Here is a 56968-nt window from a genome sequence, read left to right as displayed (position 1 = left end):
CTGCCTGGGCTCAGCCCCGCACACGCGGGGAGCGGGGCGCTGCGCTGTTCCTGCACCCCGAGCCGTAGGGCTCAGCCCCGCACACGCGGGGAGCGGTCTCCGGGTGCCAGCCGAGGTCAGCCGCCACCGGGCTCAGCCCCGCACACGCGGGGAGCGGCCGCTGGGGCACGGGAAAGAGGGCCATGCGAAGGGCTCAGCCCCGCACACGCGGGGAGCGGCGTCGTTCTTCTCCGCGCTGCCCGGCCGGATCGGGCTCAGCCCCGCACACGCGGGGAGCGGAGCGACTCGGCGATGGCGTCCACATCGCCTTCGGGCTCAGCCCCGCACACGCGGGGAGCGGCTCATCGGTGCTCACGATGCGGCTCCTTCTCTGGGCTCAGCCCCGCACACGCGGGGAGCGGACCGCCCTGCACTACCGGTCGTCCAAGGTCTGGGGCTCAGCCCCGCACACGCGGGGAGCGGCCGGCGAGCCGCAGCCGTGCCCGGCGGGCCTTGGGCTCAGCCCCGCACACGCGGGGAGCGGTGCCGGCACCGGCTCATCGGGGATGACGGTTCAGGCTCAGCCCCGCACACGCGGGGAGCGGATTTCGTCCACGGTCCGCTGGTACTCGGCTGCGGGCTCAGCCCCGCACACGCGGGGAGCGGACTCCGTGAGCTGCACTTTTATCAAGGGGCAAGGCTTGTTTCAGCAAGGATGAGAGAAACAGGCATAGCGGGAAAATCGCACCCCGATCGGCCAGGCAAGTCTCCGCACCAAAGAGTACGGGCTGACAGCGAGTGGTTCCCGGAGTGAGGCTGCCGAAGCAGTCGCTGGCTCGCAGGCGTTGCTCCTCATCTGGTATGGGAACTCTGCCTCGGAGGGCAGGGAGAAGCTGCGCAGGCACCAGGCGACTGTTCGTGGCACGTCGACAGGCGGCCAGATACGGGCGGCCCCGTTCAGCCGTCCGCACTACCCGGCATGAGACCACCGTGGCCTACACACCGCAGGTCGGCAGCCCGGCTCTGCCGGAGCCGCAGCATGTGGTGCTCTCTTCGGGCCCTGCGGCTCTCGGTTCGGGCTCTCGTCGGCGGGACCGGAGGCTACGGCGCCCGGTTGCCGAAGCGGCGGCGCTTAGACGCCTTGCTCCAGCCTGATGGAGGAGACGAGGAGGGCGTGCGCGGGCGGTCGGAAGGGCGGAAGATGAGAGTGAGACCCTCGTGGTCGACGGGGTGCCATCTGTGGTCGTGGGTACGGAAGGCGTAGCCCTGCTCGGAGTCGGTCGAGTAGGCGAGCAGCGCGCGGCCGTTACCGGCGTACTGGCGGACCTCGTCCCACAGGGCGTCGCGAATGCGGGCGGACGGGTTGCCCAGGAAGACGCCGGGGGAGATCTCCAGAAGCCAGCGGGTGAGGAAGCCTCGCAGGCCGACCGGGCAGTGGGTGAGGACGATGACCGTCACCAGATGACGCCGTCCCGTGAGAGGGAGTCCTGTGTCCCGATGTCCCGGGTGGAGGCTGAACCCCTGTCGTCAGCGTAGTTGCGGCCGGCGGTCAGTCCGGTGCCGCGGTCGGACAGGAGGGTGACGTGATCGCCGTCCGGCAGGTCGGCGCCCGGGGGTGCGAAGAGTCCCTGGACGTCGCGCACGCACCGGTTGAGCAGCCCGGCGCTGTTGATGCGGTCGCGCAGCGCTCGGCGGGTCCGGGCTCCGATGTCCTCCGGGCCTTCCGCCGCGACCTCGAAGGCGATCGGAATGCCGATGTCTGTCTTGTAGAAGTCGGCTACGTCAAGGACGAAGGAGAGTTCGTGGCCCGAGTGGACGAAACCGAGTCCCGGGCTGCAACCCAGCGCCGCGACCACGGCCTGGGCGATCCCGTACATGCACTGCGCGGCGGCGGTGACAGCTTGGTTCGGGGCGTCACCGGAGTTGAAGTCGCCGGGGGTGAACCGGCGGCCGTGCCAGGGCACCCCGGTGCGGGCGGCCTGCTCTGCGTAGCAGCGTTTGACCCGGTCGCCCTCACGGCCGAGGAGTTGGCGGCGGGTGCATGATGCCGGGTCCTCGTCGGGGAAGCGGAGCCGGTACATGGACCGGGCGACGTCGAGCCGGGTCCGCTGGTTCGCCCAGGCGACGGCCTGGGCCTCCACGAGTGCGGCGGAGCGGCTGAGCGCCCGGCCGCCAGCGTAGAAACGTACGCCGTTCTCGCCGACCCACACCACCACGGCGCCGCTCTCGCCCAGAACCGCCATGGCCTGGTGGGTGATCCGGGTTCCCGGGCCGAGCAGCAGCGTGCCGATCGTCGCCGAGGGGATGTGGCGCACACCCTCCGCGTCCTCGGCCGTGATGGCGTTGGCGTCGCGGTGCACCACGCAGCGTTCGAGGTAGACGAAGGACAAGCGGTCACCGACGCGGGTGAGCTGTCGCGGGCCGGAGGCGGGGCGTCGGCCGATCGTGGTCACCGGCTACTCCGCGGGGGCCAGGGTCATGAGTCCGCAGCCGTACGCCTTGGCCTTGCCGAGGCCGGAGGTGAGGGTGCGGCGAAACGCCTCGGGATCGAGGACGCGGAGGCGGCCGTCGAAGGTGACGCGGGTCAGGGAGACCTTGTGCGCCCGCTCGTCGGACTCGTTCCGCTTGCGGAAGGCTAGGTCCCTGCGGTCGTGGACGACGACCTCGTGCCAGGCCCCGTCGAGGCCGTCCGGGCGGGGCTCGGGGCGTTCCACGACGGCGAAGCCCGCGTCCGTCTGCCGTTTGAGCAGCCAGTCGAGCTGATGGCGCGGGGTGACAAGGGGGGTGCGTTTCGTCGGTTCGGTGGCGTGCCGGCGGATGCTGTGCACGGGGTTCGCGGTGAGCCGGAAGGCCCAGGTGTCGTCGGCGGCGATCCGGGCGAGGAAGGGGGCGTACGGTTTCGTCTGCCAGGCGCCCGTGGTCGGCCAGCCCGCCTGCTCCACCAGGTGGGTGAGGTCCGGACGGTCGGGGCTGACGACGTAGAGCACCACTTCGCTGCGGGAGTGCTGGTCCAGGCGCCACAGCACCCGGGGGCCGTCGCCCTGGTGGTCGGGCCGCTCGGCGAAGGAGGCCATGACCGCGGCGTGCAGGCTCTGCGGTGAGTTGAGCAGCCGACGGGCGCCGACGCGGGCGGTGTTGAGACGGAATCGCGTCAGGAACATGGTCGGTCTTCCTTCAGTTCCTCAGTACTTCGGTCCATCGGTCCATCAGTCCTTCGATCCTTGGTGTGGTGTGGTGTGGTGCGGCCCCTGTCAGGGCCGTCTGGGCTTCACCGGTCGTCCAGCAGCTCCATCGGGTCGTGTTTCGGCGGTACGAAGCTCTGGGCGCGGGTCGTGCTCAGCGGATTGGGGACGGTGACCGCGGTCGAGCGGACGCCGCGCAGACCGTACTGGCGGTGGCGCGGGTCGAAACTGAGGGGCTGGTCCCGGATCGCGTCGCCGGGACCGTCACCGGCGACGAGGTCGGCGATCACTTCGAGTTCGATCCGTCGCTCGCGGACCCGTCGGCGCTGGACCGTGGAGGACGCCTGCCAGGGCTCGGTCCTCAGTGTTCGCAGCAGGTCGCCGCGGGAGGCGCCGCGGTGCAGGCGCAGATCGATCGGCCGGGACGGCGGGCAGGAGCGGCGGCCGAGGAACGGGAGGAACACCGGGGTCCGGACGGCCGCGTAGAGGGAACTGAGCAAGGCTTCGTCGCCTTCCACGGCGGCTACGAAGACGGCGTCGGAGAGGTAGAAGCGTTCGGAGACCGGCATGGACTTGCCCGTGTCGGCGTGCTGCGCGGTCTGGTAGTCGCGCACCCGGGTGCCGGGCTGGTCGAGCCGGACGGCGAAGGTGAGCGCGGCGAGGTCGGAGATGTCCGCGTCGCGCTCACGGCCCTGAGCCGCGGCGAGCAGTCCGAGCACTCCGCTCTTGGTGGGTGCCCGCTCCGTCGCACGGCGTGTGAAGCGGGACGATGCGCCCCAGGACTGGAGCGGGCCCGCGAGGCGCAGTGTCAGGACGCCGGTGCGTTCGCTCATGCGGGACGGTCCTGGTTCTGGGGGGGATGTGGTTGGTCTGTGGCCTGAGGCGTGCGGTCCGTCAGTCGGGCGGTGACCGCGTCGCCCACTGCGTCGAGCAGACCGCCGATGGTGACCTCGGTGCCGAGGGCCAGCAGCGGCTCGGTGGCCGTTCCTGCCCTGAGTACCCAGCTCGGGTCGCCGGTGACCTCGTACGCCTTCTCGATGTCGGAGATATGGGCGAGCAGTTGGGCGCAGGCGCCGCGCAGATGGCCGCCCGAGCCCAGGGGCGTGAGAACGGGCTCCTCGAAGGCGGCGACGAAGCTGATGGGCCGTGCGGAGCGGAGGGTGACGATCACGGCCTCGGGGAGGGTGTGATTGCCGAAGGTGTTGATCTTTCCGGTGGGCATGGACGCGATGAAGCCCCGCAGGAAGGCGCTGACCGCCCTGCGTACCGGCTCGTGCGGGGGCTGGTCGGAGCGCCGGCCGTCGCCGAGGTTGTCGCGCAGCCGGTCCACGTCGAGAGCCGCGTAGCGGTAGAGGGTCGCGGAGTTGAAGTCGACGGTGCCGATCATGCCCGCGCCGGACTCCTCCTCCTTCTCGTTCTTGTCGTCCACCGCGGTGTAGTAGTCGGACTCGTTCTCGACCTGGTGGACGCTGATGGCGTGCGCGACCTGGGCTGCCGCCTCGACGTTGAAGTCGGCGGAGTCGGCGACCATCCGGCCGAACAGGGCGATGTCCACCGAGTGCCGGGTGTCGGCGATCCGTCGGGCCTTCTCCTTGTTCTCCTTGGCCTTCAGGAACGCCTTGATGTCAGCGGCGCCCTCGACCGCCAGGCGGGCCAGGCCGTCGAACTGGCGCGAGCTGAGGAACATCAGATAGGAGGACTCCGGCGGGGGCTCCGGATCGCCGTTGCGCTTCGCGGTCTCGGCCTTCCTGCGGGGAACCTCGATCTTGGAGCCGGTCGCGGCGTGAAGTGTCTCGGCGGCCAGTTCCAGGGCCTTGCCGCCGTCCAGCGAGGCTTCCGCCGCGGTGATCCGCTCGGCCAGCAGCTCGGCCACCCGGCGGGTGCGGAAGCCGAGTTCGTCCGGGTCGAGGAGGTCCTCGAACGCTCGTCGGGTCGCCCTCTTCCATGCCTGACTGGAGACGCGGGCGCGTCGGACACCACCGTAGACCGCGGTCTTCGGAGTGCCGGTGTCGTCGCGGTTGAGGTTGCTCGGCGGCACCGTCTGAAGTACGTGCACGTCGATGATGGTGCGGCTCACGGGGTGTCGTCCTCCGGGAGGGTCGGGTGGGGGAGCTGCGGGTCGTCGGTGTCGGGGGCGGTGGCGGGCCCATTCGGTTCCGCTGTCGGTGATGGGCCGTTGCCCGGTGCCGATGGGTGGACGGCGAGGTAGGAACGGCCCCAGGAGCGGCGTACCGACTGGGGTCCGCCGGGGGACTGCCAGGTGTGGAGCTGATCGGCGAGCAGGCCGTAGTCGAGCGGAACGGCCTCGCGGCGCAGCAGGAGGACGAGTTCGCGCAGCCGCCCGGCGAGGACCACGGGTGTGGCCGCCGTACCCGCCCGGACGAAACGCTTGCGCGTGGGCTCGTCGATGTCGGACCCGGGGGCCAGGCGCCGGACAGCCGCACCGAGTTCGGGGCCGGGCCTGCGGTGCATCCGCACGGTGTGATGGGACTGCTGGTGCAACGACCACAGGGTGACAGCCGCGTGCGCCGCCTCCTCGGCCCGGAGCATGGCCTCCTCGGTCAACTCCCGCCGCTCGTACTGCTCGTAAAGGGGCTCGGTGCCGATGAGACCCCAGAGGTCGGCGACCTCACCGGCCGGTCGGCCGATGCCGCGTCGCAGTCGGGCCAGGGCGCCGACGGCGTCGCTGCGGTGATCCAGGTAGCCCCGTTGCAGGTACGTGACGCGTTGGTGGACGGCTCTGCCGACCGGACCGAGCGGTACCTGCCGCGGGGCGGGCGTCGCGGGGTCGGGCGGGACGGGAGAGGCGGAAGCGACGAGGGTCATACCGGTGGCTCCGCGGGAAGGGGGCGGTCAGGTGGGGTGGCGTGGGGTCGGTGGGCCGTCGTCATTCGTGGCCAGTAGTTGGAGTGGGAGCCGGTGGGCCGTCGTCGTGGGTGGCCAGGAGTTCGCGGAGCCGGGTGCGGAAGCGGAGGTCGGCCGCGGCGTCGTTCAGCCATCGCGTACCGCCCCGGGCCGGTACGACGCGGCCTTCCCAGGCGGTCGGTCCGGCGTCGTCCAGCAGACCGGCTCCCAGGTTTCCGATGATGCGGTGCACCTCCCTCTTCCAGCGGTCCCGGTGCTCCTCCGGGTCGGCTGCGTCCCCCAAGTGCCGCAGCCAGCGGCGGTAGTGGGTGTCGAGGGTGCCGAACGCCTGGTCCCGGACGGTGTTCCGGCGGGGTTCGGGGTCGAGCCCAGAAGCCTGGGCGAGGTCGACGGCGAGGTCGGCGAGCGCGGTGACGGCCTGCTCCGCGTCGTGCAGCGCGTCCACGGCCTTCTCCCCGTACCGCCGGTCGTCCCGGTGCAGGAGCACCACGGGCATCAGGACCCCGTCATCCACCACCTCGTCGATCACCGACTGCTGGGTGCCGTAGCGTGCGCCGATGACACGGGTGCGGATCAGATGGCCGCGCTGGAGGAATCCCTCGGTGGTCAGCCGGGCGATCCACTCCACGATGCCGGGTCGCAGGCGCCGGGCTCCGTCGGGGCCCTGCCCCGTCCCCGGCTCCCGGCCGGCCAGCAGGCCCTCCATCCCGCGCCAGGCCATGAGCGACGGTTCGTGCTCCTTCGGCAGATAGACGAGCGCTTCCCCGCGCTTCTTCTCCTGCGCCGGACTGCGTCGCCAGCCGGTCATCGGTTCGCGCGGGTGTTTGTTGTGCGGTTCGAGGCGGTCGCCGTACGCGAGCACCACGCCGTGCACGCCCTCGGCGTCATGGTGCAGCCGGATGCGACGCGACTGCCAGGTGTAGAGGTCGCGCAGTCCGTAGGGGCGCCGGGCGAGGTCCGGGTCCTCGACCGGTCCGCACGGCTCGGCGCGCCAGGTCGGCCGGTCGGCCTCGTCCGCATGCAGGCTGGTGGTGTCGGCGGCCATCAGATTGAGCAGCAGCGTCTCGTGGAGGTTGGCCCCTTCGACGAGGACGCCGCCCAGGTTGCCCGCCCACGCCACGCCCTGCGGGTAGCCCTTGCCGGCCTTCACCCGGGGGTCGCCCACCGCGCCGGATTTGATGCCCGACGGGTCGAACGCCTGGGCATGCACCAGCCAGCGTGCCGCCTCCGCGAACCCGAGCCGGCCGACACCGGGCCTGCGCATGCTGAAGAACGGCTCCCCGTTGGGTACGTCGCCCACGATGCGGTTGAGGGAGAAGACCTCGTCCTTGGCCGTGCGCAACCCGGCGACCTGGAAGAACGGATGCTCGGGGTGCATCAGGTCGAAGCGGTCGCGGTGCCGATGCAGATAGTCGGCCACGGGACCGGCGTACGGCGTCTCGGACAGCCACAGTTCCTCCCACGCGTCGGTGTCGGAGGGCGCCGCGCCCTTCCCGGCACCGGCGAGGGCGTCGTGCAGGATCGCCAGGAGCAGCCGTGTCAGGGCGAAGTCCTGGGTAGGCAGATCGCCGAGGAGCCGGCGGATGTCGCGCGCCTGGTCGAACACCTCCACCAGGGACAGCTCGCGCTGCGAGCCGTTGTCGAGCTGTACGGGCAACCAGGGGCGGTGGGTGAGGTCGAAGGACGGCACCGAAGGCAGCGATCTCCTCTCTTCTCTGATTGCCTTCCCGACGTCCTCCCCGTTCTCCGTGCTGTTCTCCGTCCTGGCCTCCGCCTCGATCCCCTTACCGTCCGCCTTGCCCGGTCCCTCGCGGGTCACCAGCAAGCCGTCGTCCAGGTCGTAGGTCAGATGCCACCCCGCCAGACGGGTCCGGCCGTCCTCGTCGAGTGCGAGGATCAACTCCCCGGCGAGCCAGTGGCTCTCCTTCTCCTGCCAGGCCGGGATGCACAGCTCCTCCAGCTCGGCGAGGGCCCGGCATTCGGTGTCGGGGAAGGAGAAGTGGTAGGGCAGCCGCAGTCCGCTCGCGGCAGCGGCACGGGCGGCGCGCGCGGACGGTACGGCGTCGGTGGGCAGTTCGAGACCGCCGAACCCCCTGTCGAGCCACGGCAGGGTGCACAGGGTGCCGTCGCTCCGGCGCATCACGACCAGGACCTCCAGGCTCTCCCGGCTGTCCCGGACCTGAGCGCGTCCGGCCCTGCTGTCATCCGCGTCCCCGACCCCCGCGCCGATCCAGCCGATGAGAGGCCGGCCGGCCTTGCGCACCTCGTCCAGCCGGAAGACCTCCGCCTTCTGCCGCTGCCCGGCACGGGCGTCGTCGTGGCTGGCCCGCGCGGGGGCGACGGTCCGCTCCCAGTGCGGCGGGCAGGGCTCGTCGTCCCCGTACGCCCGCTGGACGAGCGGGCTGATGTCCTCCGGGAGCCGTACCGGTCGGCCCGGTTCCCCGTTCTCCCCGAGGTGTGGGGCGAGGACAGCCAGGGTCCGCAGCAGGGGGTACGGACCGTAGACCGTGCGCGAGCCCTTGACGGGCGTGGGGGCGGGTTCCGTCCGCCAGTCGACTCCGGTCACCAGGCAGCGGGGCTGCCGCAGGCGTGGCGGGCGTTCGCGAGGGTGGCGGTGCAGTCGTCCCATGCGCTGGAGCAGCAGGTCGACGGGGCACAGGTCGGTGACCAGGAGGTCGAAATCGACGTCCAGGGACTGCTCGGCCACCTGGCTCGCGACCACGATGTGGGTGCCCCGGGGACGGTGTCGTGATGTGCCGTCGCGACCCGGTGGCCCGAATCGGTCGAGCAGGGAGGCGTCCTTGCGGGCCCGGTCGACATCGACGAAACGGGCGTGCGCGACGGTGACGTGCTCGGCGCCGAACCTCGCCCTGAGTGCGGCGGCCGTGTCGGTCACCCGGTCAACCGTATTCCGTACGACCAACGCGCATCCGCCGTCAGTCAGTTCCTGTACCAGACGATCCGCCAGTACGGTGTCGTCGTCCGCCAGACGCTCCACCACCACGTCCGTCCGGCGTCCGGAGGCAGCGGGCGAGACCGTCACCGGCTCCGTGCCATGAGTGACGGCGGTCAGGAGTGGGTACTCCTGGACACCGCCGGGCGCATCGGCGCTCGCTCCCGTGTACGCCTCCGCCAGTTCCTGCCGCCGACCTGCCGGAAGTGTCGCCGACAGCACCACGACGGGAACGCGGTACGACCCCAGCCACGACAGCACCCGGTCGAGATAGGTGTTCATGTAGGCGTCGTAGGCGTGCACCTCGTCGATGACGACGACCTTGCCCGCCATGGCCAGGTGCCGCAGCGCAAGGTGCCTGCTCTTGAGACCGGTCATCAGCAACTGGTCGATCGTCCCGACGGCGAAGGAGGCGAGCAGCCCCTTCTTGCGTCCCCGCAGCCACTGGTGCGCGACGAGTTCGGCGGAGGCGGCTTGGGCGGCGCCCGCGGGGCGTTCGTCGTCGCCGTACGCGTCCACGGCGGCGATCGTCCGGCGGCTGTCGCGCATCAGGGCGGCGTAGTCGTCCTGGAGCGCTGCCTTCGCGTGGGCGAGGAGGACCGAATGCTGCTGCGGCGGGATGTCCGGCGCTGTCGGCGAGGTGACGGGCGGGGTGCCGCCCGGGGTGACCGATGGGACGGCCGGTGTCCCGCTCGGGCCGGTGAGCGGCAGCCGGTCGAGCCAGTGCAGCAGCCTCGGGAACATGGCGTTGCTGGTCGCCATCGTCGGCAGGGCCACGTAGCAGCCGCCCGCTCCCGATCGTGCCGCGAACACCTCCGCCACCGCGAGGGCGGCCTCGGTCTTTCCCTCCCCCATGGGGGCCTCGATGATCAGCATCCCGGGCTGAGCCATGTTCCGGGCCAGGGCGAGGGCCTGCTTCTGCACCGGCCGGACCACGGCACCGGGCGGCAGCTCGAAGCGCGCGGCGAACAGTTCTGCCGCGGGTGCGGTCGGCTCCGCCGGTGCCCACGGTGAGGGCAGGCGCAGTCCCTGCCACGCCGCGGACACCCGCTCGGCGTCGCTGCGGGGACGCTCCTCGGGGAAGTACGGGAACAGATCCGGGTTGCTGGCGATCCAGTCGCACACGATGACGACCGCGGTCAGCAGCACCTGGACCGGCTGCGGCAGTCTCACTCCGCGCCAGTGGGCGAGCCTGTCCTCGACCTCGAAGGCGCGGGCGCACGCGTCCAGCAGTTCGTTCTGCACCCGCTGCCAGACGGCCGCCGCCGGTCCCGGGGTCCGCAGCAGTTCGGGATGCGCGTCGAGATTGTGGAGCTGCACGTGATCCGGAGGTACGCCGTGATGACCGCCGGCCACCACGGCGAACTGCGCGGAGGCGCGGCGGGTCCAGCCGTGCCGTTCCTCCAGCCACTCCTGAAGAAGAACCTGTCCGGCCAGCCCGTGCGGGGCCATCCGGCGGTCGTCGCCGAACTGCTTGCGGGTACGCATACCGAGACCGGCACCGCTCATCGCATGTGCCAGATCATCTACTTGGCAGGCGAAGGCGGGGGTGGCTTTGCCGATGTCGTGGGTTCCCGCGAGCCATACGCACAGCCGCCGCCCGTCGCATTCGCCCTCGGGGAGCGGGTCTCCGATCAACTCCTTTACGTTGCGCGGAATCCAGTGGTCCCACAGCAGCCCGGCGACAGCGGCACTGTCCCCCATATGCCGCCACAAGGGCAGCCACTTCTCGGTGTCCCGGTCGTGCTTGGCCCAGACGGTGCGGGCCGCGCCGACCACAAGGCCACCTAGGTTTTCGGGCTGGTTCTCTCCGTCACGCACGGCAGTTATTCAACAGGAACAAGAGTGTTCGACAGACTCGATGTGAAGTGATCGATCGATATTTATCCATCTCAATCAATTTCTGTCATGACGCGAAAGCGGGTCGAACTCTTCGCGGTCGCCGGGGCAGTGCGCCTTGACGCCGTGCGGTAGATCACGGTTGGTTGTCACGCTCGCGATCTGAGCGATGCGGCGGTTGCGGCGATGCCGTGGAGTCTCGGGCCGGGTTGCCGGCCCGCTCGACCATGATCAAGGCGCTCCATGGTGGCAGCACAGTTCCGGGGGAATCTGCGTAAGATGCCAGGCGTATTGCTTCCCGCACTTGCGGGACACTTCGCCCGGGCGGGAATCCATGCGTGCCGTCAAGAGATGACGAGTGCGGATGATGGCGCGGTGCGAAAATTGGGTTTATCGTTCCGGATACCTCCGGATGCCCCCTTGGGAAGCGTCACGTGACATCCGACGCGACATCCGCTCCCCGCGCCTGCGGGGATTACGTTCCTATTCCCTGCAATCCTTCCCCTTCAGGAACTTGGGAAGCGTTACGTGTCCCTCGGCGTTTCGCCTCACTTGTCACCCGCGCAGTGCAGTACGGTCGCTCTGCGCAAGAGCAGGTCGCCGCTCATCCCCGGACCGCACCCCTGTGCGACAGGAGCATCGAATGGGAAATGAAAATAAGAGTTTCACTGAAGGTGTGTTCTTCGCGGGAAGTGGGAGGCCGCCAGGAGATGCCGTCCGTCGAACGGGAACCCGTAGTCGGATTCCCCATGTGCTGAGCCGTCCCGCCTATCTCCTGGTCTGCGCGGCAGCCATCCCTTTCGGCATCGTCGTCAGCTTCACGCTCATCGCGGTCGTGGCAATTGGCCGCGCTGATTCGGCTTCGATCCCTGACGTGCTACGAGCGATCGCCGCGTTGGCGGGCGTCCTGCTGCGGCACCCTACGGAGTAGGTTGCAAGGACTGGCCTGTGACCTCCCGCCACAACCAGCGTCAGGGGCTCGATGCCGAGAGGCAGGTCCGCCCGAGCCTGTGCAGGCGTAAAGGAATTCCCGGGCTGGAGTCCGACCGGGCCCACTGCGGCACTGTGCCCCCGGGGCACGCGTTCTGGCCTCTCGGCTTCTTTCCATGTGCCCGTAGCGTGCCCATAGGGGCGGGCAGCCACGGTGAGTGGTGGTGTCGTCCGGACCTTGCGACCATCCGAGCAACGCCGTCCGCGCACGTCTGAGCGATGCAGCTCGCAAAGCGCCGTCGCTTCCCAAGCTGAGAGCGCGAGTTCGATTCTCGTCACCCGCTCCATAGTGAAGGCCCAGGTCAGAGACCCGGGCCTTTTTGCTGTGTAGGTGTGATCAGTGGTCGCGTGCCAGATTCGTGCCAGAACGCTGATTGTCTGGAGCGAGGGTGTCGTCGTCTGGCACGGCGGCAGCTCCCTGCACTTGCTTCTCCGTCTCCGCCTTCTGACGTGCCTTGCGAACGGTCGCGTCGAGTCCGGCAGCGACTTCCTGCTGTCGGTCGTCGTCGGAGTGCTGATAGATCAGCGCGGCCTTCTCGGAGGACTGGCCGGCGCGCACCATCGTGTCCTTGAGGGTGGCGCCGGAACGCGTCGAGAGAGTGTGGCCGGTGTGACGAAGGTCGTAGAAGCGGAAGCCCTCGGGGACGTCGACGACGGTTCGGGCCTTGCGCCACTTCCGGCCGAAGGAGCTGCGACGGAACGGAGCGCCCTTCTCACCGAGGAACACGAGCCCGCCGGGCCCCTTGCCCGCGAACAGTTCCATATGGATGCGCAGCTCCGGGCGGAGGAATGCCGGGAGGTGGACGGTCCTTGTCCCTGCCTCGGTTTTGGTGTCTCCGGGGGCACGACGACCGTTCGTACGCTCGGGTTCGGCAACACGAACCGTGATCTTCAGCGTGTCGACATCGATGTCCCGGCGGCGAAGTCCTGCCAGCTCTTCGGGCCGGAGAGGCCCGTACGCGCCGAGGTAGACCATGAGCCGCCAGCGAGGGCCGAGCTGATCGGCGAGGGCGTCGACCTGGGCGACGGTGGCGATACGACGTTCGGCCGCCTTCTCCGTCCCAGCGCCCTTGATCCGGCACGGGTTGCGCTTGATCAGGTCGTCATCGACGGCCGTCTCCAGGATGCTTTCGAGGAGCCGGTACGCCTTGGCGGTCGTCGTCCTGGCCTTCGTCGTCCGAAGACGCTCGGCACGCCACTCGCGGACGAGGGTGCTGCGATCTCGTCCAGGTCGGATTCGCCGAAGGTAGGCAAGATGTGGTCGGTGAGGAGGTAGTTGTACAGGTCTTTGCTGAGGGGCGCCAGTTCCCGTTCCTCCACCCACTTCTCGGCGTAGACACGGAAGTTCACGGAGCCCGCTTCCGGGTCGCGCCACTCACCGCGCCGGATCTCGGTCTGCTTCTCGGCGAGCCAGTCGTCAGCGTCCGCTGTCGTGGCGAAGGTCTCCGGTGCGGGACGCATGACACCGTCCGGCCCCGGATAGCGCGCCTGATAGCGGCCGGACGGGAGCCGTCTGATCGCACCGAAGCGGCGTCGTCTGCCCTTGTTGTTGGCCATCAGGCAGCAGCCCTCCCATGGCGTGTGCGCGGACGCCTCAGCGGCTGCACGGTGCGGGACTGGACGAACTCGTCCATCAAGATCGCCCTTCCGGCGACCCTGACCGGCATCTACAAGAACATGACGGGCCTGATCGTCTCCCTGATCGTCTCCCTGGTCTTCCGCTGCGAGGCCGCCGACGGCACGCCCACCACCGGTGACGAGACCCGCGCACTGCGCTGGGTCACCCGCGAGGAAGTCACCGAGCTTGCCGACGAGGCGTACGCGGTCCGCGTGACAGACGCGCTGGACGCGACATCCCCGCCGGCCGTCCGCGCCCACGACGGGGTGAAACTCATCTAGCCCGAACCCGCTGCACATGGCGGCCTACCAGCATGAAGGAACTTGTATGCACGAGTAGTGCGAGGGTCTGGGGACTCAGCTGCCCAGGATTCCCCGAAGAGGTCAGCCCCGCCGCTGGACCCGCGACATCCTGCGCAGCTCACCCCTGGCAGACGACGCCGAACTGATCGTGAGCGAGCTGAGCGCGAACGCCATCCTCCATACGGCCAGCGGCCAGGAGCACGGCGGCTTCCACCTGGCCGTTGCGGTGTCGAAGCAGATCGTCGCGGTGTCGGTGACGGACGACGGGGGAACGAGAACGGCCCCCAAGGTCGAGCACCAGGACGACGACGCGGAACACGGCCGGGGCCTGGACATGGTCAGCGCACTCGCCCACCGGGTCGTCGTCCGCCACAGCGAACACGGCCACACCGTCACTGCGGAACTCTTCACGGAGCCTGAAGCGCCTGAAGCAGCGGAGGACTCGTGCTGATCACGAAATCGGAGCGCGGCTTCTGGTGCGAGTGCTGGACCGAGGACCTCACGACGGACGCACGTCCCGCACTCCGGGCATCCTTCGACGCATACACGGCACCGGAGGCGGACAGGTGGGTAGCGGTCGCACTGCGCACGATCTCACCGGCCCTGGACCCGGACGCCTCCTACGAGGTGTGGGAGTGGCTCTACCACGGCCGCATAGACACACGCACGGCCCTACTCCTAGAACAACCCTGCACGGTCACAGTCACCAACGCCACCACACGCATCACCTGGACCATCCGACCCGTGACCTTCCTGCCCCTCGCACACCGCCCAGACGTCGAACTCCCACCCTGCGCACACGATTTCAAGCCCCCCACGCCCAGGTGAGTTACAACTTTCTCTACTGGTTCAAGGCGGCTCGCTCCGCTCCCCGCACGCGGCACGGCCCCCGGCCGGTCCTGCGCTCCTGTCTCCGCCCCGCTCCAGCCCGGCCGACGCCCGTGCCGCGCATACAGCAATCAGCCACCTGACGCCAGAGAAGGGGTACGTCGTGGCTGGGGCGGCCGGCTCCACGGCTTTACGGAGCCACTTTGGCGCGAGCCTCGAAGATCATGGCCCCAACATCGTGCTTTACCGGGCAGATCCACTACCTGCCCGACGCGCCGGAAGCTTACGGGGCCATGATCACTCGCGCCAAAGCAGCGCCACCCCAAAGCCGCTCCGCCGACCACCTTGCGCAGCTTGCAAATCAGAAAAGGCGACCTATCTGTTCCGGCATGCTGGCCTCTGCATGGTGTGCGTCACCCAGCTCAAAGGCCCGCACATGATCCATGAGGCACTGACCGATCACTTCTCCAAGACGGACGGGAACAGCATTCCCAATCATCCGTCCCAGGCGACTGAAGGTGACCTGCTCGCCTCTCTTGAGGAACTTGTAATTCCGGGGAAAGGTTTGCAACATCGCCGCTTCCCGGAGAGAGATTGCACGATCCTGCACAGGGTGCCCGAAGCGCCCGTTTCCGTACCCAAAGCACTGAGTGGTAATGGTAGGAGCTGGTGCATCCCACTCCATGCGTCCGTAAACGCTAGGGTAGGTCGATCCCGTCTCTTTCCGATGGCATTCTGCAATCAGTTCAGGATCCCAATCACGCCACGTGCCGCCAGGCCGAGAAGCCCTTATGCGCTTCATGTTGATTTCACTCAGAGATGAAGCAGTATGAAGCGGATCTCTGGAATGCTGACCCCCAGCCGGAATCACTGGCAGCTTACCGATCTCCTCGCGAACCGTACGCGGTGAATTAACGAACTGTGGCGTTAGGTCCAAACCGTGACTGCCGAGCTTCGAGGCCAAAAGAACGAGCCTCTTGCGCGCCTGCGGGATACCCAATTTCACGCATTCGACCTTTGCCCAACTCACAGAGTAGCCCTTCAGAGATTCGAGAAACTCTGAAAACACTTCATGGTCCGCCAATTGGACCACGTTCTCCATTGTGACAAGATCGGGTTGAAGTTCGGCTACGAGGGAGCCGAAATTTTGAACCAGCCGCCAATCCATTCCACGCTTCTTGCTCCGCCCACTTTGACTGTAGGTGGAAAACGGCTGACACGGAGCGCAGCCTGCGAGGAGCGAGTATCTACCCGTGGAGAGGTACGGCTCAAGATCACTAGCCTTGAGATCCTTAACGTCGCGCTCGATAAAGGGCGCCGAATTGTTGGCCTCGAACGGATAACGGCAATGCGGATCCAGGTCGACGCCTGCCGTAACATTGATATCGCTTCGCACCAGACCGTGAGTGAGTCCCCCGACACCACAAAAAAGATCAACAGCTGAAATGTTGGGAGGATCTTCACTCATGCCGTACCACCGCTGGGCCTACTATCTGGTCGGAGAAAATTGTAAGAATCGATGTACTGCTTAAAGCATGCAATCACTTCACGTAGGTACGCCTCTACGCATTGTGCCGTCTCGCGCAACTCGCGTACCACCACGCCATCCGCGCAGTCGACGAAGGAGATCGAACCGTGCGCTAGGCCGTTCCTCCGGCTCTTCACCAACTGAAGCGGCCCCAGTCCGTCACGCCGCTTCCGCTTGACACTGGCTTGTGTCGTTACGGTTAGCGCCAAGGGACAGCCCAACCGCTCGGCCATCTTGTAGATTACCTCATCATCCCAATTACCTCCGCCACCCATTTCTATGATAAATGGCTTGATGGGAAGTTGCTGCACAATATGCGTGCTCATCTCAAGTGCGTGCTTAAGCCGACTAGGCGCAGACATATCGGCGTGTGTACGGGCGGTTGACCTAACCCATTCCTGCAAGAGGTGATCGTTGAGCTGGTGGGGCTGCCACGTCTCTCCCGCCGATGTAGCTTCAGCTAGCTTGTTTACGCATCTCGCCATAGTGGCTTCAACGAGGTTGTAGAGCTGGAGGTAAACACTAGAGTAGAGAATGCGTTGCTGCTGAGCCGTGATCCGGTAATCCGATACGGCAATGCGAGGAATTCCGCTCTGAGTAGCCTCTTCGACTTTTTCGAGAAGATCGATATAGGAATCAACCTCACTAAATCGCTCCTCGAAGAAGGGAAAGAGGTCCGTGGTACTCACGCTGCCACCAACTTCTCGCGAACAAACTTGATTCGCCCCTCCAGACGTGAGCGCGCGTTCGCCCCGTCAGATCCCGTGATTTTTACGAAACCCTCCCCCGTGAGCCACTCGTCGACATTGAACCTTTCACGTCCAAAGTCCTTAATCTCAGGACGTTCCTGCATTGCCGTATACGATCCGAGAATAATGGATTCGTATCGTGTGCGAGGTGTCGCCCTGCCGCTAGAAGACCTCCGGAATCCGTAGGGAAAAACCCTATCGACGAACTCCAGTGCCTCTCGGAAACGGCGCGCGTAAGAGATCGAAAGAGTCGAGTCAGTAGCGAAGGCCAAGTTCATTTTTTTCGCATACGCGAACATGAAGTCTGCCGGGCGATCCTTATATTCATCGAGCCCGTCTCCGTAGGCGAAGAACCGCGTCACCAACTCGTCATATCCGCGCTCATCTTTCTGCTTCTTACTCATCGGAGCCAGAGAGTGAAGGAGCGGGGAATCTGCAAGTTCGATTACCAGGTCCAGGAACGGGCCAGCCAGCGCCCCTCGCCTTACCTCAGCCTTATTTGCGATTTTACTCCCGGTGTTGATGCGCTCAAACATGTCAAGGCGAGCAGCTTCGTCGGCATGCTCGTTTAGAACAATTCCCCTAATCGACTTGTTCTTGATTTTCCTCTGTCGAGATTCAGGAAGATCTGAAAACCTGAAGCCAGAAATATGCGAGAGCTGGTCCAGCTCCCCGAGGCGAAAGTCACCCAGGATGAATTCCTCCAGGGTGCGCAGTCGCTGAGAACCGTCGACGACTTCCAGTTTTCCAGTGTCTTCCATCTCGTAGAAGAAGACGAACGGGATGGGCAATCCCATGATTACAGACTCGATGAACTTTGACTTCCGCTCAGGCTCCCACGTAAATTCTCGCTGATAGTGAGGTACGAAGTATTCGTTCGCCCGCATCTTGTTAGCAAGGATTTCGACTGTGTACTCAGTGATGTAAAAGTCGATGCGCTTAGATTGTTCAACAATCTGTTGCTCAGCAGCAGCTTGCTCATCCAGGCCGATCAAGAGGTCACCGCTCGTCATCCGTCCCCACCTACGCTCTCCGCCAAGTCCAATGGCTGACCTGATACACGATCATGCCACGCTCTGTCCAGATGTTTCTAAGGTCCGCTCACTCCTCTGGACATAGCACCTGCCGTGTCAGGCGCCCAGCGCCGTCACCACAACGGGCACCCTCTGGCGGACATTGACTCCGGGCACGCCCGCACCCGCTGAGGTGGGCATCGTTTCCGGCTCCAGGACGCTGGGGAACGCAGGTGCTCCGCCGACAAACGTCGCTCACAGTCGGCCATCACGGCTCCCTCTAGCTCGGCAGCTGGCAGGCGCGCGCCGTCACTGACAGCGCGAATGAGTCCCCCGGCTCAAGTACGTGCGCTTCGCGCTTCGGGTCACAGAGGCTCCGTACTCAAAATGTCGCCGCCACGCTTCCGCCAGCGCAACTTCTCTCGTCGATGACACGGCAGCGTGGCCAAGGCCGGTGGGGGTGCGACGAGGCACACGCGTGCGCGATCGGTCGACGCACCCGCCGTCGTGGCTGACTGTCGTCGGCTGAGGATCAGGCACTCTCGGCGCAGCTCCGCCAAGTGACGTACGAGGCAAAAGCCCGTGCCATTCGCGTGCCAGATCCTGCGGGGCATCACGGGGAATAGCGGGGATTGGCCACAGGTGGGAGCAGGACCCCATCACTGCCCCGCCGCAGGTCAGCCCGGCAACCACGGCCAAGAAACCCAAGCTTCCCAAGCTGAGAGCGCGAGTTCGATTCTCGTCACCCGCTCCAAAGAGTAGTCCCAGGTCAGCGGCCTGGGGCTACTTTTGCTCTACCGGTCTTCCAGTGTCTGTCGCTCCACCACACACTCGAAGATTGGGCACGCCGTGGGCACGAGTGCTTGGTTGAGGCGAGCGGGCGTCTGCTCCTCATCGCAGCGTGTACGCTGACCTGCTGTTTTCGCGGCCACGTTTGGGTAGGCTACGGCGCCGCGTTGCCCTGATCACCACTTGCCGGCATCCGCAGCGTGTGATCACCGAAGTCGGCAACCAGGTCCAACCTGCCGCCGAGCGCCTCGACGTAACGTGCGATGACATCGAGAGTGGCTACCTCGCCATGTTCGATCTGGGATACCCGAGCGATGCTCACACCCATGCCGGCAGCCACGTCCTTCTGGGCCAACCTGTACTGCTTGCGCGCCTCGGCGAGTTGATGCCCACGAGCTTCCGCCAGCAGACGACGCGAACCAGCTTCCACCTCAGCGGGATCCACACCGGCCGAGTACAGCTCCTGCTCCAGGGTCTCCCAGTCCTGCGGGGCCTTCTTGGGCATGTCTACTCCTCAGTCCTCCGTGTCACCGGCGTAGTCGCGATAGAGCTGTTCAGCCAGAGGAATGTTGTCGCGGTACCAACGATCCCAGTTTCCCGCCTTGTCGCCGCCGAGGAGCAGGAGGGCCGAACGAGTCGGATCAAAGGCGAAGACAATCCGAATCTCGGACCGGCCACCCGATACCGGTCTCAGCTCCTTGAGGTGGTGCAGGTCCGATCCCTTCAGCCGGTCCACAAGAGGACGGCCCAGAGTTGGACCAGCGTCACGCAGCGCGGCAACGGCCTGGGCAACCTGGGAGGCAGAACCGAGGTGCTCCTTGATCAGCTACCGGGACCACTCCGCGTACTCATCGGTGACCTTGATCGCCCAACTCAAGACGACTCCCTTCGACACCAGCAGGAAGAGTTTGAAAATTTCCTTAAATGGCAGCAAGTTGACTGTTCCAGCACTGATGCCGCCAGCATGACTCCCTCATGGACCACCGCCCCCGGGGGAGGTCTCGAATCTCTCACCACACGAAGAAGCTCACGCCACGTGTGAACAAGGGCACCCACATCCAGCAGGAGTTCTCGCACCTGGCGGAGCAGCACGCGCATCACGAACAGTCCCACGGCGGCGCTCCATCCCACGGTGATCCACCCCATCAGGCTGCCTCCTCACCTCGGGCAACAGGGTCCTCGCCAGTAAGGCTGAGGTCCTTACCTGGAGAGGTACATCTCTCGATCTTGAGTCGCGGTATCGTGCCGCGCCCACCGCCTTGGGCACCAGGCTGCCCGACATGGAGATCAAAGTCTGCAGCGTAGAACCGGCATTTTGTGATCTTGCAAACCAGGGTGGGGGACCTGCGTCCATGTGCAGTCGCGGCGCCCCCTCTGTCGACCTACACGTCGACGAGCCCCTAGCACGGAGAAGGCAACCCAGGCACGGCACTCGTCCACCTCACGCCGTCGTGCCCAGGTGTGCCCTTCAAAGCGGAGAACCACGGTCAACAGTGGAGCCGCCAAGCACTCACGCCTGCGGTGACACGACGAATCTATGCAGGTCAGCGATCATGTGGATGCCCAAGCACCGTCGCTTCCCAAGCTGAGAGCGCGAGTTCGATTCTCGTCACCCGTTCTTCATAACGCCCCAGGTCAGCGACTTGGGGCCTGCCTGCTGATGAGCCGTCGCTGCGTTTCGCGGGCGTCCCGCCGTCGACAAGTGGGCACGCGGAGGGCGCGAGTTTCTTGAGGCGGCAAGCCGCCCCCATCGCAGCACGGCGCTGAACTGCTCTTTGACGTAGCTGAGCGAGAGGTTCGCACGGTCCGAGCCCTCAGCCCGCCGTTCCCGGACAACACCGGACACCACCTTCTACGAGCCAAGAACCCCCTCCGTCACCCTCGCCACATGACCATCCCAAACCACTACACACTCGGCACCCCATCCTTGACGAAGGACATAGAGACACCCCCCCCGACCACCAGGCCGCAGGGTCGTATATATTTGATGGGTATCTGTATACCTAAGGAGGTATCGATCGATGACCCGCACCGTGATCGACCTAGACGACCAGCTCGTCGCAGACGTGGCCAAGGCCCTGGGCACCCTCACCAAGAAGGAGACGGTGAACACCGCACTGCGCGAGGTACTGGAGAATCGGCGGCGCGCTCTGGCGCTCACCCGCCTGCGGGCGGCGGCGGACGAGGGTGGCTTCGACTTGAGCTTGTTCGAGGACAAGGAAAGCTACCGTCGGTGAACGCGGCACAGTTCCTGATCGCCACCAGCGCCCTCGCCCGCCTGCTCCGCGGTGACGCCGAGCAGTACGGCTGGGACCAGGCGGCGGCGGTCGGACTCATCGCCACCTGCCCCATCACTGAGCTGGAGTTCTTCTTCAGCGCGCGCTCGGCCGCCGACCGCGCCCAAGGCGTCGAGAACATGCGGTTGCTCTTCGGCTGGGTACCGGTCGACGACCGCGCCTACGACCGCGCGTGGCAGGTCCAAGAACTCCTCACCCAACGCGGACAGCACCGCAGCGCCGGACCGGTGGACCTCATCGTGGCCGCCACCGCCGAGCTGCAAGGACTGACGCTCCTGCACCGCGACCGGGACTTCGAATGCATCGCCGCCGTCACCGGGCAGGCCCTGCAGTGGTACGGCCCCGAAACAGGCAAGTAAGTCAGAAGCGAGCACCCCGCCAAGGGGCTGCGCACGGGCGACGCACATCGCGTGCGTCGGGTATGCGGACCAGCCGGGCCAAGCGCAGAGCCTGTTCTCGGGCACTCACACCAGCCGCACTTCGAAGCCGCGCCCACAGCATGCCCACAAGTGCGGTCAGCCACAGCCAAAGACGGTGTGACCGGAGCTACGCGACTTCCTCGACGCGGTGCGTCCCCGCAGGTCGCCCCTCTTGCGGCCACCCAAGCGCCGTCGCCCTTCCCAAGCTGAGAGCGCGAGTTCGATTCTCGTCACCCGCTCCATGATGAACCCCCAGGTCCTTGGCCCGGGGGTTCTTTGTTGTCTAGTCCAATTCAGAGGTGGCATGTCCTCCGTGTGTCCAATGCGCACACGGGGTACCCCTTCCGGACCCACAAGCAGCATTGCGGGGATCACCGACGCCGGGCGTCTCGGATCACGCAGGATCAGGCGGGTTCCCCGAAACCGACCAAGAGCCGGAGCCTCTTGACCTCTGCCAGGAGGCCACTTTCGGTCATTGTGCCCTCACATCATCCTCGCACCCACTTTGCGCCGGTTTGTGGGGTGGCGACGCTCTCGTCCACCGAGGACGATTCTCCTCTGTGCTGGTCACGGACCGTCGTCGTGGCCGGCGCTTGGAGATACGGAGAGTGGCAATTTGGCATACACCGAGGACCAGTCGGTGTTCTCAGTGCCCGCGGTGCCCTTGGGGGCGACGGGCGACGGGCGAGAGGTGATTGATCAGCGGGTCTACACGGAGGGCATCACCCGTCGGCTTAGTGCTGCCGCCTTCGCCCGGAGTGACTGGCTGAGCGCGCTTCGCGCTGTACTGGCGCAGTGGTGGACGCAGTTGAAGGCCGCGGTGAGGGAGCGTCTTCGGTGGCTCTTCCCCGTGCGGCAGGCCGACGAGGCCATCGATTCGGCGGAGGCCGCGCCCCCCGCCGTGGTGCTGGGTGAGGACTATGCCGTCTGGGTCCGCCGCCGGATCAAGCGGCAGACGCGGCCGGTGCCGGTCTACGGCTTTCACCAGGAACCGGTGGTACACGCGTGCGACAGGGCGATCCGGCACATGCGCAGACGCCGGAGCGCCGTCATCGCCGTGGTCGCGGTCATCGTCTGGCAGGCCGGCGCTGGCGGCCTCACCCTGGGCTGGGCGGCTCTGTCGTCGCTCGCGGGGCTCTGGGGCGTCCACCTGGTGGAACGCTACGTCGCCCAGAGCCGCCTCAACGCACTGCTGGCCGGAGAGCTGCCCGCGCCCCCGACCACGGTTCAGGCCCACGCACTGCCGTACGTCTTCGAGCGCCGCCCCACCACCCCCGACCGGCACCGGTTCATCGGCGCGGGCCTCCAGGCATGGCACGAGGCCGTCATCGGCATCGACGTCGAGTCCGCGCCCGAGAATCAGGACGACGACGACCACGACGCCGATCCGCTGCGGGGCACCGGCTCGCCAGGGCTGCGATCCGATCGCCCCGATCTGACCGAGGTCGCCAGGGCAGTGCTGGAGGCGCTGGAGAAGCACAGCAAGCCGGTGGCCCGTAAGCCGATGAAGCACTTCACCTCGGACCAACTGCACTCCTACATCGCCCGGCGCCTGACTGACCCGGCGCCCTCCCACCACCGCGATCACCCGAAGCTGCGTGTCCAGGTCGTCGGGATCTCGGGCATTCACCACAGGCGCTGGGACCAGATCGACGACGAGACCTGGCGGAGCCTGCACTCCCTCGCCGTGGACAAGGCCGGCGCCAGGCCCGCCGGCGAAATCGCCCGCCGCTACATCTGGGCGCGCGTCACCGCGTGGAACGGCGACCTGATCGCCGCGATCCTCGTCCACTTCGCCTACGAGGGCGGCTTCCTGCGCGTCACCGTCCGCCCGCACATCATGGGCCCCCTCAACCCCGCGGTCGCGGGTCTCGGCCCCGCCAACCCACGCACATGGACATGGCTGGGCCGGGCAGCGTTCAACGCCCTGGCCGACGTCTGCGTCGGCCTCCACCGGCTCATACGCCACGAGGCCCGGGTCCGCCCCGAACTCGACCCCGGCAGCGGACCGGTCAGCCTCCGCGAGGTCTACAGCGTCCGCCGGCTCGACGACATGCACACCCACGACGACGCCCGCTACTACGTGCAGATGATGCAGCGCCGGGTCTTCGACTCCACCGAGATCTTCCTCCGCGACCACAACGTCGACATCGCCGCCTACCGCCAGCAGTCCACCGCCATCTACAACTTCGGCGTCATGAACGGCGGCAACATGACCGGCCCAGTCCAGGCCGCGCCCTTCTCGGCCGACGCCTCCATGACCAACTGACCCGCCCGCTCACCCACTCACCCGCTCATCCGCCAGGAGCCACGCATGCCCATCCGCCGACAGCCCGACCCCACCCCGAGCGGCCCCAACTTCGGGATCATCAACTCCGGCCATCTGACCGGCCCGGCCCAAGCCGCACCCTTCTCGCACAACGCCACCCAGAACAACAACACCACCAACGAGGCCCTCGACCGGGCACACGAGAGCATTGACGACCTGCGGCGCCGCCTGGAAGCGCTACGCGGCCGGCACCCCGACGTGGACGCCGCACTGCGCGACCTCGACATGATCGCCCCACAGCTGGACGACCCCGAACGCGATCCGCGCACCCTGCGCTACATCCTCCGAAACCTCGTCGAACGAAGCGGAGGCATCCCGGGCCTCCTCGCCGCGGCCCAACTCGTCCAGTCCACGGTCCTGGCACTGCTGCCTGCCGCCTAACATCCCCGCACCCCCGCACCCCCGCACCTCAGACCAGCAGCGCGTGTGAAAGGAACAGGGTGAACAGATCAGTACCCTGGCAAGAGCGTCTCTCCGCCGGCACGGAAGCCGTCCAGGACGACGTGATCGGGTGGTACCAGCGTACAAAGGAAGGGAAAGCGTACGTACCCGCCATGATCTGGGGCACGCTTCAGACCGAGGCATACGCCACCGTGATCCTGAAGCAGGTCGTCGCCTTTCACGGCACTCCCGATGACGTCGCGGCGGGAGTCGCCAAGCGGATGGAACGGCAGCAGGTCCTGCACGACGGCGAGCACCATTACGACGTCATCCTCGGCGAACAGGCCCTCTATACGAACATCGGCGGCCCCGAGGTCATGCGGGGGCAGATCGACCGACTGCTGCGTGACGTCGAACTGCCCTCCCTCGCACTGGGCATCATCCCCACCGCGGCGAGACTGGCCATCTTCCCGGCACCAGCCTTCGGAATCTACGGCGAGGGCGACACCGTCAGCCTGGAGTTGGTCTCCTCCGGGCTGCACATCACGGACGAGGCGGAAGTCGCCCTCCACCACAAGGTGTTCGACCTTCTGCGCGCGGGGGCCGAGTACGGGGATGCGGCCAGGCACATCCTGGGCAGGGCCCGAACCTTCTGGGCGGACACGCCGCACGACGACTGAGATCGCGGTGAAGCATGAACGGACGACCACCGGTCGGTCGCTCTCCATCGCGTCCCATGCAGTGACCCCGGATCAGCCGAACAGCGTGGAACCCAGCGGGCGTCCCTCGTCGTAGCCGGGCAGGATCAGGAACGTCGCGCTCGCGGTTGTGGTGGTGAAGGGCAGCAGCGCGTCGGAGGTGTCCATGCGGGCGAGTGTGGCCGTGAAGGTCCGCAGGTCGTTCTGGAAGCTGATGAAGAGCAGGCCGGGGGCCGGGTCGTCGATGCTGTAGGAGCGGCGGAGCATATGGCCGACGCCGACCACCGTGGGGTTCGCCCTGCGGACGTGGGCGTCCACGGGGACGAGATAGCGCCCGTCGGGTGTCTTGGCGCCGAGTCCGGGGGCCGAGTCGATGCCGCCGCCCGAGAGGGGTACGCCGCTGGCCCGGCGCCGGCCGAAGACCGCCTCCTGCTCGGCGACCGACAGGGCCGCGAACCGGGTCAGGTCGAGTTCCATGCGGCGCAGTACGGCCAGGGTGCCGTCGGCGACCTCGGAGGGGCCGGCCAGCCACAGGTCACGTTCCTGCTCGGCGGTGGTGTGCGGGCCCACGATGCCGTCGATGAAACCGAGCAGATTGCGCGGTGCGGTACGGCCCTCCGCCACCGACACCTCCGTACCCCGGCGCCCGAACTGCCGCCAGCGCTCCTGCACCCGGTCGCCGGCCTCGTCCAGGAGCGCGGCGGCGACGACCGGTACCAGCAGTGCGTCACTGGCACAGATCTGGATCAGCAGATCACCCCCGCGTGCCTGGGCGGTGATCCGCTCTCGGGAGAACGCCGGGAGGTCGGCCGCGCCGGGCAGTGTGGCACCGGCCGCCCGTACCAGCCGTGGGCCGACGCCGACGGTCACGGTCACATCGCCCGGGGACAGGCCCAGCAGCCGTGGGTCGGACCCGGCGGCGATGGCACGGATGGCCTCGCCGAGTTCGGCCAGCAACGGGCCGGGCGCCACCGTGGCACCGACGTCTGCCACCAGGGCCAGCAGATGGGGCTGGGCCGTCCCGGGAAGCGTCACGCCCGCCTGATGCCGGCCCGTCACCTCGACCGGCCTGGGCGTCCCCAACCCGGAAGGGGAAGGGGCGGGGCTGCCTGAGTCCCCATCGGCCCCTGAGCACCCGGCGAGGAGACCGGCGGCCACCGTGGCGCCGGTGATGTCGAGGAACGCGCGGCGGGACGGGGGGCGGTCGGCGCGGTGCATGATGCGTACAGTGCCACAACCGTCCCTCGCCCGCCGCTCGACCCCTGCGCCCGCCACCCAACCCCCGCCGAGCCACCGGGAGTTCGACGCCCCGAGCAGACGTCGGCACCGTGCCAGACTGGGATCATGTCTCGATTGGCTCTTCGCGTGATGACGGCTGCCCTGGGCGCACTGACACTGATCACCGGCTGTAGCGGCGGCGGTGGCGGTGATGGCGGTGACGGCAGCAGTGAAGGGCGGCGGCCCGACGGCGCTCAGGTGACCATCCGGGTGCCCGGCGACGCCCCGACGATCTCCGACGCGGTGTCCCTGGCCCAACCCGGTGACCTGGTACTGGTGGCTCCGGGGGTGTACCACGAGTCGGTGCAGATCGACACGGAGCGCATCACTCTGCGCGGCGAGTCCCGGGCCGAGGTGATCATCGACGGACAGGTGCGGCGGCCCAACGGTGTGGTCGTCACGGCGCCCGGGGTGGCCGTGGAGAACCTGACCGTGCGGAACAACACGCACAACGGGGTGCTGGTCACCGGTTCCGCGGCAGCGGTCACCGCACTGCCGGGGAGCGGCGGCTACGACACCGGCGACGAACCCGTCAGCCTCCTGGAGTCGTTCCTGGTGTCCCATGTGACCGCGACCCGCAACGGCCTCTACGGCATCTACGCGTTCTCCGCGCAGAACGGCGTCATCGAGCACTCCTACACCTCGGGCGGGGCGGACTCGGGGATCTACGTCGGCCAGTGCAGGCCGTGCCGGATCGTCGTGCGCGACAACGTCTCCGAACTCAACGCGGTCGGTTACGAGGGCACCAACGCCAGCGGTGACATGTATGTGGTCGGCAACCGTCTGGTCGGCAACCGCGTCGGACTGACCACCAACTCCGACCACCAGGAGAAACTGCTCCCGCAGCGCGATGTCGTCGTCGCGGGCAACCTGATCGCGGACAACCAGCAGGAGCTGACCCCCGAACAGGCCGACGGCGGCTGGGGCATCGGCATCGGCATCGACGGCGGCAGCGACAACCAGTTCCTCCGCAACCGGGTCAGCGGCAACACCAACGCCGGGCTGGTGATCACCGCGACCGCCGACCTGACGGCGGACGGCAACCGGATCACGGACAACACCTTCACCGGCAACGGCATCGACATCGGCTGGACGTTCCCCACCGCCACCCAGGGACAGGGCAACTGCCTGGAGGGCAACGAGCTTCGGACGACCGTGCCCGCGGGGATCGCGTCCAGCGCCGCCTGCCCGGTCACCGCCACCTCCCCTACACCCTCCGGCAGTTGGCAGGGTCCGGTGGCGCCCGCGGGCATCCCGTTCACCGAGGTGGCCGCGCCCGGCCCGCAGCCGGAGTTCCCGGAGGCCGGCACGGCCGGCGCCACCGTCGTACCGGACGTTCCGGTGCTGCCGGTCGTCGCCGATATCGCGCTGCCGTCGCCGTCGCTGCTCGCCGACAACGCACAGGTGCAGAACTCATGAGGGGCTGCTACGGCGTCGGTGTCGCTCCGGGCAGCGGCTGGACGGGGACGTACTCCTGGGTGTCGAAGTCGAAGACCACCGGCTGGGGCGCGGAGGCGATGGCGGCCTCGACCCGGTACATGGTGCCGTCCGAGCCGATCCAGTAGCGCACGGTCTGTGCGGTATCAGCGCCGCCGGTGTCGCCATCGGCATCGGCACTGGCCTCGGCCTCGGCGCGCGGCCCGTTCATGATGTCCGTCGGCCGGCCGCGCACCTCCTCCCGCCCGACCCAGGCGGCGCCGTTCTGCGGCAGCAGCGCCGCGTTGTCCGGCCGGTCGCTGCCGAGGTCGAGCGCGATGGCCAGCGCGCTGTCCAGCGTCATACCGGATGTCTGCAACGGACGGCTGACCCAGCCGGACGCGGGCGGTGCCGCCGGTGCGGCCGCCGGCGGGTCCGCCAGGGGATGGACGAGGACGGTGGTGGCCGTCCACTGGATCAGCCCGTCGCTGGACGTGTCGCGCCCGGTCCCGCGCACCACCCCGTACCCCGTGTGGGTGCGGTAGTCGATGGATCCGGTGATGACCAGCCCGCCGGTGACGTTTGGCACCGTGATCGTCACCGCCCGGCCGCCCGCCTGGTAGTTGAGGAAGCGCGTGATCGCCAGCCGGTTCACCTCGTCCGAGGTCAACGCCCTTGGCGCGGCCGGGTCATCGCCGTCGCCGAGGAGGACGAAGGCGCTGGTCGCGGCTGCCGCGAGGCAGAGGACGACGGCTGCTGCCCACCTTGGTCGCGGCCACCGGCGACGCCGCTCGGTGTCGATTCCCCGCGCCTTGACGCGCCCCGCGCTGCTGCCGCGCGCTCTGCTGCTCCACATGCTCCGCACGCGGCGCGAGCGTAACAGCTCCCGCGCGAGCGCCCCCAGTTCCCGTACGAGCGCCCCCAAACTCCACCCCCGCCGGACATGACGAGCCGTCAACTGTAGTCTCTGCGCGGAAGTTGCTGGATTTGCGTAAGCTTAGGACGAGGTAAAGGAGCGTTATGCAACTAGGTGTACTGGTGCGGATGGGCCTGTCCGGCCTGCTGGTGGTGGGGGGCGGCGCGGGCACGATCCTGACCGGCGCCGGGCAGGCCGGAGCCGCGGCCCCTGACGGCACCCTGACCGTCGAGGTACTACGGGACTTCTTCGGCACCGGCGTGATCAACACGACCATGGATGTGCCCCAGCAGGGAATGCAGGTCGATGTCATCGACCTTGAGGGCAACAGTGTCACCGGTGTCACGGATGTCACCGGAAGGGTCGTCGTGCCGCCGACGAGCGAGCTGACCGGCGGCAAGTACCGGGTCGATGTCACCGTCCCGGCGCCTTACAGCGACTATCTGGGGCCGGCGCCCGCGTCGACCGAGCCGAACCACTTCGACAGCTTCACCACGTTCGTGGACGTCTCGGACGGCAAGGACGACTCGGTGACCACCGGGGTCTGGAACCCGGCCGACTACGCGCTGCCCGACACCCGGTACTTCGTACCGATCCAGAACGGCGCGGGCGGGACGGACACCCGGGCGCTGGTGGCGTTCGGGACGGACGCCCGGGGCATCTGCCCCGATCCGGCCGCGTGCCCGGACGTCCTCAACACCCAGGACCAGGTGGGTACGACCTACGGGCTGGCCTACGACCAGTACCGCGACCAGCTGTTCCAGTCGTCGTTCGCCCGCAGGTACACCGAGTACGGGCCGGATGGCGGTGACGCGATCTACATCCAGCCCGTCGACGGGGGCACCCCGACCCTCTTCGCGACGGTGCCGGACGCCACGGAGACACCGCACGACACCGGCAATCTGATCAAGGACGCCGGGTTCACCGACGCGCCGGGCAAGGAGAGCATCGGCGGCCTGGCCCTGTCGGAGGACGGCTCGACCCTGTACGCGGTGAATCTGCTCACCCGTAGCCTGGTCAGCTTCGACGCGACGGGGCCCACGGCCTCGGCGCCCGAGGACACCGTGCCGATCCCCGACCCGGGCTGCGCGGCGGACGACGACTGGCGTCCGTTCAGCGTGGCGGCCCATGACGGCAAACTGTATGTCGGGGGTGTGTGCAGCGCCGAGAGCACACAGGACCGGGCGGACCTCAAGGCCGTCGTCGCCACCTTTGACGGCGAGGACTTCACCACCGTGCTGTCCCAGCCGCTGGACTTCGAGCGCGGGGCCGTGCTCGTCGGCCGTGAACAGTACGACCAGGCCACGCACTGGAACCCGTGGAACACCGACCTGGAGGACTGGGACAGCTTCAGCCTGGAAGGTCCGATGATCAACCCGCAGCCTGCGCTGGCGAGTATCGCCTTCGCCCGTGACGGCTCGCTGATCCTCGGCTTCCGTGACCGGTTCATGGACGTCGTGAGCTGGGGCGGCCTGGACCCGAGGCCGGGCAACGACACACCGCAGAGCGGCATGGCCGGCGGTGACATCAACATGGCCTGTGCCAGGCCCGACGGCGGCTACGACTGGGAAGGCACCGGAAGCTGCCCCGACCACGCCACCGACCCGGCCCTCGACGGGGTCCAGGCCGACAGCGTCGTCGAGTACTTCCCGGGTGACTTCTTCCCGAACGGCGGCTCCTCGACCCAGCCCGGGCCGCACCAGGAGTCCGCCCTCGGGTCGGTCGCCTACATCCCGCAGCAGCAGTGGGTCGTCAGCACCCAGATGGACCCGGCCGGCCAGGTCGTCACCAGCGGGACCGGCTACTACGACGTCGCCACCGGCCTCGGCCCCGGCAACGACCCGGTCAACAACGCGTACGAGTTCGTCGGCCCGTACCAGGGCGGGTTCGGCAAGGCCGGTGGCCTCGGCGACATCGCGTACGCCGCGGCGAACGCACCGATCCAGATCGGCAATGTGGTCTGGTACGACGGTGACCGCAACGGCCTCCAGGACCCGGGGCACGTACTGCTGCCGGGTGCGACGATCAACCTGCTGGACGCCGAGGGCGAGCAGGTCGCCACGACCACGACCGATGCCGCCGGTGAGTACTACTTCGGCGGGGTCGGCGCGGAGTACGAGCTGACGCCGGGCGCCGAGTACACCGTGCAGTTCGATGTGTGCACGGCGGACACCAGCGAGGTGCCGGGCCAGCCGGACGCCGCCGACCTGCGGTTCACACTGCCGCGCGCCGGTGACGACGAGGTTCACGACTCCAATGTGACCCCGCCGACGACCGGCCCGCTCTGCAACGGCTACGCCCCGGTCACCGCGCCGGCCGCACCCGGAGGGGTCGATCACACGATCGACGCCGGTGTGCACATCCCGGAGCCGGAATCCCCGTCCCCGACCCCGACGCCGACCCCGACGTCATCCGAATCCCCGTCCCCGACCCCGACCCCGACCGATTCCCCGACCCCGACCCAGCCGACGGCCCCGGCGCCCAATATCCCGGCACCGAACAGCCCGGGCGGCGGCGGCCTCGCCGAAACCGGTATGTCCGGCATCGGAGGCGTCCTCGCCCTCGTCGCCGTACTGCTCGGCGCGGGCACGACAGTGGTCCTCGTCAGCCGTCAGCGACGCACACGACACCACTGACATCAACTGGCATCAACTGGCGTCACTGACACACCAGTAGCACCAGTAGTACCGGAAGTACCTGGAAGTACCCGGAGACACCCGTCGGGCCGGTCATCGCACCGGCCCGACGGCCCGAACGGCGCGATCACCGGCGGCCGTTCGCCAGGGCAAGGCCCTGGACCCGGTCAGAGCCAGCCCCGGCGGACCGCTTGCAGGCCCAGCTGGAACCGGGTCTGGGCGCCCAGCAGTTCCTGGAGCCCCTGATCCGCCGTGCGATCGTCCGTTCGCTGACACCCATCTCGCGTGCGATCGCCTCGTCGGTGAGGCCCGCGCCGAGGTAGGTGAGGAGCTGCTTCGCCTCGTCCGAGGCCGCGTCGTCGGCCTGGGTGCCGGAGGTGATGGGTACGGCCATCCGCCAGAAGGTCTCGAAGTACGCCGCCAGCCCCGCCAGGAACGGGGAGTCGTGGACGACCACCGCGGCGGTTCCCGGCCCGCCGGCGCCCGGCGCCCGTACCGTCACCAGTGCCCAGCGGTCGTCGGCGATGGCGATGTTCATGGGGATGTGCGGGAACACCCTGGCCTCCTCGCCCGCCTCGACGCACCGTTGCACCATCCGCAGGGCGTTCGGGTCGCGCAGCACATGGGTCCCGTAGATCACCTGGTACCGGACGCCGCGGGCCAGCGCCTCGAAGAATCCGTCGACGATCTTGTGCCCGTCCGCGGCGAGGTTGCCGAGGGTCATCGCCCGCACGCGCTCGCGCGCTGCGAGAGCCGCGGCGGCAGCCAGCCGCAGCGTGGTGGGTCTGTCCATCGTGCTCCTTGAGAGATCCGCAGATGCAGGTGCCTCACCATGAGTTGGCGGACCAAAGCGGGTGAATGCTTTCCGCTGGCGGAAAACGGCATGGCAGGAACTCGACGGGACACGACGGGACATGACGGAGCCGCCATCGGCCGCTCATTTTCTACCCCCCGTAGTAGATTTATTTCTACACGTCGTAGTAATTTAAGGGGGTGGACGCCGACCTTCGCGCTTCTGCGCTGCCGAGCACTGCCCCCGCCACCGCCGAACCGCGTATCGCCGTACGGTTCATGGACACCCGGCATCTGCCGTACGTCGTCGGTGAGCACCTCCGCCACTTTCCCGGCGGCTTCTTCGCCCGCCTCGGGCGCGGGTTCCTGACCGCGTACACCCGCACCCACCTCACCAGCCCGCACGCCACCGGGTTCGTCGCCGAGCTGGACGGTGAACCCGTCGGCTATCTCGTCGGCGTCATCGACCCGGCACTGCACCGCCGTCACCTGCTGCGCAGTCATGGGCTCGGGCTGGCACTGCGGGGCCTGGCCGCGCTCGCCGTCCGCCCCACGGTCGCCGCCCGCTTCGTACGGACACGACTGGGCCGGTACGTACGTAAGTTGCGGCCGGGGGAAGAGGCCGTCCCCGGCCGGACGCCGGGGCCCGACCCTGTCTCCGGCATCGACATCGACACCGGCACCGGCGCCGGGACCGGCTCTCTGCATCCGCGCCCCGTCCGTGGCGCGGTCCTCTCCCATGTCGCCGTGTCCGAGCGGGCCCGCTCGCTCGGTATCGGGGGTGTGCTGATCGAGCGGTTCACCGACTTCGCCGTACTGGCCGGGTGCGACCGGATCTCACTGGTCACCGCGGCCGGTGCCGCCGGCGCCGGGCCCTACTACGAGCGGCGCGGCTGGTACCCCGACGGCGACACCCGCACCCCGGACGGCCACCGCTTCCTCCTGTACGCCAAGAGCCTGCCCGGCCCCACGCCGCCCCGCCCGCGTGGCCCCCGGCCCTGAGCCGCCACCTCGCCGGTGATGCCGGTGATGCCGGTGATGCCCTAGGGAGCCGGGGCGGTGCCGTCACCCGTCGTCGCCGACGGTGCCGCGCCGGGTCCGCCGTACGGCTTCGACGGGTATCCGGTGTCGAAGTGCATGTAGTCCGGCACATCGATGTTCTGCCAGATCCAGCCCTCGGCGATGAACGTCCGCCAGACCAGGCCGCCTTCGAGGATCTTGCCCGGGCCCTCGGTGCGCTCGCTGTACTCGGCGCCCGCCGTGGGCTGCCAGCAGGTGCAGCGCAGGTCCTGCCAGGGGTTTTCGAGGGGGTTGATGTCGACGGACCGGCCGTTGGCGTGCGGGGACTCCAGGGCAGGGGCGTTGATCTGGTCCTCGCGGCGGCAGTTGAAGGCGGCGGTGTTGTCGGCCGCCAGGCTGGCGGTGCTGTCGCCGCCGTACTCCTCCAGGGGTTTCATCTGCCGGATGGGGAACTCGGCGTCGAAGAGCGCGGTGAAGATGCGGACGAAGCTCTCGGCGGTGTCGGCGTTGACGACGAGCACCCCGCGCTGGATCTCTCCGTCGAAGTCGTAGTGGTTGATCTCGACGCGGCGGAGCTGGTCGGGGGAGGTGACGGGGCAGCCCGTCCGGACCATCCCGGCGTCCCGCATCTCCTGCCACTGGTCGTCGGGGACGGCCCGCACCACGGCGTCCGCCGAGGGCGGTGGAGGGGGCGTCGGGCTCTGGGTCCGGGTGGGGCTCTCGCTCCGGCTCGACGTCGAGCCGGTGTCCGCCGCGGCCGAGCAGGCCGTGGTGAACAGGAGCGCCGCCATCACTAGCGACGGCCCTGTGCGGGCGAAACGGATCACTGCGCTGTTCCTCGGGGGTGAAGGGACGGGCCTCGTGCCCACGAAAGTACTACAGGCAGTAGAAATTCTATAACGGGTAGGATTTCTACGAGAGAGGGGAGTTCGACCGCGGGTAGAGTCTCCCGGCGGGAGCCGGGCGCGGGAGCGCGGGCGGCGCACGACAAGGGGCGGTGCGGGGACGATGCGGCCATTCGGCGAGCTGGAAGCCGACATCATGCGGGTGCTGTGGGCGGCGCAGGACAAGGAACCCGTCACCATTCACGCCATCACCGACGCCCTCGACGCCGAAGGCCGGAACCTGGCGTACACCACCGTCATGACGGTGACCGAACGCCTGCGCACCAAGGGATGGCTGACCCGGGAGAAGGTCAGCCGCTCCTTCCGCTACCGCGCGACGCGGACCGCCGACGACTACTCCGCCCAGCTCATGGCGCAGGCCCTCGACTCCTCCGCCGACCGCACCGGCGCGCTGCTGCGGTTCGCGGGGCGGCTCGACGCCTCCGAGGCCGCGGCGCTGCGCCAGGCGCTGGACGCGCTGCCCGGGGACGACGCGGCGCAGGACGACGGGGCGCAGGACGGCGGAGCCGGCGGCGACAGCGCCGGGGACGACAGAGCCGGGGACGACGCGGTCACGCGTCCGGTGCCGGAGCGCTGAGGCCGCCGTGCTCGTCATCGCCGCCCTGCTCGGCCATGCCCTGCTGCTCGGCGGCCCCGCCACCCGTCTGCTCGCCCGGGCCCGCTGGACGAGCCGCTTCCCGCAGGCGGCGCTGCACGCCTGGCACACCTGCGCGGCCGGACTGCTCGTCTCGCTGACCGTCGCCCTCGTCCTGACCGCCCATGACCTGTGGGAGCACATCATGGTGTGGGTCTTCCACGCCGACATGCACCAGGTCCACGACGCCTACGGAGGCGCCTGGCAGGCCACAGGCATCGCCGAGGCGGCCCTCCTCGCCCTCGCGCTCGGCGCCGGCACCCTGTCCGCCCTCACCCTGCGCCGCTCACTGCGCCTGCGGCACGACCGCGACCGCTACCGCCTGACCGCGGACGCCCAGGCGGGACATGGCCCCTATGGCCTCTATGGCCCCTATGGAGCGTATGGCCCGTATGGCGGACAGGGTGAGTCCCCACTCCCCCCTGCCGCGCCCGCCGGGCGCACCGCCGGGCCACCGGTCCGGGTGCTGCGCCACCACGCCCCGGCGGCCTTCTGCATCCCCGGCTCGCCCCGCGACTCACGCATCGTCGTGACCAGTGCCGCCCTCGAACTGCTCTCCGGCGCCGAACTCGCCGCCACCCTCGAACACGAGCGGGCCCATCTGCGCCTGCGCCACCACCGCTCGATCCTCGCCGCCGACATCCTCACGGCCGCGCTCGGCTGGACGGGCCTGCTGCGCGGATACGCCGGACAGGTCCGCCGCCTCGCCGAGATGGCCGCCGACGACCAGGCGGCCCACCGGCACGGCCGCCGCACGGTCGCCAAGGCCCTGCTGGAGATGTCCTCGGCGCCGGGCGTCAATGGGGGTCTCGGCGGCGGTCTTCCCGCGCTCACGGGCGCCGACCCGGCCGGCCGGATCCGGCGGCTGATCAGCGCGGCGCCGCGGCGCACCAGCAGGCCGGTCGCCGCGCTGATCGTGTCCGCGGCCCTCGCGGCGACCGTGCTGCCGGTGGGGGTGGCGATCGCACCGGCGGCACGGCTGGCGGACACCGCGCACCCCGTCTCCACGGGGCACTGACGACACCGCCCGCACCGCGGCGATCCCACCCCGGGCCGAGCGGGCAGGATGCCGCCTTGGGGCGGCCGTCGGGGAACCCGCCGAGGGGATCCGCGCCCGCCCTCCGGCGCACCAGCTCCGCGCGGGCGGGCGGGCACCTGGACGCACGCGGCGCGGAGACGCTGACGGAGCCGGTCGGCCCGGGACCACCTCCGAGATCCCGGACCGCACCGCGTGCCGCGCCGCCGATCAGCGCATGTCGGCCGGGCGTTCGGTGCCCGCGAAGGGGAAGCGGCGGCGGAAGTCTTCGGCCGCGTCCTCCAGCGTGCAGAACGAGACACCGGCATGGGAGCCGACGTACTCGATGAAGCGCTCCAGCATCAGCAGTACCTGGGGGCGGCCGCTGACGTCCGGGTGCAGGGTGATCGGCAGTACCGCGTAGTCCAGCTCCCGGTGGACCCAGTCGAACTGGTCCTTCCAGTCCTGCTCCAGGACGCGCGGGCTCACATAGCCGTGGCTGTTGTGGGCGTGCTTGTTGAACATCATCGGCGGCAGGTCGTCCACGTACCAGTTGCCGCAGAACTCGACGAGGTCCACCTCCTGGCCGTGGATCAGCGGCTTCATCCAGTCCTTCGCCGCGCCGGTGTAGTCGATCTTCGTCCAGGAGTCGCCGACGCGGGCGTAGAAGGGGGTGAAGTCGCGGTAGTTCTGCGAGTGGTCGTACGAGAAGCCGTACTTGTGGAGCAGTTCGGCCGTGTACGGGGACATCTCCCACCAGGGGGCCACATAGCCGCGGGGTTTGCGGCCCGTGTACTCCTCGATGAGGTCGACGCACTTGGCGAGTACGTCCTCCTCCTGCTGCGGGGACATGGCGATGGGGTTCTCGTGCGAGTAGCCGTGCGCGCCGATCTCGTGGCCCGCCTCGACGATCATCCGGGTCTGCTCCGGGAATGTCTCGATGGAGTGCCCGGGGATGAACCAGCTGGTCCGGATGGAACAGCGGTCGAACAGCTTGAGCAGGCGGGGGGTGCCGACCTCGCCGGCGAAGACGCCGCGCTGAATGTCGTTCGGGGAGTCCTCGCCGCCGTACGAGCCGAGCCAGCCGGCCACGGCGTCGACATCGACACCGAGGGCGACCTTGATGTCTTTCCGCGGTGTGTGGGGGCTGGGGGTGGTGTCGGTCATGGTGCCTTGTCCTTATGGCGGGTGGTGGTGCTCCGTGGTGAGCGGGGCCGGGCGGGGCTCACGCGGCGGCCGGTGGGGTCACGGCGTCCAGGGCCGTGTGCATCCGGGCCGTGGCGTCGGCGAGGGCGGCCCGGTCGTGCTCCGTCCACGCGCGCTCCTCCAGGCTGTGCACGGAGATCCAGCCCGCCATGGCGCCGCCGCGCTCGACGGGGCCGAGCAGCTGCGCGTGCACGCCGTACACGTCGATGAGGGCCTGGGGCGGGTGCGGGATCGCGTCGAAGTGCGGCTGCACCAGCGGGACCCGGTTGCGCTCCAGCCACTCCACGGTGTTGAGGCGCCGCTGGTCGAGTCCGGCGTCCCGGCGGATGGAGCGCACGCCCTCGCGCAGCGCCTCGCCCGCCGTCAGGTCCACGTGCAGGTCGTGGGCGGGCAGATCGAGCCGGAAGGTGGTGCGGTCGGCGCCGGTCGCGGCCAGCAGCTCGGTCAGTGCCTCCTGGATACGGGCCCGGAGGCTGCCGGAGCGCAGGAGTTCGCCGTGGCCGGGCAGCGCCGGGGCGACGCCCGCGAGGTCCAGCGCCTTCCACAGCGTCGCCGTGACACTGTCGAACACCGGGACGTTCAGCTCGCGTTCGAGGCCCGCGGCCGTGCCCGCGCCGTACACATTGGTGCAGACGACGGCCGCCGCGTGCACGTCGCCCCGGCAGGCGGCACGGATCTGGGCGGCGACCTCGTCCTCCGGGATGCGGGCGAACGCCTCGTTGTCGCTGATCCCGAACGGCTCGCCGTCCAGGGTGCCGGTGATGCCCTCCTCGGCGTACGTCGCCACGATCCGCGCGGCGACATCGCGGGTGTAGGGCAGGGCGAGACCGAGGCGGGTCACCCCGTACGCGGCGCAGGCGTCGAGCAGGGCCAGCGTCGAGGTGGTGGCGGGGATGCCGGTCGCGTCGGTGATCGCGGCGCACAGGGCGCGGTCGTGGCCGATGCCGAGCCAGGACCCGGAGGTGCCGTTCCAGGCGATCACCTCGACCTTGGCGTCGGCGAGCTGCCGGGCGGCGGCCAGCATCGGCGCGGGGTCGAACTGCGCGTCCGACGCGCCGTCGAGGGCGATCCGGGTGACCGGGACCCGGGCGAAGTGGGCGGTGGCGACGGGGCGTTCGCCCGCGGCCGGGGTCAGGAGACGGTAGGTCACCGGCTCCAGACAGGTGTTGGAGGACGGGGTGAGCATCCCCAGGCGAGTGGGCGTGCCCGGGCGAGTGGGGGTGCCCAGGCGGGTAGGCGTGCCCTGACGGGTGGGCGTGCTCTGCGTGTCCGGACGGGTGGTGGTCATCAGGCGGCCAGCCTCCGGCTGTAGTCGAGGACGAGGGAGGAGAGGGTGAACAGCACACCCGCGCCGACGAAGTAGAGCAGCGCCCAGGTGTACGAGCCGGTGCCGCCGACGATGAAGCCCACCGCGATCGGCGTGACGATGCCCGCGATGTTCCCGGACAGATTCATCGCACCGCCCACGACACCGGCGTTGGCACGGCCCGCGAGGATCGACGGCAGCGACCAGTACAGGCCGGCCCAGCGCAGGAAGAACATCACCACCGACAGCAGTGCCACCGCGGTCATCGCGTCCGGTACCAGCACCACGCCGAGCAACCCGCCGACCACGGCGACCCCGGCGGTGCCCATCATCGTGCGCATCACCTTGTTGGCGCCCGCGCCCGCCGCCTGCCAGCGGTCGGAGAGGAAGCCGCCGAGGAGTTCACCGACGAAACCGGAGCCGAAGATGACGAGCGTGGACCAGCCGATGGTCTTGATGTCGAAGCCCTTGGACTCCGAGAGATAGAGCGGACCCCAGGTGAGCAGGCCGTAGAAGACACCGTTGAAGCCCATCCAGCCCAGGCACATCGCCCAGAAGGAGCGGTACTTGAGGTAGGGGCGCAGTCCGCGGCGGGCGCCCTGCGGGTGGCGGGCGTCCTCCTCGGCGTGCGCCCGCTCGATGTACGTGGCCTCCGCCTCGTTGACCTTGGGGTGCTCGCGCGGGGTGTTGCGGATGTACCAGGCGGCGTACAGGCCGACGGCGACGGTCAGCACACCGGCGATCACGAAGGCGATCCGCCAGCTTCCGGTCCAGGCGATCAGCCCCGAGATCAGGATGCCGCCGAGCGCCGCGCCCAGCGGGGCGCCGCCGTCCAGCAGCACCGCACCACGGCCGCGCTCCTTGGCGGGCAGCCACTCGGCATTGAGCTTGCCGCCGGCGGGCATGACGGGTGCCTCGACCACGCCGAGCGCGAGCCGGTAGCCGAGCAGGGACCCCGGGCCGGTGGCGCCCGCGGTCAGCGCCTGGACGACACCCCAGCCCACACAGGCGCCGGAGGCCATCCGGCGTGCGCCGAAGCGGTCGGCGAGCCAGCCGCTGGGGATCTGCATCAGGGCGTACGTCCAGAAGAAGGCGCTCAGGATGAACCCGGTCGCCTCCTTGGACAGCCCGAGATCCTCGGTGATGAGCGGGAGCGCCACGGACACCGAACTGCGGTCGATGTAGTTGAGCGCGACGACGCCGAGCATCAGCACGAACATCTTCCAGCGCACACGGCTGGGACGGCCCGCTGCCGCCGGCGACGACGCCTTGGCAGCGGAGGGACTCGCTGAGACACGCATGGAAAAGCCTCGATTCAGCGATGACGGGGGAGAGCGGAGTGCACGGAATCCCGTCGTCCCGGACTGCGCCCATGCGTCCAGACGGGGACGGATGCGGCCCCTGCCTGGCCGTTCCGCGTTTTGGTATACCTAAAATGAAGGGCGGGCCGTGATCCGTCAAGCGTTTGGTATACCTTGAGTTCGAGCCGGTCGCTCACGCCGATCACTCGGGCCGATCGCTCCCGCCGCTCACTTGAGTCGTCCAACGGAGGACATGTGGACCGGACCACGCCGGCCGCCGCGCCGCGGGCCGCATCGCTCACCGGCTCGATGTGGCTGCGCGACCAGGTCACCGAGGCGCTGCGGGACCGGATCATCACCGGGCGGCTCAAGCCCGGGGACCGGCTCCTGGAACGAGAGCTCGCCGAGGAGTTCGGTGTCTCCCGCGTCCCGGTGCGCGAGGCGATCCGGGTCCTGCTGGCCGAGGGCTTTCTCCAGGCCCTCTCACCGCGCCGGATCGTCGTGCGCGGGATGACCCGCGAGGACGTGGAGAACCTCTACGACATGCGGGAGGCCCTGGAGGTCCTGGCCGCCCGCCGCGCCACCGAGCGGGCCACCGAGGCCCAGCTCCGCGAACTGGACCGGGCCCTGGAATCCGCCCGCCGCGCCACCCTCTCCGGCCGCCCCGAGCGCGTCTCCCGCGCCAACGCCGCCTTCCACCACCAGATCGTGGAGATCGCCGCCAACGACCTCCTGTCCACCACCCTCGCCTCCCTCGAAGGCCGCCTGCGCTGGCTCTTCCAGCAGATCGACGACCCCGGGCCGCTCTGGGACGAACACCGCGCCCTCCACGCCGCCATCACCCACCGCGACACCGACCGCGCCGCCGAACTCTCCCTCCACCACATCCGGCACTACCGGGAGGTGGCGCTGGCGCTGCTGTTTCCGGAGGGGGACGGCTGAGCGGCCGAGGCGGGGTCCGGGCGCCGGATGGGGAACAGCGAACGAACCCCCGGGCCGGTGGGCGTCGGGGGTTCGTCTCGGCCGGGGGCCAGCAGTTGCGGGGCGGCCCTTCGCCGCGTGGGGAGGAGCTTCGCTACGTAAAGGCGACTTCCGTTCCCCGGCCGGTCTCCCGGGCCCTGGCGTACACCCAGGCGGCGAACGCGATGTCTCCGTAGCCGCCGGAGGACTCGCGGAACACGGTGGTGCCTTCGCAGTGGCGTTTGTCGGTGATGACCGCGCCCAGTTCCAGCACCGAACTCCAGGGGAGCTTCCCGGTGCGGTCCAGGTCCACCAAGGTGCTGTGCATCGAGCCGTCCCGCCAGACCTCGGTGAAGTGCCGCTCGTGTTCCACCGCGGTGACGACCACCTGGCCGGCCGCCAGATACAGATCCTCCCCGAACTCGCAGGGCGTGCCCATGCCGGCCACGAACGCGCCGGGGGTGATGTCACCGTGGTGCAGGACGGGACGCTTGCTGCTGGTCGACACGTAGACGATCTCGGCGTCCCTGGTCGCGCCCTGGAGGGAGTCCGACGCCTCCGCGGCGATGCCCAGTTCCTCGGTGACCGCCGCCGCGAACCGTGCCCGGCGCTCCTCGTCACGGCCGTAGACACGGACGTGCTCGATCTCGCGCACCAGGGACGCCGCCTGGACCAGGCCCAGGGCGTTCCGGCCGGTTCCCACCATGGCCAGCCGGCGGGCGTCCGGCGCGGCGAGCACCTCGGTGGCGAGTCCGAACATCGCCCCCGTCCTCAGCCGGGCGAACGGATAGGCGAGGACACTCAGCAACGCGCCCGTCCCGGAGTCGAAGAGCAGGGCCGCTCCGTTGTCCGACGCGAGGGCCTGCGCACCCGAGGCGCGCAGCCCCATGCGGCCCGATCGGGTCAGCGCGCCGCTGACGACCCGCAGCGCCCCGGCGCCCACGTCGAGGTGCGTCGGGGCCTGCGCCACCACCAGCCCCGCGGCCTGTTCCCGCAGCGCGTCCTCGGTCACCCGCATCGCCTGTCGCATATCGAGGAGATCCTCGACGTCCGCACGGCTCAGTACGAGGGTGTGGCCAGGGTTTCCGTGGACTCCGGGGACTCCGGGGACTCCGTGGCTGTCGCGGGTCGGTTCTGCGGGCATTTGCTTCCTCGGATCGGGTTCGGCTGGTTCACGTCCCGTGTCTCACGTCCCGTCACGACGGTGAGTTCTGGGGCGTTTGTGACATTCGCCCCTCACGGTAGTACGCCTCCGCGCCAGGGTGGATCGGCAGGTCGGTGTCGGTCAGCCGGGTGAGGTCGAGCGGCTGGGTCATGGCCGCGAACTCACCGGTGAAGCGCCCGGAGATCTCCGCCGACTTCGCGTCGAGCGCGGCCGCGGTGAGGTAGGCGATCTGCTCGTGCAGGTCGGACCGGCAGAACAGCGCCCAGCCGCTGAAGTCGACCGTCGGCAGATCGGCGTCCACCCCGCGCTGACGGCCCCGCTCGATGACGCCACGCTCCATGCCGAGCGTCTCGCAGTGGGCCAGCACATCGTCGTCGACCGGCAGGAATCGCAGGTCGTAGGCTTCCGACACGCGCCGCCACCGCCTCGTCATGAACGCCTCGTCGAAGATGGCGTCGAACGTGGGGTCGATCGGGGGTTCCGTGGCCGAGTTCATCGCCTGGGGGCGGTCATGGAGGATCTCGCCGCCCCAGCTCTCGATGTCCTCGCGGGTCAGCCCGTACCGGCCGAGGATCTCGTCGATCACCCACCCCGCCGGATGGTGCATTTCCGGGGTCGGCATGGACAGGCGCAGCGGATACTTCTGCTCGCGGATGTCGTGGAGACTCTTCAGCCCGGTCTCCCGCCGTACGGCGAACGCCAGCCGGTCGTCGTGGGGGAACACCGCCAGCACGCTCAGGGGCAGTGGCTCGGTGAACGGCCCGCGTCCCTCGATCGCCATTCTCAGGTACCACAGCGGTGTCGTCACGGCCATGTCGTACTGTCCGTCCGCCACGAGCCGCGGGGCCTTCATACACATCTCGCCGGGGTTACCCGTGATGGCCGCCGCCGTGGAACCGGGCGGGAGTTTGCTGTAGTACCCGGCCATTCCCACCGCCGCGAGGCTGGTGACATCCATCCAGTTCTGGCCAGCGCCGAGCATGCGGAGGTGCACGGCGTCCGTCAGTTCCCTCATCGGTCACATTCCGTTCGTCAGCCTGTAGTTCTAGTGAACAGAAGACACTTCTTCTATACAGGCACCTTGGACCCGGTTTGTCGAGATAGTCAAGTACCTGACGAACCTGTTGACGGCCCATGTGGCGTGATGTAGACAACTCCAGAGCACTGCTCTGTAGAACAGAAAAACTCACCGGAGCAATCGTGCCCTCCGTGCGCTTGGCCGCGCATTCCCTTTGGAGAACCCCATGACCGAGCAGAGCCCCCGGGCCATGCCTCGTAAGTCCGATGTACGCATGGTGATGCTGTCCAGCTACTTCGGCACGACCATCGAGTACTACGACTTCCTGATCTACACGGCCGCCGCCGCCCTCGTCTTCGGGAAGATCTTCTTCGGTCCCGTCGATCCGGGTACCGGGACCATCCTGGCCTTCGCCACTCTGCTCGCCGGTTATCTGGCACGTCCGCTCGGCGGTGTGCTCTTCGGCCTGCTGGGGGACAAGTACGGCCGCCGCCGGATCCTGCTGATCACCCTCGGTATCACCGGGGCGGCCACCGGCCTGATCGGCGTCCTGCCCACCCACTCCACGATCGGCGTGTGGGCACCGATCCTGCTCGTCACGATCCGCGTCGTCCAGGGCCTGGCCGTGGGCGGCGACTGGGGAGGTTCGGTCTCGATCAGCGTCGAGACGGCGCCGGGCGAGCGGCGGGGCTTCGTCGCCTCGTTCGTCAACATGGGAGCGCCGAGCGGCTCGGTGCTCGCCTCCGCCATGCTCGCGCTGTTCGGCCTGATGCCCGAGGACGACTTCCTCGCCTGGGGCTGGCGCATCCCCTTCCTGATCGGCACCGTGCTGACCGTGATCGGCCTGGTCATCCGTATGCGGATGATCGAGTCGCCGCTGTTCGCCCAGCTCCAGGCCAGCGGCGAGGCCGGGCAGAAAGCGGCGGCCCCGCTGCGCAGCGTCCTGACCCGGCACTGGCGTGCGGTCCTGATCTGCATCTTCGGCACCCTGAGCGCCTCGGCCAACGCCGGTCTGCTGACCTCGTACGGTCTCACCCTGGCCACCACGACCGGCGGTCACAGCCGGTCGCTCGCGCTCACCGCGCTGTCGGTCGGGGCGATCCTCCAGGTCGCGCTGATCCCGCTCTGCTCCCACCTCTCCGACCGCGTCGGCCGGCGCCGGGTCCTGCTGGCCGGCTCCGCGCTGGGGCTGGTGGCGGCCTTCCCGGTCTTCTGGATGATCTCGGCGGGCTCGCCGGTGCTGCTGTTCGCCGGTTATCTGCTGGGCCTGGCCTTCGTCCAGGCAGCCGTCTACGGGCCGGTGGCGGCGTTCATCTCCGAGATGTTCGACACCCGGCACCGCTACACCGGGTCGTCCCTCGCCTACCAGGTCGGCGGGACCCTCGGCGGCGGCGTCATCCCGCTCATCGCGGTCGCCCTCGCCGACCAGCACGGTTTCCTGCCGGTCGCGCTGCTGACCGCGGGCGGCTTCCTGCTCGGCCTGCTGGTCATCCCCTTCGCCCGCGAGGGCACCCGACGCGACCTGCACGGGGACGTGGATACGTCGTCGGAGGCGGCGTCGGCCCCAGGTGTCCCCGTCGGCCCTGTCGGCCCCGCCACACCCGCTCGGCAGAGCACCGAGTAACACCGGAACGGGCAGGGGAACGGGAACGGCAACGAGCACAGACAAGGGAAAGGCCGGGCGGGCACCGCATCTCAGCGGCAGCCCACCCGGCCTCACCCCTATCAGCCGCCCCCTCGGTCCCGTCAGCCCTCGGTCGCCTGATCCAGCGCCCCGCTCCACCGCCCCTTCTCCACGCCGTGCGGAGTCCCCGTGTAGGGCTGGGTGAGGCACTCGATGATGTGCCCGCTGGGGTCACGGAAGTAGACGCCCCGTCCGTCGTAATGGTGATTGATCTTCCCGGCCTCCTCCAGGAACTGGTCCGCGAAGTACGCGATGCCCGACGACCGGATGCGGTCGAAGACCCCGTCGAACTCCTCCTCGTCCATGAGGAACGCGTAGTGCTGGGGCGCGATGGCATCGGAGGTGGCGGCCTGGTAGTCGGCGACATCGATGAAGTCGAGCGCCACCGGGGGGACGACGACGGAGATGAAGGGGCCCCAGACCTCCGAGGCTTCGAGGCCGAGGACGCCGGCGAGAAAGGCCGCCGACTCGTGCTTGTCACTACAGACCACGATCGTGTGGTTGAGCGTGATGGTCATCAGATTCTCCTCTTCGGTTCTATGGGCAGAGGTGCGGGTGCGGGCCGGGATCGGGCGCGCAGCGGGTGAGTTCATGGCGCCAGGCCGTCGTGTGGTTGAAGGTGTCCCCCAGGTCCGGCAGTTCGGCCAGGTCGTCCTCGGGGAGGTCGGTCAGGGTGCCGCCCGCCTGGACGATGTCCAGCGAGAGCCGCGCGATGGTGTCGAGCGAGATGGCCCGCAGCACGGCTTCCTGCACACTCGCGCCGGTGCTGGTGAGCCCGTGGGCACGCAGCACCACGGCGGGCCCGGCGCCCAGGGCCTCGGTCATCTCGGCGGCGAGGCGGCGGTCCCGGACCAGGACTCCCCGGGGGTAGACCGGCACGCCTCCCGCGGCCGTCCGGGTGCCCGGAATGTCGTACGCCCCGACGATCGGGCGGATCGTCAGCCCGGCGAGGTCCGCCGCGACGACGGCCGGGGGATGGACATGGACCACCGCCTCGACATCGGGCCGCCCGCGCAGTACCTCGGTGTGCAGCGGAAGCTCGTTCGGCGGGGTCCATCCCCCGTCGAGTTCGCCGGCACCGGCCGGGGCGCCGTCCAGGTCCACGAGGTGGATGTCGTCCGGTGTCGTGTGGCGCAGGCCCCTTTCGCGCGGGCCCCGGCACCGGACGAGCAGCGTGCCGTCGCCGACGCGCAGGCTGACGTGTCCGAGGATGCCGTCCGCGAGCCCCCGTGCGGCGAGCACCCGGCACGCGTCGGAGACCAGGTGCCGCAGGTCGCCGTGGGGCCGGGCCGTCATGTCACCCCTCCGGTGGCGGGTACGGGCCCGGCGGCGAGGTCGCGCAGGCGGTCCAGGGCGGCCTCGGCGGGAGTGTTCCCGGCGGCCAGCCGACGGCACTCGACCAGGGCGCGGGGCCAGTTGACGGTCACCGCGCCGCAGAGATCGCCGGCCGGGTCGTGGTAGAGCGCGGCGGCGCGGGCGGCGGGGCCGGAGAACCGGCCGATGAGCCGGTGACCCGATGCCCGTGCGGGGGTGCCCACGATCTGGACCTTCCAGTCGTACTGGTCGCTCCAGACATATTCCGGGGCGGGGTTGGTCCGTGGGGACCCGGGGTGGCTGATGTTGTGGGCGACACAGGCGGCCTGGTCGACGGCGCTGGTCCAGTGCTCCACCCGTACGTGCTCCTGGTGCCGGTCGCTGTACCAGCGGGCCACGTCCCCCGCGGCGAAGACGTCCGCCCTGCCGCCCGCGCGGCCGTACGCGTCGCAGACGACCCCGTTGTCCAGCGGCAGGCCGGAGGACGCCAGCCACCCGTCGTTCGGTACGGCGCCGATGCCGACGACCACCGTCCCGGCGGCGAGCGTGTGGCCGTCGGTCAGCTCCACCTTCAGGTCACCGGCCTCGCCATGGATCGCCCGTACGCCCGTGCCGAAGCGGGTGACCACCCCGTGCCGCCGGTGCAGCTCGCCGAAGTACCCGCCCACCTCGGTGCCCAGGAGCCTGCTCATGGGGACCGGCAGCGGATCGACCAGGGTGACCGGGCATCCGTACCCGCGCGCGGTGGAGGCCACCTCGGCGCCGATGAAGCCCGCGCCCACCACGACCACCGGGCCGCCGCACCGCAGATCGGCGCGCAGGGCACGGCTGTCGCCGAGACCGCGCACGACATGCACACCGGAGGCCGCGGGCCAGGGCGCGGGCCGGGCGGCGGCGCCCGTGGCGATCAGGCAGGTGTCGTAGTCGAGGTGGCTGCCGTCGGCGAGCAGGACGCGGTGCCCGGCGGGGTCGAGACGCCGGGCGGCGACCCCCAGCCGGAGCCGGAGGTCGAGCGCCGCCGCCGCTTCCCGCGTCAGCAGGGTGATCCGGTCCTGGTCCCAGGTGCCGGACAGCAGGTGTTTGGTCAGCGGGGGCTTGTCGTACGGGAGTTCCGGCTCGGCTCCGACGAGGACGACCTGTCCGTCGTACCCCTCGTCGCGCAGCGCCTGGGCGGCGCGGACACCGGCCACGGAGGCGCCGACGATGACCACGGTGCCGCGCGGGCGTCCGCTCGTGCTTCCTTCTGTGTGGGCTGTCATGCGTCCTCGATCGTCAGCACCGAGACCGGGCAGCTGCGGGCCGCCTCCCGGACGCGGGGCAGGTCTTCCGCGGCGATGGTGTCCTTGAGCAGGACGACCACGCCGTCGTCGTCGATGTCGTAGGTGTCGGGTGCCGCGACCACACAGTTCGCGTATCCCTGGCACATGCCGAAGTCCGCCTTGAGCACAGGCATGATCGGGCTCCTTCCGATGCTGGGTGGTGAGGGGATTTTGATGCTGGGGTGTGAGGGGTTCAGGACTTGAGGGGTTCAGGACTTGACGCCGATGCCGCCGTCCGGATGGACGGCCCCGCCCGTGATCCCGCGCGCCCGGTCGGAGGCGAGATACACATAGCTCCAGGCGTGATCGGTGGCGGTGAGAGCCACCTTGAGGGGGACCCGGCCGGCCAGTTCCCCGGCGCGGCCGGGGGTGTCGCCGAGGCTGCGGGTGCGCAGACCGAGGCTGTCCAGGCCGCGCAGGTCGGTGTCGAGGGTGCCGCCCGGGGCGACGCCGTTGACCCTGATGTCGGGGGCGAGTTCATGGGCGAGGGCGGTGACCAGCCCCCGTACCGCGAACTTCGAGGACACGTACAGGACGCCTCCCCGGCCGGGGTAGTAGCCGGAGGTCGACTCGGTGAGGATGACCGATCCCCGGGAGGCGCGCAGGGCGGGCAGGGCGGCCTTGACGGAGTGCAGCTGGGTCTTGACGTTGACGGCGAACATCTCGCCGAACGCCGTGTCGATGAGGTCCGCGTCGAGGTCCGCGAGGCCCTGGTAGTAGTCGAAGATCCCGACACAGTTGACGAGGACGTCCAGTCCCCCGAACGCCGTGAGCGCCCGGGCCACCGCCCGCTCGTTGGCGTCCTTGGTGGTGGCGTCGCCCTCGGTGACCGGCACCTCGGGCGCGGCCTCGCGCAGGGCCCGGCATTTGGCGGGGTCCAGTTCCAGCGCGGCGACGCGGGCGCCCTCGGCGCGGAACGCGTCCACGACCGCGCGGCCGATCCCCGAACCGGCCCCGACCACCAGGGCGCGCTTGCCCTCGACCCAGCCGCTCATGACTCGTCCTCCGTCAGCATCGGCCCGAAGGGCTTGCCGATCATCGCCGAGAAGGTGGCCGTGTTCTGCCAGGTGAGGGCCTCCAGCTCCAGTGGGCACAGGGCGACCCACTGCCCGGAGCGGGTGGACTCGATCAGCAGCCGGGAGCCGTTGCGGGTCTCGACCCGGCTCACCCTGATCTCGGAGAACTCGTTGCCGAGGGTGAGGGGGTCGCCGGTGGTGCGGGCCGCGAGTCCGGCCCGCTGCTCCGCCGTGCGCCGCGCGGCCCGCGCGTCCTCCTCCTCGCCGCTCCAGTGCGGCCTCACAGGAAGATCGCCAGATTCTGCATCCGGATCACGGAGTCGTCGACCAGGATGGTCCGGCGGGCCAGCTGCCACCCGTCCGCGGTGCGCCTGAGCAGATCCTCACGGCCGGCGGAGACCTGGGCGGCCTCGCGGACATCGCCCCGGCTGCGGTGGAGCAGCACCCCGGAGTCCACGACGAGATGGTCCTCGTCGTCGGTGGCGAAGGTGCGCACATTGGTCACATGGTGGCGCAGCCGGGACGGCGGGTCCTCGGTCCAGGCGTGCTCGGTCCGGAAGCGGGCGACCCGGCGGGACAGCGAGTACTTGTCCTCGTCGAAGTGGGCCATGCCGGGCGCTGTGTCGAAGCCCGCGCCCAGCGCGGTGGTCACCCGGACCGGCATCAGATAGTGGATGTCGTCGGTGAGCAGCCCGAGCCACTCCTCGTAGTGCTGGGCGTCGAGGGTGTACGTCTCGTCGATCAGCCACTGGTGGGCGAGCAGATGGCGGGGGTCGCCGAAGGGCAGCGTGCGGCCGGTGCGCCGGAGGCGGGACGCGCCCGCGCCGAGGGGGGAGCGGGCGGAGTGGGTGTCCTGCGCGCGGCCGGCGGGGAGGATGCCCGCCCGGTACGTGCTGGTCGGCGGCGGCGTCGGTGTCGTCGTAGGGGTCGTCGTAGGGGTCGTCATGATTCCTTCACCGCCGGGTGACTCGTGGGCTCTGCCTGTGCCTGTGCCTGTGCCTGTGCCTGCGCCGGGGCCGGGGCGGGGCCGCCGACCTCGACGGTCGCCGCGGTCGCGGCCGGGGCGCTCAGGTGGTCGGCCCACCGGTTGAGCAGCTCGCGCTGGTTGTACTCGCCGTATCCGGTGTGCGCGGTCCCGGGACCGGCGAACTGCTCCGGGGTCAGCGCGGGCACCACCTCGGTGTCATCGGCGAGGATGCCCATCCGGCTGTTGAGCAGCAGCCTGCGGGCCATCGAGCCGGCCGCGGTATTGGTCAGCGAGACCCAGTTCTCCACGTCGTCCTGCTCGAACATGCCGGTCGAGCCGAAGCACATCAGATACGCCTTGTAGGACAGGTCCTTGAACTCCTGCGGGGCCTCGGCGTCGACCGCGAACCAGGACAGGACCTCGGTCTCGTCCTCGCTGACCGGCTGCCACTGGCGCAGCGAGATGAACGGCAGGACGTCCTCGCTGTCGGCCACCCGGGGCCAGTTGTGCACGAGGCTGAGATTGGGGAAGACGGACGCGGCCGAGATCATGAAGCCGTCGTCGCCGATCACCCTGAGCTGATCGTCCGACCAGGACTTCTTCATCCGCTCGATCATGTCGTCGGGGTAACCGACGTAGCGCAGCCGCTCCTCCAGCGTGCCGGGGGGCAGTTTGTACGTGGTGCCGCCGCCGTTGCCCGCCCAGTAGGTGCAGCCGTCCTTGCGTTTCTCGGCCTTCGGCTCCCGGAAGAGGCCGATCTCCACGACGCTGGTGTGGGTCTGGGGGGTGTGGTACATGTCCCCGGCGAAGTTCTCCGCGCCGATCTTCCAGTTCGCCTTCACCCGCCACCGCTGGGGTCCGCGCAGCTCGATGCCGCTGGGGCTCTGCCGGGTGTAGTAGTCCAGGTAGAAGGCGAAGTCGCCCAGGTACTCGCGCAGCGGCGGGGCGTCGGGGTCCAGGCTGATGAAGATCAGGCCGTTGTAGGTGTCCAGGCTCGGCGCGGGCAGCAGCCGCTGTCCCTTGCGCCGGAACCCCGCCTCGCCGCCGTACGCCTCCTGGTGGAAGGGCAGGCCGACGATCCGGCCGTCATTGCGGTAGGACCAGCCGTGGTACGGGCAGCGGAAGTGGGACGCGTTGCCCATCTCCGCCCTGCACACCTGCATCCCGCGGTGCAGACACATATTGAAGTGGGCGTGGATATCACCCTTCTCGTCCCGGGTGACGATGAAGGAGTCCTCCAGCACGCGCCGTACGACGTAGTCGCCCGGCTGCGGTATCTCGGACTCATGGCCCACGAACAGCCAGGAGCGGCTGAACAGGCGGGTCTTCTCCAGTTCGAAGACCGCTTCGTCGTTGTAGATGTACGCGGGGATCATCCCTCGGCGTACCTCGTCGAGCATCTCGGCATGGTCGGTCATAGCGACCCTTTTCTATCCAGCAGATACTTTCTCTGGTCAGTAGAGCAAATGTGGACTGAAGCGTCAACAGAACAGGGGGCGAGGCGCTCTTTCTGTGGCGTAGTCTTCTGCTATGAAGAAATACGAGGAGGAGACGGCGTCCATCAGCGGCCCAGAGCCCCAGTACCCGATCGAGTCGGTGGACAACGCCCTCAAGATCCTGCTGCTGCTGGGGGAACAGAGCGAGCTGCGGCTGACGGACGTCGCGACCTATCTGGGGGTGGCCACCTCAACCGCGCACAGGCTGCTGGCGATGCTCCATTACCGGGGCTTCATCCGCCAGGCCGAGCGCGGCAAGACGTATGTACCGGGCTCGGCGCTGACCGGGGTGGCCCTCTCCATCCTCCAGCGCTTCGATGTGCGCGACGCCCTGCACCCGTACCTGGAGTCGCTCAACACCGAGCTGACCGAGACGGTCCATCTGGGCATCCTCGACGGCACCACGGTGCGTTTCATCGACGCGATCGAGAGCCCCCGCGCGGTCCGGGTCGCCTCCCGGCTGGGCCGCTCCATGCCCGCGCACTGCACCTCCACCGGCAAGTCGATGCTGTCCCAGCTGTCGACGGAGGACCTGCGCCGGCTGTACCCGGAGGAGGAGCTGTCCGGGCTCACCCCCAACTCCATCCGCAACCGCTCCGAGCTGGAGGGTGAGGTGGAGATCGTGCGCCGGCTCGGGTACGCCACCAGCAGCGAGGAGAGCGAGGAGGGCGTCGCCTCGGTCGCCGCCGCCTTCCCCGCGCGGCGCGGCTCCCTCCAGCTGGCCTTCAACGTGTCCGTCCCCGTGAGCCGGATGAACCGCACCGATCTGCGCCGGATCAGTGAGGTGCTGCGTACGACGGTGGACGAGGCGGGCTCGGTGCTGCACTGACGGACGCGGTGCCTCATTGACGGGACGCGGCGCCCCATTGACGTACGGGCCGCCGCAGCGGCGTACCCGCTGCCCACCCGCCGCCGCACCGGCGTACCCGCTGCCCACCCGCCGTTTCATCGGCGCCCGCCCCCCGCCGCCATCCCGGCAGAGATCCTTTCCGCGGTCGCCGCCAGCGCGGGCACGATCTCGCGCACCCGGGCCACCGAGTACCGCACGCTGGGCAGGGACACGGACACCGCCGCGACGGTGGCTCCGGCCGCGTCGGTCACCCCGCGCCCGACCGCGACGAGCCCACGCTCGGAGCGCCCCAGGTTGACGGCGATGCCCCTGCTGCGCACGGCGCCGAGCAGCACGCGCAGTTCCGCCAGGTCCGGGAGTTCCTCCGACCCGTCGGCCGGGGTGTTCGCGTACAGCGCGCTCAGGGTGTCGTCGGGGAGCGCGGCGAGCATCACCAACCCGCCGCTCACCTGGTGCGCCGGGAAGACCATGCCCTCGCGGTTGCCGACCCGCAGCGCGCGGGCGCACTCGACCGAGGCGATGAACCGCACGGTCCGGCCGGTGCGGACGCTCAGATTCGCGGTCTCGCCGAGGGTGTCGACCAGGGTGCGCAGCGGGGCGAGCGCGGCGGCCCGGACGGCCGAGACGGTCGAGTGCGCGGTGTCGGCGATCTCCAGGACCGGGCCCGCGCGGTAGCTGCGGTCCGTGTTCTGCGCGGCGAAGTCGCGGTACACCAGCGTGGACAGCAGCCGGTGGGCGCTGGAGCGGGCCACACCGAGCCTGCGCGCGGCCTCGGCGACCGTGAGCGGCCCTTCGACCTGGAGGATCACCGCCAGTTGCAGCGCGTGATCCACACTGGCGACGCCGTACGCGGGCGGGTTCTTCATGGACCTGGGCAAGCCGACCACCGTCCTCTGTTCTGCAAGCCAGAATCCACTATCGCAGATCAGATAATCTCCGGCATCGTCGCCGTATGAGCGAACACGACGACGTGGACCCCCCGGTCGATTCCCGGGTGTCCCCGGTGTCTCCGGTGTCCCCGGTGTCCCTGACCGTCGAGGACGGGCCGGACCAGCCGCCGGTGACCGACGGGCTGGCGGATCTCTACCGCGGTTTCGAGCAGGCCCTGCTGGTGCCCCTGTGGACCCGGATCGGGGACCTGATGCCCGCGCACCCCAGGTCGCGGGCGCGACCGCACCGCTGGGAGTGGCGCACGCTCCTCGATCTGGCGGCCCGCTCCGGCGAGCTCGTGCCGGTCGGCCGGGGCGGCGAGCGGCGGGCGATAGCGCTGGCCAATCCGGGCCTGGACGGCAGACCGTACGCCACCCCCACCCTGTGGGCGGCCATCCAGTACCTGATGCCCGGCGAGGACGCGCCCGAGCACCGGCACAGCCAGAACGCCTTCCGGTTCGTCGTGGAGGGCGAGGGCGTGTGGACGGTGGTGGAGGGCGATCCGGTGCCGATGCGGCGCGGTGACTTCCTGCCGCAGCCCGGCCTGAACTGGCACGCGCACCACAACGCGGCCGACCGGCCGATGGCGTGGCTCGACGGCCTGGACATCCCCCTCCAGTACGACATCGAGGCGCAGTTCTTCGACTTCGGACGGGACACCCTCCCGGCGGAGGAACGCACGGCCCCCGACCGCTCACGCGCCGAACTCCTGTGGGGTCACCCGGGACTGGTGCCCGTGTCGCAGTGCGAGCGCCGTACGGGCGGCACCCCGCTGCTGCGCTACCGCTGGGAGGACACCGACGCCGCCCTCGCGGGCCAGCTGGAGCTGGAGCGGCGGGGCCATCCCGGCACGGTCGAGCCCGGTCACGCCCTGGTGCGCTACACCGACCCGGCCACCGCGGGTGATGTCCTGCCGACCATCCGCGCCCAGTTCCACCGCGTCCGCGGCGGCGCCGAGACGGCACCGCGCCAGGAGACGGGCTCCTCCGTCTACCAGGTCTTCGACGGCTCGGGCCGGGTCACGGTGGGCGACCGCTCCTGGTCGGTGCGGCGCGGTGACCTGTTCGTCGTCCCGTCCTGGCAGCCGCTGTCGATCCGCTCCGAGGCCACGCCGTCGGACTCCGACTCCGGCGCGCTGGACCTGTTCCAGTTCAGCGACGCCCCGCTGCTCACCAAGCTCCAGCTGTTCCGTACCCATATCGGTCATATCGAGGAGAACCCCGCGTGAAACTCGCCACCCTCCGTCTCGGCGACGGCACCACCACCGCGGTACGCGTCGAGGGTGACTCCCTCGTCGGTCTGGACCTCGCGGACGTGGGCGCCGTACTGGCGTCGCCCGGCGGTCTTGAGTCCGCGGCGGCGGCCGACGGCCCGCGCCACCCGGTCGCCGGTGCCGACTTCGCCCCGCTGGTCCCCCGGCCCGGCAAGGTCATCTGCGTGGGCCTGAACTACCGCAGGCACATCACGGAGATGGGCCGCGATCTGCCCAGCCACCCCACCCTCTTCGCCAAGTTCGCGGACACCCTCATCGGCGCCACCGACGACATCCGGCGTCCCGCCGAGACCGAGCGGTTCGACTGGGAGGCCGAACTCGCCGTGGTCGTCGGGCGGCCGGTGCGGCGGGCCGACGAGGCCGAGGCGGAGGCCGCCATCGCGGGCTTCACCCTCCTCAACGACATCACCTGCCGCGACTGGCAGTTCCGCACCCGTGAGTGGCTCCAGGGCAAGAACTGGGAGTCCACCACCCCGCTCGGCCCGTATCTCGTCACCACCGACGAGGCCGGCGGCCCGCGGCCCGCGCTGGACATCAGCTGCGCGGTCAACGGACGGGTCACCCAGCAGGACACCACCGGCGACCTGCTCTTCGACCCGGTCCACCTGGTCCGCTACATCTCCACCATGATCCGGCTGAACCCCGGCGACATCATCGCCACCGGCACCCCCGGCGGCGTGGGCCACGCCCGCGAGCCGCAGGTGTATCTCCAGCCGGGCGACACCGTGGTCACCGAGATCGAGGGCCTGGGCCGGCTGACGAACCGGGTCGTCGCCGAGGGGGCCCGATGAGAACCCTGGAACAGGCGCTGACCTGGGTGGCCGAGGGCACGGACCTGTGCCGCGCGGCGGTGGCCGGCCTCGACGAGACGTCGTACGACGCGCCCTCGCTGCTGCCCGGCTGGACCCGCAAACATGTCGTGGCCCATCTGACGGGCAACGCCGGGGCCCTGCTGAACCTGGTGCGCTGGGCGCGTACGGGCGAGATCACCCCGATGTACAGCTCGCCGGAGCGGCGGCTGACCGACATCGCGTCGGGCGCGGAACTGCCCGCCGACCGGCTGACCGCCCGGTTCGAGGACTCCGCGCGGGCGCTGGACCGTGCCATGGCCTCACTGTCCGCCGCGCAGTGGCGGGTGGAGGTGGTGACCGCCCAGCAGCGGATCGTCCCCGCCGGTGAGGTGCCGTGGCTGCGGGCGAGGGAGGTCATGGTGCACGCCGTCGACCTCGGCACGGGCATCGGGTTCGCGGATCTGCCCGGGGAGTTCCTGACCGAACTCCGCCGCGACATCCGCGCCAGGCGGGGCGCCGGGGATGTCCCTGCCCTCCAGGGCACCGACGCCGAGGTCACCGCGTACCTGGCGGGCCGCCCGTACACCGGGGTGATGACGGCCGAGGGCCTGCCCGCCGAGCCGCTGGGTCCATGGCTGTGACCGGCCGGGCGACGGGCGAGGGCCGATGTGAGGAGCACCTGAGATGAGCAGCAGAAACACACCACCCCCTCCGGACGTCCTGGTGGCCGGAGGCGGCATCGGCGGCCTCTCGGCCGCACTGGCACTCGCCCGGCAGGGCCTCCGCGTCCGCCTCTACGAGCAGGCCCCGGAGTTCGGCGAGGTGGGTGCGGGTCTGCAACTCGCCCCGAACTGCACCCGGATCCTGCACGAGTACGGGCTCCTGGACGAGGCCGTCCGGCTCGGCGTGCTCCCGGAGCGGATGCTCATGAAGGACGCGCTGGACGGGAAGGTACTGACCCGCGTCGACCTCAAGGACCTGGCACGCCGGTACGGCTTCCCGTACCTGGTGATCCACCGCAGCGACCTGCACGGCGTCCTGCTGCGCGGCTGCCGCCGGGCGGGCGTGGAGCTGGTGACCGGGGCACGCGTGGTGGCGTACGAGAACGTGCCGGACGGCGCGCGCGTCACCCTCGCCGACGGCCGCCAGGACCGGGCCGAGGCCGTTCTCGCCGCCGACGGGCTCCATTCGGTCGCGCGTGAGCTGCTCATCGACGACGAGCCGGTGAACTCGGCGTACGTCGCCTATCGCGGCGCGGTCCCCTTCGAGCGGGTGCGCGCCAACGGGGTGCACGAGAGGGACGTCGTGCTGTACGTCGGCCCGCACGCGCACTTCGTCCAGTACCCGCTGCGGGGCGGCGAGATGTTCAACCAGGTCGCGGTGTTCCGGTCGCCGAAGGCGCTGGCGGGTGCGGACGACTGGGGCACCCCGGACGAACTCGACCGTGCCTTCGCCGGGACCTGCGACCAGATCCAGCAAGGCCTGCCGCTGATGTGGCGGGACCGCTGGTGGCGGATGTTCGACCGCGATCCGCTCATGAAGTGGGTCACCGGCCGTATCGCCCTGCTCGGCGACGCCGCCCATCCGCCGCTCCAGTACATGGCCCAGGGCGCCGTCATGGCCGTCGAGGACGGCTGGGTGCTGGCCCGGCACGTGGCCGCGCAGCGTCCCCGGCGGACCGGGACCGGCTCGGGCGTCGACTGGGAGACGGCCCTGGCCGCCTACGAGGCGGTACGCCCCGAGCACTGCCGCCGGGTCGTCCTCACCGCCCGCTCATGGGGCGAGCTGTGGCACCACGTCGGCATCAGGCGCGAGCAGCGCAACGCCGTGATGCGGGCCCGCGACACCCACGACTACTCCTTCATGGACTGGATCTACGGCCCCACGGCCCTGACCCCCGACCAGGAGCCCGCGATGTACCGGGCCGTTCCGCTGGACTCGGCCGTCGTCAGTAGCTGAACGACGCGCTCACCGGCAGATGGTCGCTGGCCGTGGCGGGCAGCACCCCCGCCGAGACCGGGTCCAAGCCACGGGCGAGGACGTGATCGATGCGGATGAGGGGGAAGCGGGCGGGCCAGGTGAAGCCGAAACCGGCTCCCGCGGCCTCCTGCGCCGAGGTCATGGTGTGCAGCAGCGGGGCCAGCGCGCGGTCGTCCGTCGTGCCGTTGAAGTCACCGACGAGCAGCATGCGCGCCGAGGGGTCCTGGTCCATGGCGTCGGCCAGCAGTACGGCCGCGGCGTCGCGGCGGGCGGTGGCGAAACCGGCTCCCGGCGTCACGCGCACCGACGCGAGGTGGGCCACGTACACCGTGACCGGGCCTTTCGGTGTGGTGAGCGTGGCGCGCAGGGCACGCGGCCACGGCATGATGTCGAGGGGTTCGGCGCCGGTCATCTCGTACGTGCTCCACAGGCCCACCCCGCCCTGGATCGTGTAGTGCCGGTAGCGGTCGGGCAGTGCCCGGCGGAACGGGTCCCGGGCCACCGACGACAGTTCCTGGACCGCGATCACCTGCGCGCCGGTCGCCGCGAGCGCGCGGGCCGTACCGGCCGGGTCCGGGTTGTCCTCACCGACGTTGTGGGTGACCACGGTCAGGGTGCCGCCCGGGCGCTGTCTGTCGGTGACGGTGTCCCCGTACAGGGTCAGCCAGGCCAGGGCCGGGAGCAGCGCGCCGATGACGGTGAGCGGCGAGCGGCGGATCAGGCCCAGCAGGAGCAGCGGCGGGACCGCCAGCGCCGACCAGGGGAGGAAGGTCTCGATGAGGCTGCCGATGTTTCCGGGGGTGTCGGGGAGGACGGGATGGGCGAGCAGGGCCGCCGCGTACAGGGCGCTCAGTGCGGCGGTCCGGCGTCCCGCACGCCAGTTCGTCCATGGCCCGGGTCCGGGCTCGGGCTTGGGCCCGGGATCGGGCTCGGGCTCGGGCTCGACCGGTGTCCGGGGGGCGGTGGGGGCGGGTTCGGGTTCGGTGGGGGCGGGTTCGGGTTCGGTGGGCGCCGGTTCCGT

At 69.5% G+C, this 56968-nt stretch carries 49 protein-coding genes, 3 pseudogenes and 1 CRISPR repeat array; of the genes and pseudogenes, 20 read left to right on the top strand and 32 right to left on the bottom strand.

All coding sequences use genetic code 11. The annotated features are described in order from the left end of the window. Nucleotides 1-6: 6 nt before the first annotated feature. Nucleotides 7-645: direct repeats of the CRISPR family, unit length 29 nt; unit sequence GGGCTCAGCCCCGCACACGCGGGGAGCGG. 435 nt (nt 646-1080) lie between these two features. The 8 genes and pseudogenes from cas2e to ACFRFC_RS11135 all read right to left on the bottom strand — a co-directional run bounded on the left by cas2e (nt 1081) and on the right by ACFRFC_RS11135 (nt 13365). After that, a complete protein-coding gene (gene cas2e, locus ACFRFC_RS11170; RefSeq protein WP_382680785.1) occupies nt 1081-1437 on the bottom strand; it encodes a type I-E CRISPR-associated endoribonuclease Cas2e in 357 nt (118 codons plus the stop codon). Next, nucleotides 1434-2432, bottom strand: coding sequence for a type I-E CRISPR-associated endonuclease Cas1e (cas1e, locus tag ACFRFC_RS11165; protein ID WP_382680784.1), 999 nt, complete (start codon nt 2430-2432; stop codon nt 1434-1436). Before cas1e ends, cas2e begins: the two co-directional genes overlap by 4 nt. A gap of 3 nt (nt 2433-2435) precedes the next feature. Further along, a complete protein-coding gene (gene cas6e / locus ACFRFC_RS11160; RefSeq protein ID WP_382680783.1) occupies nt 2436-3140 on the bottom strand; it encodes a type I-E CRISPR-associated protein Cas6/Cse3/CasE in 705 nt (234 codons plus the stop codon). Nucleotides 3141-3247: 107 nt separating this feature from the next. Beyond that, nucleotides 3248-3994: a type I-E CRISPR-associated protein Cas5/CasD gene (gene cas5e, locus ACFRFC_RS11155; RefSeq protein WP_365315367.1), complete on the bottom strand. Its 747-nt coding sequence runs from the start codon at nt 3992-3994 to the stop codon at nt 3248-3250. After that, nucleotides 3991-5238 carry a type I-E CRISPR-associated protein Cas7/Cse4/CasC gene (gene cas7e, locus ACFRFC_RS11150; RefSeq protein WP_382680782.1) on the bottom strand — a complete coding sequence of 416 codons (1248 nt, stop codon included), beginning with the start codon at nt 5236-5238 and terminating at the stop codon, nt 3991-3993. The genes cas5e and cas7e overlap by 4 nt, the downstream gene beginning before the upstream one ends. After that, nucleotides 5235-5987 carry a type I-E CRISPR-associated protein Cse2/CasB gene (gene casB / locus ACFRFC_RS11145; RefSeq protein WP_382680781.1) on the bottom strand — a complete coding sequence of 251 codons (753 nt, stop codon included), beginning with the start codon at nt 5985-5987 and terminating at the stop codon, nt 5235-5237. Before casB ends, cas7e begins: the two co-directional genes overlap by 4 nt. Before the next feature lie 61 nt (nt 5988-6048). Beyond that, nucleotides 6049-10683: a type I-E CRISPR-associated protein Cse1/CasA gene (gene casA, locus ACFRFC_RS11140; protein WP_382681076.1), complete on the bottom strand. Its 4635-nt coding sequence runs from the start codon at nt 10681-10683 to the stop codon at nt 6049-6051. Between the two features lie 1462 nt (nt 10684-12145). Next, a pseudogene (locus ACFRFC_RS11135) lies at nt 12146-13365 on the bottom strand (tyrosine-type recombinase/integrase). A 69-nt stretch (nt 13366-13434) separates the two neighbouring features. Here ACFRFC_RS11135 and ACFRFC_RS11130 point away from each other — a divergent pair. From ACFRFC_RS11130 to ACFRFC_RS11120, 3 genes and pseudogenes are all read left to right on the top strand, one after another. Beyond that, nucleotides 13435-13707: pseudogene (locus ACFRFC_RS11130) on the top strand (NUDIX hydrolase); the annotation flags it as partial. A 32-nt stretch (nt 13708-13739) separates the two neighbouring features. Next, a pseudogene (locus ACFRFC_RS11125) lies at nt 13740-14179 on the top strand (ATP-binding protein). Beyond that, nucleotides 14179-14556 carry a hypothetical protein gene (locus ACFRFC_RS11120; protein ID WP_382681073.1) on the top strand — a complete coding sequence of 126 codons (378 nt, stop codon included), beginning with the start codon at nt 14179-14181 and terminating at the stop codon, nt 14554-14556. The pseudogene ACFRFC_RS11125 and the gene ACFRFC_RS11120 overlap by 1 nt, the downstream one beginning before the upstream one ends. Nucleotides 14557-14917: 361 nt before the next feature. On the opposite strand, the gene ACFRFC_RS11115 is transcribed toward ACFRFC_RS11120, so the two are convergent. From ACFRFC_RS11115 to ACFRFC_RS11095, 5 genes are all read right to left on the bottom strand, one after another. Beyond that, nucleotides 14918-16024: a DNA cytosine methyltransferase gene (locus tag ACFRFC_RS11115; protein ID WP_382680780.1), complete on the bottom strand. Its 1107-nt coding sequence runs from the start codon at nt 16022-16024 to the stop codon at nt 14918-14920. After that, on the bottom strand, nt 16021-16773 hold the full coding sequence (locus ACFRFC_RS11110; protein ID WP_382680779.1) for an MAE_28990/MAE_18760 family HEPN-like nuclease: 753 nt from the start codon (nt 16771-16773) through the stop codon (nt 16021-16023). Before ACFRFC_RS11110 ends, ACFRFC_RS11115 begins: the two co-directional genes overlap by 4 nt. Beyond that, nucleotides 16770-17846, bottom strand: coding sequence for a DUF262 domain-containing protein (locus tag ACFRFC_RS11105; RefSeq protein WP_382680778.1), 1077 nt, complete (start codon nt 17844-17846; stop codon nt 16770-16772). The genes ACFRFC_RS11110 and ACFRFC_RS11105 overlap by 4 nt, the downstream gene beginning before the upstream one ends. 943 nt (nt 17847-18789) lie before the next feature. Beyond that, complete coding sequence (locus ACFRFC_RS11100; protein ID WP_382680777.1) at nt 18790-19140, bottom strand: helix-turn-helix domain-containing protein; 351 nt, start codon at nt 19138-19140, stop codon at nt 18790-18792. A 9-nt stretch (nt 19141-19149) separates the two neighbouring features. Continuing rightward, nucleotides 19150-19461: a type II toxin-antitoxin system RelE/ParE family toxin gene (locus ACFRFC_RS11095; RefSeq protein ID WP_382681070.1), complete on the bottom strand. Its 312-nt coding sequence runs from the start codon at nt 19459-19461 to the stop codon at nt 19150-19152. 1195 nt (nt 19462-20656) lie between these two features. Between ACFRFC_RS11095 and ACFRFC_RS11090 the strand changes: the two genes are divergently transcribed. The 5 genes from ACFRFC_RS11090 (at nt 20657) to ACFRFC_RS11070 (ending at nt 24741) form a co-directional block, all read left to right on the top strand. Beyond that, the gene (locus ACFRFC_RS11090; protein ID WP_382680776.1) at nt 20657-20872 is read left to right on the top strand and encodes a type II toxin-antitoxin system VapB family antitoxin; all 216 of its coding nucleotides are present in this window, start codon (nt 20657-20659) and stop codon (nt 20870-20872) included. Further along, nucleotides 20869-21291 (top strand): PIN domain nuclease, encoded by a 423-nt coding sequence (locus tag ACFRFC_RS11085; RefSeq protein ID WP_382680775.1) that lies wholly within the window; start codon nt 20869-20871, stop codon nt 21289-21291. Before ACFRFC_RS11090 ends, ACFRFC_RS11085 begins: the two co-directional genes overlap by 4 nt. A gap of 700 nt (nt 21292-21991) precedes the next feature. Beyond that, nucleotides 21992-23620 (top strand): hypothetical protein, encoded by a 1629-nt coding sequence (locus ACFRFC_RS11080; protein WP_382680774.1) that lies wholly within the window; start codon nt 21992-21994, stop codon nt 23618-23620. Nucleotides 23621-23665: 45 nt separating this feature from the next. Further along, a complete protein-coding gene (locus ACFRFC_RS11075; protein WP_382680773.1) occupies nt 23666-24061 on the top strand; it encodes a hypothetical protein in 396 nt (131 codons plus the stop codon). A 59-nt stretch (nt 24062-24120) separates the two neighbouring features. Then, nucleotides 24121-24741, top strand: a complete 621-nt coding sequence (locus ACFRFC_RS11070) for a DUF5753 domain-containing protein (protein WP_382680772.1) — start codon at nt 24121-24123, stop codon at nt 24739-24741. Between the two features lie 72 nt (nt 24742-24813). On the opposite strand, the gene ACFRFC_RS11065 is transcribed toward ACFRFC_RS11070, so the two are convergent. Then, nucleotides 24814-25977, bottom strand: a complete 1164-nt coding sequence (locus ACFRFC_RS11065) for a Dyp-type peroxidase (protein ID WP_382680771.1) — start codon at nt 25975-25977, stop codon at nt 24814-24816. Between the two features lie 126 nt (nt 25978-26103). Here ACFRFC_RS11065 and ACFRFC_RS11060 point away from each other — a divergent pair, with 126 nt between their 5' ends. Continuing rightward, nucleotides 26104-27456 carry a nitrous oxide reductase family maturation protein NosD gene (locus ACFRFC_RS11060; protein ID WP_382680770.1) on the top strand — a complete coding sequence of 451 codons (1353 nt, stop codon included), beginning with the start codon at nt 26104-26106 and terminating at the stop codon, nt 27454-27456. Between the two features lie 7 nt (nt 27457-27463). Here the strand turns inward: ACFRFC_RS11060 and ACFRFC_RS11055 are convergent, their stop codons facing one another. Continuing rightward, nucleotides 27464-28309 (bottom strand): hypothetical protein, encoded by an 846-nt coding sequence (locus ACFRFC_RS11055; protein ID WP_382680769.1) that lies wholly within the window; start codon nt 28307-28309, stop codon nt 27464-27466. A 164-nt stretch (nt 28310-28473) separates the two neighbouring features. On the opposite strand from ACFRFC_RS11055, the gene ACFRFC_RS11050 reads away from it, so the two are divergent. Then, nucleotides 28474-31005, top strand: coding sequence for an SdrD B-like domain-containing protein (locus ACFRFC_RS11050; RefSeq protein ID WP_382680768.1), 2532 nt, complete (start codon nt 28474-28476; stop codon nt 31003-31005). Between the two features lie 127 nt (nt 31006-31132). Here ACFRFC_RS11050 and ACFRFC_RS11045 read toward each other — a convergent pair whose 3' ends face one another. Then, on the bottom strand, nt 31133-31798 hold the full coding sequence (locus ACFRFC_RS11045) for a hypothetical protein (protein WP_382680767.1): 666 nt from the start codon (nt 31796-31798) through the stop codon (nt 31133-31135). Between the two features lie 200 nt (nt 31799-31998). Between ACFRFC_RS11045 and ACFRFC_RS11040 the strand changes: the two genes are divergently transcribed. Continuing rightward, nucleotides 31999-32799 (top strand): GNAT family N-acetyltransferase, encoded by an 801-nt coding sequence (locus ACFRFC_RS11040; protein WP_382680766.1) that lies wholly within the window; start codon nt 31999-32001, stop codon nt 32797-32799. A gap of 41 nt (nt 32800-32840) precedes the next feature. Here the strand turns inward: ACFRFC_RS11040 and ACFRFC_RS11035 are convergent, their stop codons facing one another. Then, nucleotides 32841-33644 carry a M15 family metallopeptidase gene (locus ACFRFC_RS11035; protein ID WP_382680765.1) on the bottom strand — a complete coding sequence of 268 codons (804 nt, stop codon included), beginning with the start codon at nt 33642-33644 and terminating at the stop codon, nt 32841-32843. Between the two features lie 181 nt (nt 33645-33825). On the opposite strand from ACFRFC_RS11035, the gene ACFRFC_RS11030 reads away from it, so the two are divergent. Next, nucleotides 33826-34299, top strand: a complete 474-nt coding sequence (locus ACFRFC_RS11030; protein ID WP_382680764.1) for a BlaI/MecI/CopY family transcriptional regulator — start codon at nt 33826-33828, stop codon at nt 34297-34299. A 7-nt stretch (nt 34300-34306) separates the two neighbouring features. Next, the gene (locus tag ACFRFC_RS11025; protein ID WP_382680763.1) at nt 34307-35374 is read left to right on the top strand and encodes a M56 family metallopeptidase; all 1068 of its coding nucleotides are present in this window, start codon (nt 34307-34309) and stop codon (nt 35372-35374) included. Between the two features lie 228 nt (nt 35375-35602). Here ACFRFC_RS11025 and ACFRFC_RS11020 read toward each other — a convergent pair whose 3' ends face one another. The 3 genes from ACFRFC_RS11020 to ACFRFC_RS11010 are packed head-to-tail and all read right to left on the bottom strand — an operon-like array spanning nt 35603 to nt 39184. Next, nucleotides 35603-36538, bottom strand: a complete 936-nt coding sequence (locus ACFRFC_RS11020; protein ID WP_382680762.1) for a polysaccharide deacetylase — start codon at nt 36536-36538, stop codon at nt 35603-35605. A gap of 58 nt (nt 36539-36596) precedes the next feature. Beyond that, the gene (locus ACFRFC_RS11015; protein ID WP_382680761.1) at nt 36597-37865 is read right to left on the bottom strand and encodes a hypothetical protein; all 1269 of its coding nucleotides are present in this window, start codon (nt 37863-37865) and stop codon (nt 36597-36599) included. Further along, on the bottom strand, nt 37865-39184 hold the full coding sequence (locus ACFRFC_RS11010; RefSeq protein ID WP_382680760.1) for an MFS transporter: 1320 nt from the start codon (nt 39182-39184) through the stop codon (nt 37865-37867). Before ACFRFC_RS11010 ends, ACFRFC_RS11015 begins: the two co-directional genes overlap by 1 nt. 255 nt (nt 39185-39439) lie before the next feature. Here ACFRFC_RS11010 and ACFRFC_RS11005 point away from each other — a divergent pair, with 255 nt between their 5' ends. Beyond that, on the top strand, nt 39440-40126 hold the full coding sequence (locus ACFRFC_RS11005; protein ID WP_382680759.1) for a GntR family transcriptional regulator: 687 nt from the start codon (nt 39440-39442) through the stop codon (nt 40124-40126). A 133-nt stretch (nt 40127-40259) separates the two neighbouring features. Here ACFRFC_RS11005 and ACFRFC_RS11000 read toward each other — a convergent pair whose 3' ends face one another. Both ACFRFC_RS11000 and ACFRFC_RS10995 read right to left on the bottom strand, forming a co-directional pair. Further along, entirely contained in the window at nt 40260-41288 is a 1029-nt protein-coding gene (locus tag ACFRFC_RS11000) for an ornithine cyclodeaminase family protein (protein ID WP_382680758.1), read from the bottom strand. 52 nt (nt 41289-41340) lie between these two features. Continuing rightward, nucleotides 41341-42324 carry a TAXI family TRAP transporter solute-binding subunit gene (locus ACFRFC_RS10995; RefSeq protein WP_382680757.1) on the bottom strand — a complete coding sequence of 328 codons (984 nt, stop codon included), beginning with the start codon at nt 42322-42324 and terminating at the stop codon, nt 41341-41343. 229 nt (nt 42325-42553) lie between these two features. Here ACFRFC_RS10995 and ACFRFC_RS10990 point away from each other — a divergent pair, with 229 nt between their 5' ends. Further along, nucleotides 42554-43951: an MFS transporter gene (locus ACFRFC_RS10990; RefSeq protein ID WP_382680756.1), complete on the top strand. Its 1398-nt coding sequence runs from the start codon at nt 42554-42556 to the stop codon at nt 43949-43951. Nucleotides 43952-44073: 122 nt separating this feature from the next. Here ACFRFC_RS10990 and ACFRFC_RS10985 read toward each other — a convergent pair whose 3' ends face one another. From ACFRFC_RS10985 to ACFRFC_RS10950, 8 genes are all read right to left on the bottom strand, one after another. Continuing rightward, on the bottom strand, nt 44074-44529 hold the full coding sequence (locus ACFRFC_RS10985) for a VOC family protein (RefSeq protein WP_382680755.1): 456 nt from the start codon (nt 44527-44529) through the stop codon (nt 44074-44076). A gap of 19 nt (nt 44530-44548) precedes the next feature. After that, a complete protein-coding gene (locus tag ACFRFC_RS10980; protein WP_382680754.1) occupies nt 44549-45307 on the bottom strand; it encodes a class II aldolase/adducin family protein in 759 nt (252 codons plus the stop codon). After that, on the bottom strand, nt 45304-46584 hold the full coding sequence (locus ACFRFC_RS10975; protein ID WP_382680753.1) for an NAD(P)/FAD-dependent oxidoreductase: 1281 nt from the start codon (nt 46582-46584) through the stop codon (nt 45304-45306). Before ACFRFC_RS10975 ends, ACFRFC_RS10980 begins: the two co-directional genes overlap by 4 nt. Continuing rightward, nucleotides 46581-46778 (bottom strand): ferredoxin, encoded by a 198-nt coding sequence (locus ACFRFC_RS10970; protein WP_382680752.1) that lies wholly within the window; start codon nt 46776-46778, stop codon nt 46581-46583. Before ACFRFC_RS10970 ends, ACFRFC_RS10975 begins: the two co-directional genes overlap by 4 nt. Before the next feature lie 75 nt (nt 46779-46853). Next, nucleotides 46854-47639, bottom strand: coding sequence for a 3-(cis-5,6-dihydroxycyclohexa-1,3-dien-1-yl)propanoate dehydrogenase (hcaB, locus tag ACFRFC_RS10965; protein WP_382680751.1), 786 nt, complete (start codon nt 47637-47639; stop codon nt 46854-46856). After that, nucleotides 47636-47944 (bottom strand): hypothetical protein, encoded by a 309-nt coding sequence (locus ACFRFC_RS10960; protein ID WP_382680750.1) that lies wholly within the window; start codon nt 47942-47944, stop codon nt 47636-47638. Before ACFRFC_RS10960 ends, hcaB begins: the two co-directional genes overlap by 4 nt. Next, nucleotides 47941-48606 carry a 3-phenylpropionate/cinnamic acid dioxygenase subunit beta gene (locus ACFRFC_RS10955; protein ID WP_382680749.1) on the bottom strand — a complete coding sequence of 222 codons (666 nt, stop codon included), beginning with the start codon at nt 48604-48606 and terminating at the stop codon, nt 47941-47943. Before ACFRFC_RS10955 ends, ACFRFC_RS10960 begins: the two co-directional genes overlap by 4 nt. Further along, the gene (locus tag ACFRFC_RS10950; RefSeq protein WP_382680748.1) at nt 48603-50045 is read right to left on the bottom strand and encodes a Rieske 2Fe-2S domain-containing protein; all 1443 of its coding nucleotides are present in this window, start codon (nt 50043-50045) and stop codon (nt 48603-48605) included. Before ACFRFC_RS10950 ends, ACFRFC_RS10955 begins: the two co-directional genes overlap by 4 nt. 112 nt (nt 50046-50157) lie before the next feature. On the opposite strand from ACFRFC_RS10950, the gene ACFRFC_RS10945 reads away from it, so the two are divergent. Continuing rightward, nucleotides 50158-50952, top strand: a complete 795-nt coding sequence (locus tag ACFRFC_RS10945; RefSeq protein WP_382680747.1) for an IclR family transcriptional regulator — start codon at nt 50158-50160, stop codon at nt 50950-50952. Nucleotides 50953-51068: 116 nt separating this feature from the next. Here ACFRFC_RS10945 and ACFRFC_RS10940 read toward each other — a convergent pair whose 3' ends face one another. Next, the gene (locus ACFRFC_RS10940; RefSeq protein WP_382680746.1) at nt 51069-51851 is read right to left on the bottom strand and encodes an IclR family transcriptional regulator; all 783 of its coding nucleotides are present in this window, start codon (nt 51849-51851) and stop codon (nt 51069-51071) included. Nucleotides 51852-51925: 74 nt separating this feature from the next. Between ACFRFC_RS10940 and ACFRFC_RS10935 the strand changes: the two genes are divergently transcribed. The 4 genes from ACFRFC_RS10935 to ACFRFC_RS10920 are packed head-to-tail and all read left to right on the top strand — an operon-like array spanning nt 51926 to nt 55926. Continuing rightward, nucleotides 51926-53131: a cupin domain-containing protein gene (locus ACFRFC_RS10935; protein ID WP_382680745.1), complete on the top strand. Its 1206-nt coding sequence runs from the start codon at nt 51926-51928 to the stop codon at nt 53129-53131. Continuing rightward, a complete protein-coding gene (locus ACFRFC_RS10930) occupies nt 53128-53967 on the top strand; it encodes a fumarylacetoacetate hydrolase family protein (RefSeq protein WP_382680744.1) in 840 nt (279 codons plus the stop codon). Before ACFRFC_RS10935 ends, ACFRFC_RS10930 begins: the two co-directional genes overlap by 4 nt. Continuing rightward, nucleotides 53964-54608, top strand: a complete 645-nt coding sequence (locus ACFRFC_RS10925; protein WP_382680743.1) for a maleylpyruvate isomerase family mycothiol-dependent enzyme — start codon at nt 53964-53966, stop codon at nt 54606-54608. The genes ACFRFC_RS10930 and ACFRFC_RS10925 overlap by 4 nt, the downstream gene beginning before the upstream one ends. Nucleotides 54609-54651: 43 nt before the next feature. Then, nucleotides 54652-55926, top strand: a complete 1275-nt coding sequence (locus tag ACFRFC_RS10920; protein ID WP_382680742.1) for an FAD-dependent oxidoreductase — start codon at nt 54652-54654, stop codon at nt 55924-55926. Here the strand turns inward: ACFRFC_RS10920 and ACFRFC_RS10915 are convergent. Further along, on the bottom strand, nt 55916-56968 hold a 1053-nt coding region (locus tag ACFRFC_RS10915; protein WP_383112609.1), incomplete at its 5' end, for an endonuclease/exonuclease/phosphatase family protein. The genes ACFRFC_RS10920 and ACFRFC_RS10915 overlap by 11 nt on opposite strands.

The organism is Streptomyces sp. NPDC056734, assembly GCF_042790455.1.
In the GTDB taxonomy this organism is placed as follows: domain Bacteria; phylum Actinomycetota; class Actinomycetes; order Streptomycetales; family Streptomycetaceae; genus Streptomyces.
This window is presented reverse-complemented; position numbering and strand designations above follow the sequence as displayed.

Excerpts from the sequence above, each read along its gene's own strand:
- cas6e (WP_382680783.1), bottom strand. The coding sequence starts at position 3,140 with ATGTTCCTGACGCGATTCCGTCTCAACACCGCCCGCGTCGGCGCCCGT.
- cas5e (WP_365315367.1), bottom strand. The coding sequence starts at position 3,994 with ATGAGCGAACGCACCGGCGTCCTGACACTGCGCCTCGCGGGCCCGCTC.
- casB (WP_382680781.1), bottom strand. The coding sequence starts at position 5,987 with ATGACCCTCGTCGCTTCCGCCTCTCCCGTCCCGCCCGACCCCGCGACG.
- casA (WP_382681076.1), bottom strand. The coding sequence starts at position 10,683 with ATGGGGGACAGTGCCGCTGTCGCCGGGCTGCTGTGGGACCACTGGATT.
- ACFRFC_RS11115 (WP_382680780.1), bottom strand. The coding sequence starts at position 16,024 with ATGAGTGAAGATCCTCCCAACATTTCAGCTGTTGATCTTTTTTGTGGT.
- ACFRFC_RS11105 (WP_382680778.1), bottom strand. The coding sequence starts at position 17,846 with ATGACGAGCGGTGACCTCTTGATCGGCCTGGATGAGCAAGCTGCTGCT.
- ACFRFC_RS11100 (WP_382680777.1), bottom strand. The coding sequence starts at position 19,140 with ATGCCCAAGAAGGCCCCGCAGGACTGGGAGACCCTGGAGCAGGAGCTG.
- ACFRFC_RS11090 (WP_382680776.1), top strand. The coding sequence starts at position 20,657 with ATGACCCGCACCGTGATCGACCTAGACGACCAGCTCGTCGCAGACGTG.
- ACFRFC_RS11075 (WP_382680773.1), top strand. The coding sequence starts at position 23,666 with ATGCCCATCCGCCGACAGCCCGACCCCACCCCGAGCGGCCCCAACTTC.
- ACFRFC_RS11065 (WP_382680771.1), bottom strand. The coding sequence starts at position 25,977 with ATGCACCGCGCCGACCGCCCCCCGTCCCGCCGCGCGTTCCTCGACATC.
- ACFRFC_RS11060 (WP_382680770.1), top strand. The coding sequence starts at position 26,104 with ATGTCTCGATTGGCTCTTCGCGTGATGACGGCTGCCCTGGGCGCACTG.
- ACFRFC_RS11055 (WP_382680769.1), bottom strand. The coding sequence starts at position 28,309 with ATGTGGAGCAGCAGAGCGCGCGGCAGCAGCGCGGGGCGCGTCAAGGCG.
- ACFRFC_RS11050 (WP_382680768.1), top strand. The coding sequence starts at position 28,474 with ATGCAACTAGGTGTACTGGTGCGGATGGGCCTGTCCGGCCTGCTGGTG.
- ACFRFC_RS11045 (WP_382680767.1), bottom strand. The coding sequence starts at position 31,798 with ATGGACAGACCCACCACGCTGCGGCTGGCTGCCGCCGCGGCTCTCGCA.
- ACFRFC_RS11030 (WP_382680764.1), top strand. The coding sequence starts at position 33,826 with ATGCGGCCATTCGGCGAGCTGGAAGCCGACATCATGCGGGTGCTGTGG.
- ACFRFC_RS11020 (WP_382680762.1), bottom strand. The coding sequence starts at position 36,538 with ATGACCGACACCACCCCCAGCCCCCACACACCGCGGAAAGACATCAAG.
- ACFRFC_RS11015 (WP_382680761.1), bottom strand. The coding sequence starts at position 37,865 with ATGACCACCACCCGTCCGGACACGCAGAGCACGCCCACCCGTCAGGGC.
- ACFRFC_RS11010 (WP_382680760.1), bottom strand. The coding sequence starts at position 39,184 with ATGCGTGTCTCAGCGAGTCCCTCCGCTGCCAAGGCGTCGTCGCCGGCG.
- ACFRFC_RS11000 (WP_382680758.1), bottom strand. The coding sequence starts at position 41,288 with ATGCCCGCAGAACCGACCCGCGACAGCCACGGAGTCCCCGGAGTCCCC.
- ACFRFC_RS10995 (WP_382680757.1), bottom strand. The coding sequence starts at position 42,324 with ATGAGGGAACTGACGGACGCCGTGCACCTCCGCATGCTCGGCGCTGGC.
- ACFRFC_RS10990 (WP_382680756.1), top strand. The coding sequence starts at position 42,554 with ATGACCGAGCAGAGCCCCCGGGCCATGCCTCGTAAGTCCGATGTACGC.
- ACFRFC_RS10985 (WP_382680755.1), bottom strand. The coding sequence starts at position 44,529 with ATGACCATCACGCTCAACCACACGATCGTGGTCTGTAGTGACAAGCAC.
- ACFRFC_RS10980 (WP_382680754.1), bottom strand. The coding sequence starts at position 45,307 with ATGACGGCCCGGCCCCACGGCGACCTGCGGCACCTGGTCTCCGACGCG.
- ACFRFC_RS10975 (WP_382680753.1), bottom strand. The coding sequence starts at position 46,584 with ATGACAGCCCACACAGAAGGAAGCACGAGCGGACGCCCGCGCGGCACC.
- ACFRFC_RS10970 (WP_382680752.1), bottom strand. The coding sequence starts at position 46,778 with ATGCCTGTGCTCAAGGCGGACTTCGGCATGTGCCAGGGATACGCGAAC.
- hcaB (WP_382680751.1), bottom strand. The coding sequence starts at position 47,639 with ATGAGCGGCTGGGTCGAGGGCAAGCGCGCCCTGGTGGTCGGGGCCGGT.
- ACFRFC_RS10955 (WP_382680749.1), bottom strand. The coding sequence starts at position 48,606 with ATGACGACCCCTACGACGACCCCTACGACGACACCGACGCCGCCGCCG.
- ACFRFC_RS10950 (WP_382680748.1), bottom strand. The coding sequence starts at position 50,045 with ATGACCGACCATGCCGAGATGCTCGACGAGGTACGCCGAGGGATGATC.
- ACFRFC_RS10945 (WP_382680747.1), top strand. The coding sequence starts at position 50,158 with ATGAAGAAATACGAGGAGGAGACGGCGTCCATCAGCGGCCCAGAGCCC.
- ACFRFC_RS10935 (WP_382680745.1), top strand. The coding sequence starts at position 51,926 with ATGAGCGAACACGACGACGTGGACCCCCCGGTCGATTCCCGGGTGTCC.
- ACFRFC_RS10925 (WP_382680743.1), top strand. The coding sequence starts at position 53,964 with ATGAGAACCCTGGAACAGGCGCTGACCTGGGTGGCCGAGGGCACGGAC.
- ACFRFC_RS10920 (WP_382680742.1), top strand. The coding sequence starts at position 54,652 with ATGAGCAGCAGAAACACACCACCCCCTCCGGACGTCCTGGTGGCCGGA.